Source organism: Ruegeria lacuscaerulensis, assembly GCF_013031245.1.
In the GTDB taxonomy this organism is placed as follows: Bacteria; Pseudomonadota; Alphaproteobacteria; order Rhodobacterales; family Rhodobacteraceae; genus Ruegeria; species Ruegeria lacuscaerulensis_C.
In genome coordinates, this window is record NZ_WPZL01000003.1 from 57,551 (window position 1) to 115,221 (window position 57,671).

The window sequence follows — 57,671 nt, forward strand, 5'->3', positions numbered from 1 at the left end:
CATCACCAGCAAAGGCGCGGGCGATGCCGACGCGCTGTTTCTGGCCACCTGACAATTGACGAGGCATTCGATCGGCAAAGGCGCGGGGCAGTTTCACCAGATCCAGCAATTCCAGCATGCGTTTCTTGCGCTCGGCTTCGGAGTTGCCAACGCCAAAGATTTCCAGTGCCCGGATGATCTGACGGCCAACGGTCATCGACGGGTTCAGCGTGTCGAACGGGTTCTGGAACACCATCTGAACTTCGCCCACCGTTTTGGCGTCGCGTTCTTCGATCGGTACGGCCTCGATATTGCGGTTGTCCAGCAGGATCTGACCGTCCGTGGCGGTTTCCAACCCCATCAGCACCTTGGCAAAAGTGGACTTGCCGCACCCGGATTCACCTACAATGGCAAGCGTTTCGGATTCGTGGGCCTCGAAACTCAGGGTTTCGTTGGCCTTCACAACCTTCTTCGAGCCTCCGCCGAACAAGGCATTCGCGGCAACCTCATAGTATTTCTTAAGGTTGTCCATCTTCAGAACGACGCGGCCAATCTCGCCCTTGTCCTTCTGATCCGCTAGCGTGATCGGGGCGTTCCAGTCGATTTCCTTGAATTTCAGACACCGCGTGTGGTGACGGTCATTGCCCGGCACGGCCTCCATCAAAATGTCTTGCGCATCGCAGCGGCCTTCTTCGAAATAGTCGCAACGCGGGCCGAAGTTGCATCCGGGAGGGCGCTCATGCGGGAGAGGGAAGTTGCCCGGAATGGCCACCAGAGGGCGGGAATTCTTATCTGCACCCGGCAACGGAATCGATCGGAACAGCGCCTGTGTATAAGGATGCTGCATTTCGTCGAAGACATCGTGAATCGAGCCGCGTTCCACCGCCTCACCGGAATACATGACACACAACCGGTCGCAAGTTTCCAGGACCAGACCAAGGTTGTGAGAAATGAACAGCATGGATGTGCCGTATTTCTTGCCAAGGTCCTTGACCAGTTCAACCACTGCGGCCTCAACGGTCACGTCCAGAGCGGTGGTGGGTTCGTCCAGAATTAGCAACGACGGTTTCGACATCAGCGCCATGGCGATAACGATCCGCTGTTGCTGGCCACCGGATAGCTGGTGCGGGAACGAATTCAGCATCCGCTCGGGGTCCGGCAGGCGAACGTCGGTCACCACTTCCAACGCCCGGGAATATGCCTCGTCAGAGCTTACACCCTCGTGGATCATCGGGACTTCCATCAGCTGTTTGCCGATCTTCATTGCCGGGTTCAGTGAGGCCATCGGCTCCTGATAGATCATCGCGACTTCGTTGCCTCGAATGTCGCGCAACTCTTCCTTCGACATTTCAGACAGGTCACGGCCTTTGAACTTGATCGTACCGCCCACAATCCGACCGTTCTTGCCAAGATCCTGCATGACTCCAAGGGCAACGGTGGACTTGCCGCAACCGGATTCGCCGACCAGACCAACGGCCTCACCAGGCTGAACGCTGACCGAAAAGTCCATCACGGCCGGAATTTCCCGCAAGCGGGTGAAGAATGAAATCGACAGCTTGTCGATCTCCAGGATAGGGCCGTCATATTCCGCCAGTTTGCTCATCTGTGTCTCTCCTCGCCAGACTGTGGGGATCCCCTTCATCTGGCCAAAAATACCTCGGGGGTCCGGGGGCAGTGCCCCCGGCCTCGATCACATCAGTCCTTCAGACTTTCTTCGCGCAGTCCGTCAGCCAGCAAGTTCAGACCAAGAACCAGAGACAACAGCGCCAACGCAGGAGGCAGGGCAGGGTGCAGGTAGATCGAGAGAAGTCTCCGCCCCTCGTTGATCGTCGAGCCCCAGTCCGGGCTTTCCGGCGGAAGTCCCAGCCCGAAGAAACCCAAGGTTCCCAGAAGGATGGTGGTATAGCCAATGCGCAGGCAGAAATCGACGATCAGCGGACCGCGCGCATTGGGAAGAATCTCCCACAGCATGATGTACCAGGGCCCTTCGCCCCGGGTCTGTGCCGCAGCCACATAGTCGCGCGTCTTGATGTCCAGCGCGAGGCCGCGAACGATGCGAAACACGGTGGGTGAGTTCACGAAGACCACCGAAACGAACACGACCAGGATGCCACCGGGGATATTGAACAGGTCAAGATAGGTGGGCAGCCCCCAGATGCTGTAGGTTTCCGTGTTGACGATGTACCCACCGGTTGAGATTAGCGACAGGTAGAGCCAGATAGCGATGCCCAACACTCCGATCAGCAGAGGTGTGCGGAAATTGGGTCGCGTGTAGTAACGCGAGTTCAGCAGAACCCCAATAAAGAGGATCGGGAAAATGAACAGAACAGCTGCCATATAATTCGGCACCCCGGTTGCAACGATCTCTGGCGTCACCAGCAGGTAGAACAGCAGGATCACGGGGAAGGCGAGGATCAGGTTGGCAAGGAATGACAGGAACGTATCCAGACGACCGCCATAGTATCCGGCGGGCAGGCCCAGAGTGATCCCGACCATAAAGGCAAACATGGTCGCCAATGGCGCGATCTGCACCACGATCCAGGCCCCTTTGACCATTCGGCTGAAGACGTCGCGGGCCAGGTTGTCGCCACCCAGAAGGTACCAGGCGTATTCACCCTCTTCCGGGCTGGGCAGAGGGGTACCAGGCACCTTGTTTTTCATGCCAGACACCTGCGTCAGCGGGTCGTGTGTCACGATCAGGTCCAGAGCGCCAAAGACGCCGGTGAACACCCAGAACATCACAAGGCCAAAACCGATCATGCCGATGGGGCTGTCGAACAGTTTGCCATACAGGCCAAGGCGTCGCTTGAATGCAACAGACATGGCGAACAGGATGACGAGCGACAACCAGACGGGCAGGAACTGTTGAGAGATCGCGCCAATTATCCCTGCGCCTGTACCCATGAGGATACCAAGTACGATATAGGCCACTGAAAGGGCCACACAGGCAAAAAAGCTGTATCGCAAGATCGTTTGAACCAGCCCGAACAAGCCCGATCCGGAACTGACGGTGCCGTCCACATTTACGTTTATCGGCGCTTCGGGCAGCAGGATGCTACCAAGTATCCAGACGACGATCGATATCGCCAATGCGGCCAACGCGAGCATTAACAAAGGGTTCAGAAAGGCGATAGAGCCGGTCCAGCTAAGAGGTTCCATGATCTATCTCCCTTACGAAATGCGTATACGCGGGTTGAGGTAGACATAGCCGATATCCGAGATCAGCTGGGTCACCAGCACCACAAAGACCGACACGACCGAAATCGCCAGCAACAGCTGAATGTCGTTGTTGCCTGCCGCCTGAACCAGCGCCCAGCCGAACCCCTTGTAGTTGAACAGGGTCTCGACGATCACCACGCCGTTCAGCAGCCACGGGAACTGCAGCATGATGACGGTGAACGGTGCGATCAGCGCGTTGCGCAATGCGTGTTTCATTACGATATTTCCGAACGATACCCCTTTCAGCCGTGCCGTACGGATGTATTGCGCGGTCATCACTTCGGTCATCGACGCGCGGGTCATGCGGGCGATATATCCCATACCGTAAAGCGCGATGGTGAGAACCGGCAGAAAGAAGTTCTCAAAAGTCGGGTTCTCCATCGCCTGCGTCGCCGTGCCCTTGAACCATTTCAGTCCGACGGCCGAAGAGGTGAATACAGCGATGAAGATCACACCCGATACATATTCCGGTGTTGCCGTTGTCACGATGGAAAAGGTGGACAAGGTCCGGTCCAGAACCGACGCCTCGCGCATGCCTGCAAGAATTCCGACTATCAGGGCCAGCGGAACCATCAGCAGCATCACCCACAACATCAGACGCCCGGTCAATGCCAGTTTCTCTGAGACGACTTTGCCGGCACTTACCTTGAAGACACTTGATTGTCCCCAGTCTCCCTGAAGAAGTCCGCACCGCTGGGGGGCTTCTTCGGCGGGGATGTTGTCACGAATACAGCGACCCGTGACCCGACCTTCGTCGCTGGTATAGGTCCAGCCCTTTGAAACACCGAGCCATTCGCCATAGCGCTTCAGCAGGGGTTGAGTATAACCGCGTTTTTCCAGCCAACTGGCGACCTCTGCATCGGTCATCCGGGCGTTGCCCTCGAACTTGGCAACTTTTTCCAGGTTCGGTTGTAGATTGGTCAGGAAAAAGACAATGAAGGTCAGGACGAGCGCTGTAAGCAGCATCGTTCCTAATCGCCTCAGGAAAAACACACCCATCTCAGATTCCCCTTTTCATGTTGCTCCGCAGCGGGGTGCCGCGATTTGCTGCATTGTGAAAATCAATGACCGGGCCGCCCGGATCGGGGCGGCCCGGTCTCTGAGGTGGGTTATTCGGCAAATCCGATATACTGGTATTTGATCTCGAACTGAGCGTGCATTTCAGCATTCACGAGACCAGGACGTGAATGATTGTAGATCGAACGCCAGTAAGGCTGAATGATCACACCCTCTTCCTGCATGATCTCTTCGAGCCGTTTCATCAGAACACGACGCTTGTCTGCATCGGCGATGGCGCTGGCGTCGGTGAGGGTCTTGTCGAACTCTTCGTTGTTAAAGCCAGTCTCGTTCCAGGGCACACCGGATTTATAGGCGAGGGTCAGCACCTGAACGCCAAGAGGACGCTGGTTCCAGGTCGTCGATGAGAACGGGTATTTGTCCCAGTCGTTCCAGAACGTCGAACCGGGCAGAACCTTGCGGTTCACCTTGAACCCGGCATCCCGCAACTGCGCCGCAACCGCGTCGGTGGTGTCTTTCTCGAAACCGTCATCCAGCGAGATGAGCTCATGTTCGTAGTTCTCCATCCCGGCCTCTTTCATCAGCGCCATGGCGCCTGCCGGGTCCACCACCAGCGGTGGCAGTTCGGCATATTCGGGATGAATCGGGCTGACGTGATGGTTTTCGGCAGGCTTGCCGCGACCGGCATAGCCCAGTTCCAGCACGATGGCGTTGTCCACCGCCATTGCAAGCGCGCGACGCACGCGGGGATCTTCATAAGGCTTCTTGCCGTCGACCTCGGCAGACTGGTTGGGTCGGGTGACGATGGTTGCAGCTGTGGCTGCCTCGGAACGTACCATGCCCAGCCCGTCGAGAATGTCGATGAACTCGCCGATAGATTCGTAGGTCATATCGACCTCTTCGGCCTCGACGGCGGCCATCACCGTGGCAGGATCAGTGCCGTAGTCGATGAACTCGACCCGGTCGACATAAGCGCCGTTGCCTTCGTTCCACCATGTGTGGTCGGGGTTGCGAACGATCACGGCTTTTTCGCCAACCGAGTAGCTTTCCGGCATATAGGGCCCGGTTCCGATCGGGTTGTCCACGGGGTTGCCACCGTTCAGCGACGGGTGTGTGACTGCCGCCGGGTAGTCGGCAATGCCAGCCAGAATGGTGATATCCGGTGCCGGCAAGTTCAGGACAACCGTATGTTCGTCTGCGGCGACAATTCCGCCCTCAATGGCTTTCTTTGTGTCGGGGTCGACGAGCGGGCCCATCCGGGTGGCCATCGAGTTTCCTTCGACTGTGCCGTCACACCAAAGGTTAAAGTTGTGTACGACGTCGTCGGCGGTAAACGGATCGCCGTTGTTCCACTTTACGCCTTGGCGCAGGTGGATTGTGATTGTTTTGGCGTCATCGCTGGTTTCCCAGCTTTCGGCCAGAACCGGAGTAAAGCTGCCGTCGTTGTTGTAATGGATCAGGTATTCAAGCCAGCCGCGGGTGATATTGCCATGTTCGGACCATTCATACAGTCGCGGTTCACGCAGGCCGTGAACTTCCATCTGAATGCGCAATGTCCCGCCCTGGCTAACCGGGGTCGCAGCGCGCGCAGGCGCGGCCAGACCGATCATGGAATAGGCTGCTGGTACAGCGACACCCAGCGCGGTCGCGCGGGCCAAAAACTCGCGACGGCTGAGTTTTCCGTCCCGATATTCCTGAGCATGCATTTCCGCTGCCCAGTGAATCGATGCTCCTGTCGTGGTTCGATTTTCCATTAACGTCTCTCCCTGTGACATTGTTTTTTTTGAAGAAGTTCTGAACCACTCAGACCTTTTGGCGCTGGTTGGTGGTTTCACGGTTTTTCTCTTCTTGGATCATAAACATCCCCATGCCGCCATTCGGCACCAGAATTAGGATGAGGTCAATGTTCGAAATCGTCATTCATGGCACAAAAACGACATCGGCGTACGGAGTTTTCCGATCAATACCCAATCGAACATTATCGATTTTAACGACGACAGGGATTAAGGGCAGGGGATTCGTTTGACGACACAAGCCCGGTTTGGCCATTTTTCTTGCAGATCAAAACACCGAGCGTTCGCGGAGTAGCCGCGTTAGGTATCATTTTGAGAAATCTACTCGAATCCAGTTTTTCATCCGCGCACGAAACCAGGTGCGCTGGCGCTTGGCGAACTGACGGGTAGCGATGGTTGCGCGTTCCCGGGCGGTATCCAATGTCAACCTGCCGTCCAGGTAATCCGTCAGTTCCGGTACGCCGATGGCTTTGAACGCAGGCAGCGACGGATCGTAGAGGGCGCGCATCGCCTCAACTTCTTGCAAGGCGCCGGCGTCCAGCATCTGATCGAAGCGCCGGGTAATGCGGTCCAGAAGCCATTGTTTATCCACGTCAAATACAATCGGCAGAGTATCCTTCAGGTCCAGAGCCGGAGGAGGTGTCTTGGATTGCCAGTCGCTCAGGCTACGCCCCGTTGCCCGCTGAACCTCCCATGCGCGTTGAACGCGGGCGCGGTTGTTGATGTCGATCCGGCCAAGCGTCAGGTTATCCACGCCGTCGATCAGGGTTTGTAACGACAATTGATCAGCCTCAGCCCGTATTTCGGGCGGCGTGGCAGGAATTTCGGCCATCCCCTCGGTCAGGGCCGAAAAGTACAGCCCGGTGCCACCGACAATGATCGGGCGCGCACCGCCGGTTAGCAGAGGCTTTACTTCGCGCAGCCAGTGGCCAGTGGAATAATCCTGATCATAGGCGATATGGCCATACAACAAATGCGGCGCGCGGGCTTCCTCCTCGACCGACGGACGGGCCGAGATCACGCGCCAGCAGTCATAGACCTGGCTGGCATCCGCATTGACGATGACGCCGCCGAATTCTTCCGCGATCTGCAAAGCAAGCGCTGATTTTCCCGACGCAGTTGGACCTGCGATCAACACAGGTTTGTCCGTGGGGATGGGGGGCAGACGGTCCCAAATCCGCTGTGTTTCACTATCGGTCATCCAAGCGTGCCCCATTCCTCACCATCCGCATTGAACCTGCGGAGGTTTTGCTTCATTTTGCGCCGGAAAATAAACCCGTGCCAGTCCGGAGCGCAACATGAGCCTTTCCCCTACAACCGATGCCGTAGAAACCCCCAAGACAACGTACAACCGCGTAATGCTGAAGATTTCCGGCGAAGCGCTCATGGGGGATCAGGGGTTCGGCCTGCACCCGCCAACCGTTCAGCGCATCGCGCAAGAGGTCAAGTCAGTGCACGATCTGGGCGTTGAGATCTGCATGGTGATCGGCGGCGGCAATATCTTCCGGGGCCTTAGCGGCTCAGCGCAGGGGATGGAGCGGACAACCGCGGACTATATGGGCATGCTGGCGACGGTCATGAATGCGTTGGGGATGCAATCCGCGCTGGAAGAGGTTGGCGTGTTCACCCGTGTCATCTCGGCTATCCGCATGGATGAAGTTTGCGAGCCCTACATCCGCCGCCGCGCCGTACGCCACCTTGAAAAAAAGCGGGTCTGCATCTTTGCTGCAGGAACCGGCAACCCGTACTTCACCACGGATACCGCTGCGACCCTGCGCGCCAACGAGATGGCCTGCGAAGCGATCTTCATGGGCAAGAACGGCGTAGATGGCGTGTATGATAAAGACCCCAAGGAATATGCAGACGCAGTGCGCTATGACACGGTCACTTATGATGATGTGCTGGCCAAACGACTGCGCGTCATGGATGCTTCGGCCATCGCATTGGCCCGCGACAACAACCTGCCGCTGATCGTCTTCGGGCTGGACGAACCGGGCGGCTTCCGGGGCATTCTGGCTGGTGAGGGGACCTACACCAAAGTTCAGGGCTAATACTCAAAGTGGCAATACACGAACAGGTCGGGCCGATTCCCCGACCTGTTTTGCATTTTGGGTGCGCTAAATTGATGCATTCAAACTGCATTTTATTAACATGTCGTATTTCGAAAATAGTGTCGTTTTCGACAAATAAGTGGTCTTCTCGGTCAGGGCCTTGCGCAGCTCAATGTTGGATGTCCTGAGCACCGATAAAGGGAAGGAAGAGACAATGTCCGACAATACGGAAACCGACTATGAAGTCGGTCAGGACAACGTCCAGATCATGGGTCTGGATGTCCATAATCCGGTCTTTGCCGTTTCGGGGCTTACCATCATCGCATTTGTGTTTTTCTCGCTCGTGTTCCGCGAGCAGGCGAGCGAATTCTTTGGGTGGCTTCGTCCGGCTCTGACAAGCAATTTTGACTGGGTCTTCATGATCGCAGCCAACATCTTTGTGGTGTTCTCGTTGCTGCTGATCGTAACGCCGTATGGCTCGATCCGTCTGGGTGGCGACGACGCCAAACCGGATTACAGCTATGCCGGTTGGTTCTCGATGCTGTTTGCCGCAGGCATGGGCATCGGTCTTGTGTTCTGGGGTGTGGCCGAGCCGATTTCGCACTATGGGGCGTCGCTTGGTGGCGTTGCCGCAGGTGAAGACGGTATTCGCACCGACTGGGCCCCCTTGGGCGCTGGTCTGGAAGACACTGAAGCATCGAAGAAATTGGCAATGGCGGCCACCATTTTCCACTGGGGCATGCACCCTTGGGCTGTTTATGCAGTCGTGGCCCTGGCACTCGCGTTTTTCAGCTTTAACCGCGGCCTGCCTCTGACCATGCGGTCCGTGTTCTATCCGTTGTTTGGCGAGGCGACATGGGGTCCGCTGGGCCACATCATCGACGTATTGGCCGTTTTTGCCACAATCTTTGGTCTTGCGACGTCGCTGGGTCTGGGCGCAACCCAGGCGCTGGCGGGCCTGAACTACCTGTTCGATGTTCCGATCACCGACGGCATGAAAGTGCTGCTGATCGGACTGATCACGGCATTCGCTCTGATCTCGGTCGTTGCTGGTCTGGACAAAGGGGTGAAGCGTCTGTCTGAGGCGAACATGATTCTGGCCGCAGCACTGCTGTTGCTGGTGCTGATCGTCGGCCCGACGGTGGCGATTCTGACCGGCTTCTTCGACAGCCTGATCCAATACGTTATCGCGTTGCCCAAACTGTCGAATTGGGTTGGTCGAGAGGACACCAACTTTTTGCAGGGCTGGACCACCTTCTACTGGGCCTGGTGGATCTCCTGGTCGCCTTTCGTCGGCATGTTTATCGCCCGCATCTCGCGCGGCAGGACGGTCCGTGAATTCGTAACCTGCGTAATCCTGATCCCTACGGTCGTCGGTGCGCTGTGGATGAGCGTCTTCGGCGGCGCAGCGCTGGATCAGGTCTTGTCCGGATCGGGGCAGGCCCTGTCGGACGCGGCGCTGGAACTGAAGATGTTCAAGATGTTCGAAGCCTTCCCGATGACTGGTCTGTTGTCCTTTGTCGGAATCATCCTGGTCGTGGTGTTCTTCGTAACCAGCTCGGACTCTGGCTCGCTGGTAATTGATACGATCACGGCTGGCGGCAAAACCGATGCCCCAACTGCGCAGCGTGTGTTCTGGTGCATTCTGGAAGGCGCAATTGCCATCGTTCTGCTGCTGGGCGGCGGCCTCGGTGCACTGCAGGCGGCGGCCATTGCAACAGGCTTCCCGTTTGCGATCGTTCTGGTGCTTATGTGCGTGTCGATCTTTATTGGTCTGGCGAACGAAAAGCGTCGTCGCTGATACAAAGAGAACCCTTAAAAGCCCCGGTCGCATGCCGGGGCTTTTTTGATTCAAGGCCTGTTGACCAGTGTCGCTCCGGCTGCCTAATTTCCGTCGTCCTTTGGTTGCGCATATCTGCCCCGAAGGGCTGCCGCTGCTTCCCGTACATGACGGAGGCTGCGGTTGGGCTGGTAGACCTGCCGTGATTTCCGATATGTCCGAAATCATGCGCGGGCATCTTTTCGGAACAGGTAGCTTGAATAAGGAGCGACGTGCCATGAGCACTCTTGATATTGATTTTGTCCGGGCGCAGTTCCCGGCCTTTTCCGAGCCCAGCCTGCAGGGTCAGGCATTTTTCGAAAACGCAGGCGGATCATATACTTGCAAGCCGGTGCTTGATCGGCTGACGCGCTACTACACTCAGCGCAAGGTTCAGCCATATGGCCCTTATGACGCAAGCCGGTTGGCTGGCGAAGAAATGGACGAAGCCCGCACCCGCATGGCCGCGATTTTGGGGGTGGACACCGATGAGTTGAGCTTTGGGCCATCGACGACGCAAAACACCTACGTTTTGGCACAGGCATTTCGCCAGTGGATGCAGCCGGGTGAAGCCATTGTTGTTACCAATCAGGATCATGAGGCTAACTCTGGTCCATGGCGACGTCTGGCCGAGGACGGGATCGAATTACGTGAATGGCAGATCGACCCGGAGACCGGATCCCTGAACCCACAGGATCTGGAGAATTTGCTGGACGAAAAAGTACGTCTGGTGTGCTTTCCGCATTGCTCCAACGTGATCGGAGAGATCAACCCGGTCATGGAAATCACCGCAATTGCGCACGCTGCCGGGGCATTCGTTTGTGTTGATGGCGTATCCTATGCGCCGCATGGATTTCCGAATGTTGGCGATCTGGGGGCGGATATCTACCTGTTTTCCGCCTATAAAACATACGGTCCGCATCAAGGGTGCGTGGTGATCCGGCGCGCGTTGGGTTCGATGCTGCCGAACCAGGCGCACTATTTCAACGGCGACGTCCTGTATAAACGGTTTACACCCGCTGGTCCGGATCATGCGCAGATCGCGGCCAGCGCGGGAATGGCTGACTATGTCGATCTGCTGTGCGACCACCACAACGGACCTGAAACCCGTGCAACCGAACGTGGGGCGTTTGTGCATGATCTGATGCGTGGTCGAGAGGTGACGCTGCTGCAACCAGTTCTGGATGCGGTCAAAGATCGCAACGCTGTGCGCCTGATTGGCACGTCGGATGCCGCTCGCCGCGCGCCGACCGTCGCGCTTGGACTGAACCGGAACGCCGAAGCCGTGGCAGCCGAGCTTACAGCCCACGGGATAATGGCAGGCGGTGGCGATTTTTATGCCGTTCGCCCTCTTCAGGCGATGGGGGTGGATCCGGAGCTAGGGGTGCTGCGGATCAGCTTCACGCACTACACCACTCAACAGGAAATTGATCAGCTCTTGAATGCATTAGACACCGTTTTGTGATCCGGTTTCCGCCTTGCTTCGTAGTGCGAAGAAATGGACAGGGTGGAAATGGATACCGAGCGATCACCGATCATCTTGTGGTTCCGGCGGGATCTACGCCTGTCGGACCATCCGGCCTTGTGTGCGGCCGTTAGAACGGGTCGACCGGTCATTCCGCTATACATTCTGGACGACCTCACACACGCACTCGGGGCCGCGCCTAGGTGGCGGCTTGGGCTGGGTCTGGAAGCGTTGGCTAAAACGCTCGGGCGAGCCGGTAGCCGGTTGGTCCTCCGACGCGGAAATGCGCAGGCAGTCCTTCGGGACCTGATCGCGGTAACCGGGGCAACCGCCGTCTATTGGTCCCGAGCCTACGATCCCGACACAATTGCACGTGATGCCGATGTTAAGACAGCGCTGAAAAACCAGGGCGTCCAAGCCAGGTCCTTTGCCGGTCATCTGTTGTTTGAGCCTTGGGCAGTAGCAACGAAAGCAGGTCAGCCTTTCCGTGTATTTACTCCGATGTGGCGGGCCGTGCAGGGCCGTGAAGTCGCCGCGCCCGAGGTCGCGCCATCTGAAATTTCTGCACCCCTGCATTGGCCGATAACAGAAGACCTTGGGTCGTGGAAACTGGGCGCAGCAATGAACCGTGGCGCTGCGGTTATTGCCCATTTTGTGAGACCCGGGGAACAGGCTGCGTTTGACGCTCTGCACGAATTTCTGGATCGTATTTCAGACTATTCCGGTTTTCGGGACCGCCTCGACCTGAACGGCACATCGAACCTTTCAGAATACCTGTCTCTGGGCGAGATCAGTCCGCGCAACGTCTGGCATGCGATCCAGCGCGCAGCGATGAACGGTGTGTCCGGGACCGAGGCCTTCCTGCGCCAACTGGTCTGGCGCGAGTTCGCCCATCACCTGATGTATCACACGCCACGGCTTTTGAGTGGGAACTGGAGGTCGGATTGGGATGCGTTTCCATGGAAAAAAGATGCGGACCGGCCCGAAGTTGTCGCCTGGAAGCAGGCGAGAACAGGTATACCGGCGGTCGATGCCGGGTTGCGCCAGATGTATGTAACCGGGCGCATGCACAATCGTGCCCGCATGATCGTGGCCAGCTATCTGACCAAACATTTGATGACACATTGGAAAATCGGTATGGATTGGTTCGCCGACTGTCTGATCGACTGGGATCCGGCTGCAAATGCGATGGGGTGGCAATGGGTGGCTGGGTCAGGCCCTGACGCCGCACCGTTCTTTCGCATTTTCAATCCGCAGACGCAGCAGAAAAAGTTTGACCCGAATGCCGCCTATTTGAACCAGTGGATTGCTGAGGGGCAGCAGGATCCTCCGGCCACGGCCATGGCCTATTTTGATGCGGTTCCACAATCCTGGGCGCTCAGTCCCGATGATCCGTACCCGACACCCGTGGTTGATCTGACGGCTGGCCGGGCGCGAGCATTGGCGGCATATGACAGCCAAAAAAGGCGGTAAGGAACTGAAAACTTGCCAGAAACACAATCTCGTCCTAGCTTTTATTAACAACCGCACAGGGGAGAGCGGATGATCCTTACGTCAACCGAAGGGCAAAACGACCTGCCCAGATATTTTGCACAGGTCTTCAAAATGCTGAACCGGATGGAATCCGGACGGATGGACATTGCACTGCCGGATGGCCGGGTTTTCCGCTCGGAGGGCGCCAAGCCTGGTCCTGTGGCTCGGGTCGACATTCACAATCCAGAAGTTTTCTCGCGGTTGATCCGAGAGGGCGAACTGGGCTTTTCGGACGCCTACCTTGAAGGGGATTGGAGCACTCCTGACCTGCGGTCGTTCATGGATCTGGTTCATCTGGGGACTGAGACCGTATACGACGATTTTACCGGCAAATTTCTTGTTCAGGCGTATGAGCGTCTGCGATTCTGGCTGCATCGCAATCACCGTAAACAGGCCAGGAAGAATATCTCACATCATTACGATTTAGGTAATGATTTCTATAGCTTGTGGTTGGATGATACGATGACGTATTCCAGTGCTCTGTTTGAAACGGGGCAAGAGAGCCTGGAAAAGGCGCAAACCGCGAAATACGCCAGCCTTGTTAACGAAATGGGGGCAAAACCGGGCGACCATATCCTTGAGATCGGATGTGGCTGGGGTGGATTCGCCGAATATGCTGCGAAAGAGCGTGGCCTTCGGGTCACAGGTCTGACCATCAGTGAGGAACAGTTGAGGTATGCCAGTCAGAGGATTGAAAATGCAGGGCTTTCTGACATGGTAAACTTCAAATTGCAGGATTATCGAGATGAGCGGGGCCATTACGACGGAATTGCTTCGATCGAGATGTTCGAGGCCGTTGGTGAGAAATACTGGCCTGTTTATTTCGGAACCGTACGCGAACGATTGAAACCCGGTGCACAAGCCACATTGCAAATTATCACCGTTGCAGATCACAGGTGGGAGATTTACAAGAACGGCGTTGATTTTATACAAAAATACATCTTTCCGGGCGGGATACTTCCGACCCCATCGCTCCTGAAACAGCAGATTGCGCAGGCGGGATTGAACGTCGTGAGATCGAGAGAATTTGGTAAAAGTTACGACCTGACCCTTCGTCGTTGGTACGAGACGTTTAACGATAAATGGGACGAAATTGCCGAAATGGGCTTTGATGAGCGTTTCCGCCGCATGTGGAATTATTATTTGACCGCTTGCGGCGCAGCCTTTGACACCGGCAACTGCGATGTGACACAGATCACTATAGCAAAACCCAGTTAACAAACGGAAATTCCGAATGCCCAGTGCTCCGCGTCTCGTTGCTGCTCTTTGTTTGGCGGTGGTGGCCTTTCTTGTCTCGAGCATGATCATTAACAACGGGGAAGAGGGCAAAGACTATGGTTGGTTCACCTATGTCAATATTTTGATAGCGGTAGTCTGCGGCTGGAAGGTGATGGGTAAGCGGGTTGGCCGGGGTTGGACCGCGGCGGTTAACAACGGCCTGACCGGAATGGCGTCGTTGGTTTTTTGGGCGTTGTTCGTCCAAGGCTGTTACGAGATGTTCCGTCTGGCAATGCGCCATCGCTATGACGGCCCATTCGAGGCCGTGCTTGCCATTTTCAAGATAGGCGTTGATTATGGTCGATTGCTATTGGCGCCGGAAATCCTGTGGACATTGGCAATCGGAGCTCTTATCGCGGGACTTGCTACCGAAGAAGCCAGCCGTCGCTGGCGGTAAATCCCGGAATACAACGCGAGATTTCCTCAGTGTCCGATCTTTTCTTTTACGGCACGCTCAGACACAAGCCGCTGCTGGAACTTGTACTTGGCCGCCCGTTATCGCAGCTGACAATTTCTGAGGCATCATTGCCTGACCACGCGGTTTATGGTGTGGAAGGGCAGGCCTTTCCGATGATTGTTCAGGAGCACGGCGGCAAAGCCGAGGGGCTTCTGGTGCAAGGGCTTGGCCCACAAGACCTTGATCGACTAACCTTCTACGAAGGCGGGTTCGAATATGGGCTGAGCCCGCAAGCCATTGATTTGGCTGACGGATCAAAGGCTGAAGCACGCGTGTTTTTTCCCGAGCCGGGACTTTGGACGCCCGACACCCTGTGGTCTTTGCAGGATTGGGTGGATCAATGGGCCGAAGTGACCGTGCTTGCCGCTCAGGAAGAACTTGCATATTTCGGCAAGGTGGACGCGGGCACAATTGTCCGCAGTTTCGCACCGATCCGCACCCGCGCCTGGGCCAAGTTGGCCGCGCGCCGGCGTCGGACCGGTGATCCGCGTGATATCCAAAATGACGTGATCGTACATCGCCACACACGTGCTTATGTCGACTATTTGGGCATTGAAGAGGTTGAGCTTCAGTACCGCCAGCATGACGGAACGATGGGCCCGGTCCTGAGCCGCAATGGATTGATGCAGGGGAGTGCAGTGGTTGTCCTGCCGTATGACCCGGTGCGCGATACGGTTCTGCTGGTCGAACAGTTCCGGACGCCAGTTTTTTTAATCGACGACCCGGAACCATGGATGTGGGAACCGGTGGCCGGGATGGTCGACCCTGGTGAAACTCCGGAGCAGACCGCTCACAGGGAAGTGCTTGAGGAAGCCCACGTAACGCTTGACGTGTTGGAATATGTAGGTGGGGCGTACTCTTCAAGCGGGTCCTCGACGGAATTTGTGTACCTCTATGTGGGGCTGGCCGATCTGACCAAAACCACAGATATTGGAGGGTTAGCCACTGAGGGTGAGGATATTCGCACTCAAATTCTACCCTTTTCCGCGTTCATGGAGGGGGTGGATAATCATAAATTCAAAGATTTGCCCTTGCTGTCCGTGGCCAACTGGCTGGCCCGGCACCGTGACCGACTGCGCGGATAGTTATCGCCGCTTGTGGTTGTCGCACGGCATCTGTAAATCTTCGATGATACGTAATGAAATGAGGGCGCCATGCGCATTGCACGAGACCTTGCCGACGCAGTCGGGAAAACACCGCTGATCCGACTGAAGCGCATCAGTGAAGAGACCGGGTGCGAAATTCTCGGCAAGGCTGAGTTCATGAATCCGGGCCAGTCGGTCAAGGATCGTGCGGCCCTCTATATCATCCGCGACGCAATCGCACGTGGCGACCTGAAGCCGGGCGGAACCATTGTCGAAGGCACGGCAGGCAACACCGGTATCGGTTTAGCGCTGGTGGGCGCGTCGATGGGGTTCAAGACGGTGATCGTGATCCCGGAAACCCAGTCCGAAGAGAAGAAAGACATGCTGCGTCTGGCGGGCGCGCAACTAGTGCAGGTTCCGGCTGCGCCGTACCGCAACCCAAACAATTTTGTGCATTATTCCCGCCGTCTGGCCGAGGAACTGGCGCAGACTGAACCCAACGGTGCGATCTGGGCCAACCAATTCGACAATGTCGCCAACCGGCAGTCGCATGTGGAAACAACCGGCCCCGAGATTTGGGAGCAGACCGGTGGCAAGGTCGATGGCTTTGTCAGCGCCGTGGGCTCGGGCGGCACGCTGGCCGGTGTCGCCGACGCGTTGCAGCCCAAGGGCGTTAAGATCGCCTTGGTCGACCCGATGGGGGCAGGGCTCTATTCCTATTACACCACCGGTGAAATCGCGATGGAGGGAAGCTCGATCGCCGAAGGCATCGGTCAGGTGCGCATCACCAAGAACCTTGAAGGGTTCACTCCGGATTTCTCGTACCAGATGACCGACAACGAGGCGCTGCCTTATATCTTTGACCTGTTGCGCGAGGAAGGTCTGGTCATGGGCGGTTCTACCGCGATCAACATGGCAGGTGCCGTACGTCTGGCCACGGATCTGGGGCCGGGCCACACCATCGTGACAATCCTGTGTGACTATGGCACGCGCTACCAGTCCAAGCTGTTCAATCCCGAATTCCTGCGCGAAAAGGAACTGCCTGTTCCCGACTGGATGACCGAGGCGCCACGCAGCATTCCCGGCGTTTTCGAGGACGTGTGATGCTGCGACAGGTCCGCCTGTTTCTTGCCCTTGTTTCTTTGTGTCTTGTTAGCATTGTTGGCATTGCACATGCGCAGCTCACGGATCGACAGAGCGCTTATTACCAGGGATGGATAAAGACGGCGGACCGCGCCGAAGCGGTGATCGAGGCGAACCGGGCCTCGAACGCCGCATTGGAGAATCTGCGCGCGGAAATAGATGGTTACCGCGATGACTTTAACCGTGCGCGCGGCGCCAATACGGATCGAATTCAGACGCTAGATAGCCAGATCAAAGCTCTTGGTCCCAAGCCTGAGGGGGACGCTACCGAACCCGAAGACATCGCCAGATTGCGCGCGCATCTCGAAGAGCAATTGAACAGCCTGCGGGTCCCGCGAATTATCTCTGAAGAAGCCTATAGCCGGGCCAACGGATTGATAAGTGAGATCGACCAGATCATCCGGGGCCGTCAGAAGAAAGAACTGCTTGAAAAAGGACCGTCGCCGATAAACCCCGTCTATTGGGGGCCGGCGTGGGTGGATGTGAAAGAAGCGGCCACCAGCCTGTTCAATGAAACACTGAAAAACCTGCGTACCGATGTCGTGCGAGAGCAAATCAGGGAACGCGGCCTGGGAATATTCCTGCTGTTGGTCATATCGGCTGTTTTGCTGATCTTTGGCCGATACTGGTCGGAGAAAGGCGGTGACTACCTGCGCACGCTAGGCGGCACAGGGTCCGGCGTCTGGACCTTTGTGATTTCCCTGTTGCGCATTCTTCTTCCCTGGCTTGGTGTGTGGGCTGCGGTGCAGGCGATAAGCCTCACTGGCGTTTTGGGGCTGCGTGGCACCCTGTTGCTGGAGAATGTTCCCTATTGGGCGGCAATCATCTTCTTTTATGACTGGATTGGTCGCCAAATCTACCTGATGGGGGCCACGCAGGGTTTCAAACGGTTGTCGGCAGCCAAAATCATGGAATTACGCGTCTATATCGACGTTCTGGCGATAATGCTGATCCTGCACGAACTCGCAATTCTGTTTGAACAGATCGAGAATGTTTCGGACGCGACACGGGCCGTCGTGAGCTTTCCTGTCATCGTGGCCACCGCTTTGCTATTGCTGCGGGTACGCCAAATTCGGACCACGGACATTTCACAAGACCAGCCTGATCCAAACGCCACCACGCGGGCGGCTGGTTTCAGCCAGCTGGTCGAACTACTGCGTCGCGGGCTGTTTTTGCTTGGGATGGCTACACCCGTTCTGGCGGTTGTTGGCTACACAAACGCGGCCGAGGCGATTGTTTTTCCGGCCGTCAAAACGCTGATCCTAATTGCAGCGCTCGTCATTTTTCAGCGCTTTATCAGTCAGGTTTACGGCTGGATCACTGGGCAGGGCGATGCGGCCCGGGATTCCCTGTTCGCGGTTCTTGTCGGGTTTGCGCTTGCCATTCTGGCGCTGCCCATATTGGCGATCTATTGGGGTGCTCGGGAAACCGATCTGCTCGAGGCCTGGACCCGCATGCTGCGGGGGTTTGACATTGGTGGTGTCACCATTTCGCCCAGTAATTTCCTGACCTTTGTCGCCGTTTTTGTCATTGGTTATACGTTGACGCGTCTGCTGCAAAGCGGGTTGCGAAATTCGTTGCTGCCCAAAACCAGCATTGATCCCGGTGGCCAGAACGCAATCGTCGCGGGTTCGGGATACGTCGGGATATTCCTGGCCGCGCTGGTGGCCATAATGGTGGCTGGTTTCGATCTGTCGTCTCTGGCGATTGTTGCTGGTGCACTCTCGGTGGGCATTGGCTTTGGTTTGCAGACTATCGTGTCGAATTTCGTGTCCGGTATCATCCTGCTGGTCGAACGCCCGATCTCGAAAGGGGACTGGATCGATGTCAACGGGATGATGGGTTACGTCCGCGACATTTCGGTCCGGTCCACCCGGATCGAGACATTCGACAGGACCGATGTGATCGTCCCCAATTCTGACCTGATCAGCGGAGTGGTTACCAACTATACCCGCGGCAACACGATAGGTCGGGTAATTGTGCCGGTGGGCGTGGCCTATGGCACGGATACCAAGGTTGTCGAGAAAATTCTGGGTGAGATCGCAAATGCGCACCCGATGGTTCTGGCCAATCCGGCGCCCAGCGTGGTGTTTCAGGGCTTCGGCGCGGATTCGCTAGATTTCGAGATCCGCGCCATTCTGCGTGATGTGAACTGGGTGCTGTCCGTGAAATCGGACATGAACCACGAGATCAACCGTCGTTTTGTCGAAGAGGGGATCGAGATTCCGTTTGCTCAGCGCGATCTGTGGCTGCGCAACCCCGAGGTTTTGCACGCGGCGCCGCAAGCTACGCCTGAGCAAAATTCTGGGTCAGACAAGGAAAACTCTGAGGCGAACCCGTCTCAGGCGATGCCGGTCGAGATGACCGAGGCTGACCTGCCCAATGGGGATGGCGACGAGATTTGAGCGTTTCTGAAGCGCGTAAACATCCACTGGAAAATTGCTCTAATCGCCTCTTGCAAATCCCCCGGCGATGGTCCAAATATCGCGCCCACGGAGAGGTGGCCGAGTGGTCGAAGGCGCACGCCTGGAAAGTGTGTAGGCGGGAAACCGTCTCCAGGGTTCGAATCCCTGTCTCTCCGCCATTTACCCTTTGCAATCGCAGTTCACCGCCAATTTGAGCGGCATTTAGGTGCATTTGATGAGCAGCGTTTAGCTTTTCTTATCATAAGACCAGATCAATGCCGCAGGATTGGCCCATTGCTGCCATATCGCGCGCGTAAAGTTGGCGCAGAGTAAAAAATGGTCGGAATGAAAGCGGGCTTTCAGGTCAGTTGATGTGTCGCGAAGGTAACTACGCCCCAAAAACTCCTGCCCGCCAATTAGCGAGCGCTGATTGTTGGGATATCAAGAGCCATAATCAAATGATTAACGATAAACAAGAGCAGCGTGTTCCAGAAAAAGCGACCTGATTGCTGGAATTCGAGCAGAAAATCGCATTCGGAGGTCCAATGTTATTGTCTGTTGTAGTGCCCTGCATGAACGAAGAGGATTCCATTCCCCTTCTTGTTGAGCGTCTGGTTGCAGCAACCGAAGCTTGGCGGGGACTTTCAGAGATCGTGCTCGTCGATGATGGTTCAACCGACGGCACGTGGGACGCGATCTGTGCCCAGTGTAAAGACCATCCCGGAATCCGCGGTCTTAAATTGTCGATGAACCGAGGCCATCAGGTGGCGCTGACGGCGGGATTGATGGAGGCCACCGGCGAACGGGTCTTTATGCTCGACGCAGATTTGCAGGACCCGCCCGAGCTGTTGCCGGATATGATGGCGATGATGGATCGCGGCTATGACGTTGTTTATGGCCGACGGAAAGAACGAAAGGGAGAAGGCTGGTTCAAGAAGGTCACTGCTCACGGGTTTTATCGCCTGTTGAACCGGCTGTCAGATGTTCCGATCCCCAACGATACCGGCGATTTCCGTCTTGTCAGCAGGCGGGCCCTGGACGCGGTGTTGGAAATGCCCGAACGTGCGCGCTTTATCCGGGGTATGTTCGCCTGGGCGGGATTTCGGCAGATTGGTATAGAATATGTCCGCGATCCGCGCTTAGCAGGCGAGACTAAATATCCGCTGTCCAAGATGATCCGGTTCGCTTTTGATGCTCTGGCCAGCTTCTCGATAAAGCCGCTGCAAATTGCGACACGGCTGGCCTTTCTGACGCTGATCATCGCTGCGTTGATGGCAGTTTACGTTTTCTGGTCGCTGATCATGTACAACGCGGTTGCCGGTTGGGCGTCAACCGTTCTGGTCATCAGCTTCTTTTCGGGAATTCAACTGCTGACGCTTGGCATCATGGGTGAATATCTTGGTCGACTTTATGTGGAAGCAAAGGGTCGGCCTTTGTTCTTTGTGGATGAGCAGACCGGGCAGACGATCGAGCCCGTAGTTGAAAGCCTGGCCAAGCATCGATGACAGAACATCGCCGCCTATTCCGTTTTGCAATCGTCGGTACCGGAGTGGCCGCCTATTATATGGTGACCTATCTCGGCTTATTATATTTGCTTAAATCTCCCTGGACCGCGAACCTTCTGGCTTTTGGCACGTCAATCCTAATCCAATATGTCTGCCAGACTGCGTGGACCTTCGGCAAACCTCTTGCCGCGCCAGCCCAGTTCGGTCGTTTCCTCTGCATGATCGGGTTGGGGCTGATCGTTTCTTCCGCCATAACGGGATTTGCAGGGCCTCGACTTGGCCTGTCGGAACCTGTGTCCGCGGCATTGGTCGTTGTAGTTCTGCCGATCCTCAATTTCGTGATCCTTCGGCTTTGGGTCTATCCCGAGAGCCATTCAATCTAGAGTTCGGTCATGTCGCATATCTATTCCAACGAGTTCTTTGACTACATTGATCATGGCGCAAGGCAATCCGCGAACAGCCTGATCCGCTGCGTTCAGTCATGGATCGCCCCCCAAAGCGTTGTGGACTTCGGCTGCGGTCGGGGCGTCTGGTTGTCGGAATGGGCGGCCGCCGGGTGCAAAGACATCGCCGGTGTAGACGGTAATTACGTAGACCGTGAAAGACTGGCCATTTCTCGCGACGCGTTCTTTGGCCATGATCTCATCCAACCAGTTGATCTGGGGCAGCGCTTTGATCTGGCTCAGTCGCTGGAAGTCGGTGAGCATCTGCCAAATGAAGCTTCTGCAAGCCTTGTGCAAAGCCTGACGACCCATGCAGATATGATCTTATTTTCAGCGGCGGTTCCCGGGCAGGGGGGCGAGTTTCACATCAACGAGCAACCGCTCTCATTCTGGCAGGGCCTGTTCGCTGATCGAGGATATTCAGCCTATGACTGCCTGCGCCCCGTATTGTTCAGCGACACTAGCATCGAGCCATGGTACCGTTACAATACGGTTCTCTACGCCAATGAATCCGGCGCTAAAATACTCCCACCTGATGTGCTGAAAACCAAGGTCGCCGATGGCGCTCTGAAAGAAGTCGGAACCTTTGGTTGGAACCTGCGTAAAACGATCGTCCGCCGGTTGCCCAGAGCAACGGTTACTGCGATTGCGCAGGCGCGTGCGTCCATCATTGCCCGCTCTTACGGGGGTAAGGAATGAATTCAACGTCTTTGGGACGGGACTTCGCCTGGCTTTCACTGCTGTGCTTTGTTGCTATGCTGTTGTTGTATTTGCCGCTGATCCTTGATCCTTTTGTTCGGCATGATGATTTTCCTGCGCTGCTTGGAACGCTTGAAATGGCGTATGCAAAGACACTGGATGAGGGGCGCTGGCTAAATTACTGGTGGCAATTCCGGCCGGTTCTGTGGTCTTCGCCTGTAAATTTCATTCTGTACCTGGCGGCGTGGTCATTGTTTTCGGCGTCCACAGCTGTAATTCTGTTGGATCGGGAGGTCGGGGGCTGGTACAAGGGCTACTTTGCCCTGTTCATTTCGTTTTCGCTTCCAGCCTATCTGATTTCCTTTTGGTTTAATACGCTTTTGCCAGGTGTTTGGGTTGTCGCCCTTTATGCTATTGCGGCCGCCTTTCTTTCGCATCGCACCGCGCTTGCCCTGTTGATCGTGGCCGTGCCTTTGTCGTTTATGGCGTATCCCTCTTACCCATTTCTGCTGCTGACACTGATCTTGCTGTCCCGGAAGGCGCCCAAATCTTATAAAAGCATGGCGATAACTCTGGGAGTGTTCATTGCCAGCCTCGCCCTGGGTGTTCTGACAGTTTACTCGTTGAACTATATTTACCACGGTGTGTTTGGTATTCCCGTGGCCGAGTGGCGTTCCCCAACTGAAGTGAATTCGGTTGCCGATCTGCTTGAGAACATACAAAAACAAAAGGATTTCCTAATATTTACACTCAAGCAAGTCGGCGGAGGCGTCGCTGATCATGGAATGGCGATGCAGTTCCTGTTTGCGGCGGCCTGGGTCCTGATGTTCATTTGGAACAGGTACCTCGGCGTAGCTATCCTGGTCGCCGTGATTGCGGGATTGGTACCACTAGTTGGCAAAGCTCTGATGTCCGGCGTTCAGGTACCTCTTCGAGCACTTGGTTGGGTGTGGATATTATTCGGGTTCTCTCTTGTATCCGTTGCAGTTCACCTGTCGAAAACGCCAGGTAGATGGCTAAATGTGACCCGCATAACAATACTTTATGTAGTTTTTTTCAAACTGCTAATCATCGGGAAAGGCTCCTTTCTATTAATTCCACACTGGCAAAATGCAACGCGGGATCTGGCCAACGAGGTGCCGGAAGTGGCTCAAAACGTATATATCTATGGGGACTACTGGGGGCTTGAAGGCGCACGGCATGCGAATATCCAAACATCTGAGGGATTGCGTCTCAGGTTGAGGTATCTGACTGGAGCCGAGGTCTATATTTGCGATGAAAAACCTCAGGACTGCGAGGACGTTTCACCTCCCTTTCACCCCAGGGATTGGACTCATGTACCGGTCGTGGAAGTGGAAGATCAAAACGCGTTCGTCCTGATACCTGGTCCTGCTGTTGGGCCTTGATACGGGCTCGTCTCGACATAAAAGTCTGAGAGGTCAACGTACAGGAGATCTCTAACATTAAGGGCCTTGGTCGAAGACCGGGCAAGGGGCCAGCGTCTGTACAAAGAATTCATGGAGTTTCCGGACGATCTGGAACGTGGGCAGATCCTCGTCGGCAATATGGGATTCGAGAATGTGGTACGAGTACAGGAGCCAATGGTGAACCCGTTCGTAATGCGCTAAGTCTGTGCGTAAGCAGGGATGGGAGCGCGTTTATGAAACTGGAAAACCCGATTTTCACGTCGCCAGCGGATGCGGAGGAACGCAAGAACATCGCGCCGGTCATTTGCTACCCACCTGACACTCTGGATCAACCGAATCTGGCGGCGCTGGCCGGGTTGCGGCACGGCGCAACAAAAACTTCCGAGGCGACCGCAGCCCCGCGTGACGCGGCCTGCATCGATGTGCCAGCTGGGGCATTCGTCCGGGTTGTCTCGGTCGATGGACCTCAGGTCGGGGATCTGAACATGTGGAACAAGCATGACCTGACCGAGCGGTTCTATTCCGGCAAAACCCGCGCGCTGCACGGAACGCACCTGTCAACCGGGGACCGCATGTGGTCGAGCTTTCCGAATATGCGCCCCATGGCCACCATCGTGAGCGACACGCTGGATTGGTACGGGTTCGATTCCTATGGCGGCTCGGTTCATGACGTAATCGGGACGCGCTGCGATCCTTATACCGGGCGGTTGCTGTCTGGTGACGATTATCACTATTGCTGCCATTCCAACCTGACGCGTGCGCTGGCCAGCCATTGCGACCTGCCGCTGCGTGAGGCCGAGATGCTTGTACATGACGTTCTGAACGTCTTCATGTGTACCGGCTTCACCCGCGACACCGGACAATACTTCATGAAAGCCAGCCCGGTGCGCCCTGGGGATTATCTGGAATTCTACGCCGAGATTGACCTGATCGTCGGGTTGTCCGCTTGTCCCGGAGGAGATTGCTCATCCGAACATTCGTCAGACGTCGCAGCCTGTTACCCGCTGTTGTTGGAGGTCTATGATCCCGGCGAAGACGCACGCGCCGCGCATGTCCAGCCCGCGCGGTCTGCTTATGACCGAACGCACGGAACCGGCTAAGCGATCAGGCGACGCCCCAACCGGTCGAGCATCCGGCAACACATGTCCAGTTGCTCGATTTCGACGAATTCATCCGCCTTGTGTGCCTGTGTGATCGAACCCGGCCCGCAGACAATCGCATGAACACCCAACCGCTGAAACAGCCCGGCCTCGGTGGCAAATGCGACGACTCCGGTTCCGTTTGCACCGGTCAATTCGGCAACCAGATCACGGGCGGCATTATCGTCCATTGGCTCCAGCCCTTCGACTTCGGCCACTGCATCCTGAGAAATGCTTGCATCACCGTAAACGGCCTGCATATCGGGAAGAAGAATATGCTCGACATAGTCAGATAAGGTTGTTCGAACCAGTTCGGCATCACTGGATTGGACGGGGCGCATTTCCCATGCGACTTCGGCCTTGCTGGCGATGACGTTGTGCGCGACCCCACCATAGATGCGCCCGACGTTGACTGTGGTCCAAGGGGGCTCGAACCTGCTATCCGCAGGGGCGTGGGATTTCAGGATGTGGCGCAATTCCAGCAACTTGCCGATGTAACGCGCTGCATATTCAGCCGCATTGACGCCATCATCGGGGGCAGAGCTGTGCCCTTCGAGCCCGACAAATCGGGTGGTGTATTCAAAGCAGCCCTTGTGTCCCTCAATCACACGCATTTCGGTCGGTTCGCCAATGATGGCAATATCCGGGACAATCCCGCGTTCGGATAGGTCGTTGACCAGGTTTTGCGCACCGAGACAGCCGACTTCCTCGTCATAGGTAAATGCAAAGTGCAGCGGTTGGGTCAGTTTGCTGGTATCAAGTGTTTCGCCAAAGGCGAGGGCGGCAGCGATAAAGCCCTTCATGTCGCAGGTGCCACGCCCATAGAGCTTACTGTCGCGCCGGACCATCTGAAACGGGTCTGACGTCCAATCCTGATCGGCAACGGGAACCACATCCGTATGGCCGGACAGCAGGATGCCGCCGGGAATATCCGGTCCCAGCGTCGCGAACACATTTGCCTTCGCTCCAGCTTCATCGCGGGTTTCGATGCAACGCGCTCCCAGCGCCTGAAGCCTTTCGGTCAGATAGACGATCATGTCCAGATTTGAATCCGATGACACTGTTTCAAAGGCAATCAGGTCGGAGAGGATTTCAATAGATCGCTGTAAGGTCATGGCAATTCGAACAGTTTCCTGGAGGGTTACATATTGCGCGGCTAAAAAGCGGGATCAGCGCAGGTTTTGGGCTTCGCCAGTGCTGACCAAGTTTTGTTGACAGAACTAGACGAATCCGATCACGTCAATGGGCAACTCAGGAAAGACACCCAATTGAAAATCACATCCAACCCCCATCGCGGCGGCCAGAAGCTTATCCAAGCGGCCCCATACCCGTCGACCGACTCGGAACGTGTGGCCGATCTGCTTAAGCATTGCCCAGCGGCTGAGGAAACTCCACTGGTCACTGCCAACGGGCTTACCGGCGTCGCAAACCTTTGGATCAAGGATGAGCGTGAGCGGATGAACCTCGGGTCTTTCAAGGCGCTGGGTGCGGCATACGTCATTGCACGTCATGCGGCGGATATTTCCGCCACTCCGGATGATACGACGCTGTCCGGTCGCACCTATGTCACGGCCAGCGCGGGCAATCACGGGATGAGCGTCGCGGCAGGTGCGCGTGTCTTCGGTGCTGATGCCGTGGTTTATATCGCCGAAACGGTGCCGGAGAGTTTCGCCGACCGTCTGCGCGAACAAAAGGCCCAGGTTGTCCGGCATGGCGCCGATTACGCGGGTAGTATGGACGGAGCCAGCCGGGCCGCAGAAGAAAACGGATGGATATTACTGTCGGACAGTTCCTGGGACGGGTATTATGAACTGCCGCATACGCTGATGGAGGGATATCTCCAGATGGCCGCCGAAGCCGTCCGTCAATGTCCGCAGAGGCCAACCCATATGATGCTTCAGGCTGGTGTCGGCGGATTGGCCGGTGCGGTAGCGGCTTATGCACGGACTGTCTGGGGCGATGCTCCAAAGATTGTCGTAGTTGAACCCGATGCAGCTCCGGCGTTGCAGGCCAGCATCGAAGCAGGGGCATGCGTGTTCGCCGACGGGCCCGACAGCGTCATGGGGCGGCTGGATTGCAAAGAACCATCGCAGATCGCCCTGAACGGTCTTGCCCGCGACGCAGACAGTTTCCTGACGCTCACGGATGACGAAGTGACCGAGCACCTTCCGGCGATGGCAGCGGCGGGTGTTGCAACAACTGCGTCGGGCGGGGCAGGGGTTGCTGCTGTCATGAATGCCGACGTGCGCAAGGCGCTGGGTATCGACAAGTACTCTTGTGTGCTGTGCTTCCTGTCCGAGGTCGCCGAATGAGGGGCTTTGACTCCACCGAGTTCCAGTTGCGGACCGAACGTGCACAGCGCCGCATGGATGAGGCGGGGATATCGGCGCTGTTGCTGACAACCGAACCTGAAATCCGCTACTTCACCGGCTATCTGACCCGGTTTTGGGAAAGCCCGACGCGCCCTTGGTTTCTGATCATCCCTGCGACAGGCAAACCTGTTGCAGTCATTCCATCCATCGGGGCGGCTCTGATGGCGCAGACCTGGGTCGGGGATATCCGCACCTGGAGCGCGCCGGACCTGACCGATGACGGTGTTGGCCTTCTGACCGAAACGCTTTGTGAAATCAGCCCGATGGATGCCGTTATTGGCATCCCGGACGGGCATGAAACTCATATTCGCATGCCGCTGGCAGACTTTCGCCGGTTGCAGGATGGATTGGGCAGCCGAAGCCTGAGCGGCGACAGCGGAATTCTCCGCGACCTTCGAATGGTGAAATCACCCGCCGAGATTTCCAAGATTGAAACGGCCTGCAGTATCGCCGGGCGCGCTTTTGACCGCGTGCCGGAAATCGCGGGTGAAGGTAAGGCGCTGGATGAAGTATTCCGCCGTTTTCAGATGTTGTGTCTTGAGGAAGGCGCGGATTGGGTGCCTTACCTCGCCGGAGGAGCAGAGCAGGGCGGTTATTCGGACGTAATTTCTCCGGCTCGTTCCACAGCGCTGAAGCCGGACGATGTACTCATGCTGGATACCGGCTTGGTGTGGGACGGCTATTTCTGTGACTTTGACCGCAACTGGTCCATCGGTCCTGCCAGTCTTGAGGTGCGGGACGCATACGCTGCGCTTATCGAAGCCTCGGATACAGCCTTTGAAGCCGCGCGACCGGGCGCGACAGCGGCCGATTTGTTCCAAATCATGAATAATGTCCTGTCCAGAAACAGGGGCGACACTGGCGCAGGGCGACTGGGGCACGGGTTGGGCATGTCACTTACGGAATGGCCGTCGCTGATCCCTACAGATCACACGGTGTTAGAACCAGGTATGGTCCTGACGCTGGAACCCGGCATTGCGGTGGGCGAAAAAATTCTGGTCCACGAAGAAAACATAGTCATAACCGAAGGGGCACCGCGTTTCATCAGCCCCCGCGTCGGCCCGGAGTTGCCAGCGATATGAGTTATTTGCCATACACGCTGGACAAAGATGATCCTGCGGTTTCGCCGTTGGGGCTGATCGTGCTGCAGACCGACGAAACAATCGAGCCGGAGTTCAGCGCCTATTTCGCGGATCGTTCCTATCCTCTTTTTGTTTCAAGAATTCCCAGCGGCACACAAGTGTCTACTGAATCCCTCGCAGAGATGGAGAAGGCTCTGCCTGCGGCTGCCGACCTGCTTCCCAAGATCCGCCCCTATCGTGTGGTCGGGTATGGCTGTACATCCGCTAGCTCGGTGATCGGGTCTGAGCGGGTCGAGAGGATGGTTCAGAAAAATTGTAACACAGCAGTCGTGACAAACCCGTTGCGTGCGGCTTCGGCCTGCGCGGCGCATTTGGGTGTCTCGAAATTCGCTCTGCTGTCCCCGTATGTCGAAGAAGTGAACGAGCCCCTGCGGCGGGCCTTCGCCCGAAATGGAATTTCAATGGACGTTTTCGGGTCATTTGGAGAGGCTGAAGAATCAAAGGTTGTGCGCATTTCGCGGCAATCCGTCGTTGAGGCAGCGGTGAAACTTGGGGCTGATCCAATGGTTGAAGCTGTTTTTTTAAGTTGCACGAATCTAAGAACTTTTGACGCTATCCCTGAAATCCAGGAGCGCCTGGAAAAGCCCGTTTTGTCCAGCAATCAAAGCCTTGCATGGCATATGCGGGAATTGAACACCGCCTGAGAAGGACATCTGTTCAACGATAATTGTCATTCTCCTGACATATTTTGGTTGCGCGGTGCGTCCTGCATGTCCTTAAATGGTGCCGATAGGTCTTTGAGATCCGGATAAACCGGGCAGCCAACAGACCACACAGGGAGCCAAGTCGGTATATGTCCAATGACGCAGCGTTCGTCGAGTTTCAGCGAGTCCAGAAGTCGTATGATGGTGAAATACTCGTTGTAAAAGATCTAAACCTCTCAATGCCAAAAGGTGAGTTTCTGACAATGCTGGGCCCGTCGGGGTCCGGGAAAACAACTTGCCTGATGATGCTGGCCGGGTTTGAAACCGCGACCCACGGCGAAATCATGTTGGATGGGAAACCGATCAATAACATTCCGCCCCATAAACGGGGCATCGGCATGGTGTTTCAGAACTATGCCCTGTTTCCGCATATGACTGTGGCCGAGAACCTGTCCTTTCCGCTGGAAGTACGGAAACTGGGCAAGGATCAACGCGAGGAAAAGGTCAAACGCGCGCTGGACATGGTCCAGATGGGCGCCTTTGGCAGCCGTCGCCCGGCGCAATTGTCCGGTGGTCAGCAACAGCGGATCGCACTGGCACGAGCGCTAGTGTTTGAGCCCGAGCTGGTTTTGATGGATGAACCGTTGGGCGCGCTGGATAAGCAACTGCGCGAGCATATGCAGTTCGAAATTACCCGCCTTGCGCATGAACTCGGGATTACCACCGTTTACGTAACACACGACCAGACCGAAGCGCTGACGATGTCGGATCGGGTAGCCGTGTTTGACGATGGGCGTATTCAGCAATTGGCTCCACCGGATTTGCTGTACGAAGAACCCGAGAATAGCTTCGTTGCGCAATTCATCGGTGAAAACAACACGTTGGAAGGTGTTGTTAAATCTATAGATGGCGATTCCTGCGTGGTGACGCTGGACGACGGGTCAGAGATTGATGCCAAGCCTGTCAACGTACATGCCGCAGGTGAGCGCACCAAGGTTTCGATCCGCCCCGAACGGGTAGAATTCAACAAAGACCGTCTGCACGCCGATGCGCATACGCTGAAAGCGACGGTGAAAGAATTCATCTATATGGGTGACGTGTTCCGTTTCCGTCTGTCAGTGGCGGGGAATGAAGATTTTATCATCAAGACACGAAATGCACCGGACGCAGTCAAGCTGTCCCCCGGTCAGGAAGTCGAAATCGGCTGGCTGGCCCATGACTGCCGGGCGCTGGACGCCTGATACAGCAATTTCCCACGTGGTCCGCCCGAGCACGCGGGACATCAGATGGTCGGGTTGCCCCGTGATCCGGTCTTCAAGGTTAAAATTAACGGGTATAACAGGGAGTTAACTATGAAAGTAACCAAAACCACGCTTATGGCGAGCGCGATTGCGATGGTTGCCGGCGGCGCGATGGCTCAAGAGATGACCATCGTCTCGTGGGGCGGCGCATACTCCAAGTCGCAGCTGAAGGCGTATCACGAACCCTATTCGGAACAGACTGGCATCACCATTCTGAACGATGACAGCTCGGCTGAGGCGGTTGCAAAACTGCGCGCCATGAACGAAGCGGGCAATATCACCTGGGATGTGGTGGACGTCACTGCCGAGTCTGCAATCCGTCTGTGCGACGAAGGTTTGGCGATGGAAATCAATCATGACGAGATGCTTGCGCCGGCGCCTGATGGCACGCTCGCGTCCGAGGATTTCGGTGAACTGATTGTCAGCGACTGCTATATCCCGCAGATCGTCTATTCGACCACTTTCGGCTATCGCACCGATCTGGTCGGCGACACACCTCCGACAGATGTTTGCGCGGTATTCGATCTGGAAACTTATCCTGGCAAACGATCGCTCGAAAAGCGCCCGATCAACAACATGGAATGGGCGCTGCTCTGTGACGGTGTCGCCAAGGATGATATCTATGACGTCCTGGCCACCGGAGAAGGTCAGGATCAAGCGCTGGCCAAGCTCGATACAATCAAGGATCAGGTCGTCTGGTGGAATGCCGGTGCCGACACGCCGCAGCTCTTGGCCGATGGCGAGGTCGTGATGGGCTCGACCTACAACGGCCGTTTGTTCAGCGTGATCGAAGAGCAGAATCAGCCGGTTGCCATGCTTTGGGACGCTCAGGTGTTCGACATTGATGGTTGGATCATTCCCGCCGGTCTGGATGACGAGCGCAAGCAGCGCGCGCTGGATTATATCCGGTTCGCCACTGACACGCAGCGTTTGGCGGATCAGGCCAAGTACATCTCGTACGGACCGGCCCGTGCCTCCTCGGCCCCGCTGGTAGGTCAGCACGCCGATCTGGGCATCGACATGGCACCGCACATGCCGACCGATCCGGAAAACTCCAAGAACACGTTCCTGTATAACTACGAGTTCTGGGCGGACTATCGCGACGATATCGACGCGAAGTTCCAGGCCTGGCTGGCACAATAAGCCGGATCAGAAAACCTCGGTCGGGGCTGCTTTTGGCCCCGACTTACCAAAGACCAAGGGACGCAGATGACTGACGCTACTCAATCCGGTCCGATGCTGGCTGCGGATGGCACGCCACTCAAGAAATCTCTGGCGCGTTCCCTGCGTCGACGCAAGCTTCGGGCTTTGGCGCTTGTTGCACCATTACTGTTGTTCGTGCTGCTGTCCTTTGTGATCCCGATCGTGTCGATGCTGTTCCGGTCGGTTGAGAACAGCATCGTGGCTGAAACGCTCCCCTTGACGGTGGTCGAGCTGAAGAACTGGGATGCCGAAAGCGGCGAATTGCCGGACGAAGCTCTATATGAGGCTTTCATCCGTGATATGATCGTCGCAGTTGACGCGAAAGAACATACGAAACTGGGGACGCGGCTGAACTATGAACAGACAGGCATGTCGTCCATGTTCCGCAGATCCGGGCGAAATATCAAAAAGTTGGATCCGGAAGCTGATGCGCCATTCAAAGAAAAGCTGATTGAAATCCATGATGGTTGGGGAGACGTGGACACCTGGCGCGTGATCAAGACGCATGCAGTCCCGATCACCAACGGATACTTCCTGAATGCTGTCGACATGCGCCGGACCCCCGAAGGCCCGCAGGCACAGCCCGAGGATAAGCAGATCCTCGTCAAATTGTTCGGTCGCACACTGTTCATGTCGCTGGTGATCACCGGAGCCTGCATCTTGCTGGCCTACCCGATCTCTTACCTTCTGGCGAATCTGCCAATGCGCGTTTCGAACATGTTGATGATTCTTGTTCTGTTGCCTTTCTGGACATCACTACTGGTGCGGACATCCGCATGGAAAGTGATGCTGCAACAGCAGGGGGTGATCAACGAAACTCTGGTCTGGCTGGGGCTTGTCGCAGATGACGCGCGGCTCGTGATCATCAACAACCAGATCGGCACGATCATTGCAATGACGCATATCCTGCTGCCTTTCATGGTCTTGCCGATGTATTCGGTGATGCAGACGATACCGCCATCCTATACCCGAGCGGCCAAGTCGATGGGCGCGACCAACTGGACGACGTTCTGGCGGATCTACTTTCCGCAGTCCGTTCCGGGCATTGGGGCGGGGTCGATCCTCGTGTTCATTCTGGCTATTGGCTATTACATCACGCCCGAGATCGTGGGTGGCACCAAAGGCGTCTTCATCTCGAACCGGATCGCGTATCACATCTCGTCCTCGCTGAACTGGGGGCTCGCGGCAGCGCTGGGGACGATCCTGCTCGCGGTCGTTCTGCTACTTTACTGGGTCTACGACAAGATCGTGGGCATCGATAACGTCAAGCTGGGATAAAGATCATGGCAGCACTTACACCAATATCCCGCAAACCGTTGTCAATGGTTCTTCCATCGGTCGCAATCGCCGGAGGTTTTGTCGGCATGTTCGTCGGGGCCGGGCAGGGCAGTGTCCTGCTGGGCATCCTTGTTGGCGCGGCGCTTATGGCGCTGCTGGCCTGGGTTTATATTACGGTGCTCGACAATGAGCGTGTGGCACGCTGGATCACAATATTGGGTCTGGGCGCAATTGGCTTGATCTTCGCGGGGTTCACCGGATTGATTGTCGGTTTGCTGGCCGGGTGGTTCTTTGCCTTCTTTATCTTCTGGCTGTACGAGGGGCGTTATCGGCAAAGACTGCTGCCTTACATGACGAGCGGTCAGGTGTTCTGGCACTACGCGTTCCGGGTGATCTGTGGTGCGATCTTCGTCTTCCTGATCACACCTATCCTTGTGGTTCTGCCGCTGTCCTTTAACGCGCAGGATTTCTTTACTTTCACACCCGAGATGCTGCGTTTGGACCCCGAGGGGTATTCGCTGAAGCACTATCGCGACTTCTTCACCAACAATGAATGGCAGCGCAGCTTTAAGAACTCGCTGATCATTGCGCCGATTGCGACGATCATCTCGGTTTCGCTTGGGACATTGGCAGCTATTGGTCTGAGCCAATCCCACGTACCGGGGCGCCGGGCAATTATGGGCGTCCTGATCTCGCCGATGATCGTTCCCCTGATCATTTCCGCCACGGGTATGTTCTTTTTCTACAGCGACATTGGCCGATTCCTTGAGGGAACGCTGGGCATGGACAAGAACTTTGTCGGCTATATCAAAGTCATCCTCGCCCACGCGGTCCTGGGGATTCCCTTCGTGATCATCACGGTGACGGCGACGCTGGTCGGATTTGACCAATCGCTAACGCGGGCGGCGGCGAACATGGGGGCGGGTCCGGTGCGGACGTTCTTCAAAATCCAGATGCCGCTGATCTTGCCGGGTGTGATCTCGGGCGGATTGTTCGCCTTTATCACTTCGTTTGACGAAGTTGTGGTGGTTTTGTTTGTCGGCTCTGCAAGTCAGAAAACGCTTCCGTGGCAGATGTTTACCGGCCTTCGTGAGCAGATCAGTCCGACCATTCTGGCGGTTGCAACCATCCTTGTGGTGATCTCGATTGCGCTGCTGACCACGGTTGAACTGCTGCGGCGGCGGTCTGAACGCCTGCGCGGGCTCAGCCCATCTTGACGCGACTCAAAAGCTGATTTAGCGATTTCACCATGCACCCCGGTCGCGATGGCGTCGTGACGATACGCGGGGTGCATGGCTCTCGGTTCCCGAGGCCGCTTGTCCTGAACGCCGGGACTTGTGGCCGGGCGTTGCCTGTCCGGCATTCAGGAGAGACCAAGATGACTGACCTAACCAACCGCCCCGAGTTCTTTACCTGCCATAACGGTGACAAGGCGCCTTTGCCGTTCAGCAAAGCGGAATATGATCGCCGCCTTGCCAGTCTGCGCGCGACCATGGCGGCGCGGGATATTCCGGCAGTTCTGCTGACGTCGATGCACAACATCGCCTACTATTCGGGCTTTCTGTATTGCTCGTTTGGCCGTCCTTACGGCTGCGTGGTGACGCAAGATGCATGCACGACAGTTTCGGCAAATATCGATGCCGGGCAGCCGTGGCGGCGTTCGGTGGAAGAGAACGTGATCTACACCGACTGGAAGCGCAACAACTACTGGCGCGCTGTTGCCGAGCTTGTCGGGCCTGCCCGTAGGATTGGCATCGAAGGCGACCACATGACCCTGGCCATGCGTGATACGGCTCTGGACATGCTGGGAGGCCCTGAGTTGGTGGACGTTGCGCCAGACACGATGGCCGCGCGCATGGTGAAGTCCGCAGAAGAGATCGAATTGATCAAGGGCGGTGCACGTACCGCGGATGTGGGCGGCGCCGCCATTCACGCCGCGATCCGCGAAGGCGCGACCGAGATCGAGATTGCCATGGCCGGACGTGACGCGATGGAGGCCGAAATCGCGCGTGCCTACCCGGATGCCGAATACCGTGACACATGGGTCTGGTTCCAGTCGGGACTGAACACCGACGGCGCGCATAACCCGGTCACCAAGCGTGCGCTGGAAAAGGGCGATATCCTGTCGCTGAACACCTTCCCGATGATCTCGGGCTATTACACCGCGCTGGAACGCACCCTGTTCCTGGGCGAGCCCGACGCAGAAAGCCTGCGCATCTGGAAAGCCAACGTCGCGGCGCACGAGCTGGGCCTGAGCCTGATCAAACCCGGCGCGACTTGCTCGGGAATCTGCGAAGAGATCAACCGTTTCTTCGCCGATGAGGGCCTGCTGCAATACCGCTCGTTTGGCTACGGCCACTCTTTCGGTATTCTCAGCCACTACTACGGTCGCGAAGCCGGTCTCGAACTGCGCGAGGATATCGACACGGTTTTGGAGCCTGGCATGGTCGTCTCGATCGAGCCCATGCTTTGGATCCCCGAGGGTCAAAAAGGCGCCGGCGGCTATCGCGAGCATGACATTCTCGTCGTCGAAGAAGACGGTGCCGAGAACATCACCGGCTTCCCCTATGGTCCGGAACACAACACGATCAGCGTGTAAATCATTGTTAGTATAGCAAGAAGGGCGCTGGCCCTTCTTGCTCGCAGGCTCTTTTTAAGCGCATGGAAGATGAAGCTGAAGAAATTCAACTGATCCAGGGCAACCAAAATCTGTGCGCGTTCCGAAGATCGCAAATCGGGGCTACTTCGGCAAGGTTGTTCCCGGCGGTCTGCAAGGGCTTGATTGTCCGGTTCAGCGATGCGTATCTGGCCTGAGCGTTGGAAAGGACAAACTGTGGGACATCACGAATTGCCATCGGGAACGGGTGTCTTCTACATAAATCTGGACCGCGTGCCCGAGCGAAAGGCGTTTATGGACAGTCAGTTCATCCATGCCCGACTGCGTGGTGCGAAACGCTTCAGCGCAATTGACGCTCAGCAACCGAGGGCACTGGACGGCAATGGGTACGTTCCCGGAACCGGTAGCCGGTGGGGGCTGAGACAAAGCGAGATCGCCTGTTTTGAAAGCCATCGCGCCGTATGGCAGGCCGCGGTTGATCAGGATTTGAAAGCAGTCGCGGTATTCGAAGATGACGTGGAAATGTCTGCTCAGGCGGGTGCTGTCATCGCGGCCCTACTAGAGCACGGAACCGGGTTTGATTTCGTCAAGCTTGATTACTCTCCACGATCCCTGAGGTTCGGGCCTGAAACTGTATTTGCAGGTGTAAACGTCAGGCCGATGTTGGAGATGGCGCCCAGCGCGGCCGCATACATCCTTTCTCGAGACGCCTGTCGCAAACTGTTGTCCTGGTCGGAACAGTATTCAGATCACCTGGACGATTTCGTTTCAATTCCACGTCCGGACTGGCATATGTATCAGTGTTTTCCGGCGGTCGGGGTTCAGATGGTTTGGTCGAAACAGCAAGATCAGATCAGCGAGCCTGTGAAGGTCAGTGAACGTTCGCAGGACAAGAAGACCAACAGCGGTCTGGACAAAGGTCCGCTGTGGTTCCGCGCCAGACGAGAACTACAGGCCGCCTGTCGCAAGTTGTATTGGCGCGCGGGCGGGCAGGCGCGTTTGTTAGAGCAGGGTGGTTACGCAGGATTCATACCCTGTACTGATGACCTGAGTGTTTGAAGCTGTCGGATTGACCAAAATACGTACTCTACCAGCCCCGGTTCGCCCGAAATCCTCATAACCGTTAACAAAACTGTCATATTGATATAATCTTGCAGTGTTGTTTGTGGTTAATGCTTGGGTGTGCGGTGTGGGTCAGACAATTTACGAAAAATACGGCGGATTCAAAACGATCAGCCGCATTGTTATTACGTTCTACGAAATGGCGTTGGACTCTGATCAGATCGGGGGCCATTTCGAAGACATAGACATGCCGCGCTTGATTGACCATCAAACAAAATTTGTTTCGTCACTGGTGGGTGGTCCCGCGTCTTTCAGCGACGAGAGAATAGAGGCGGTACACCGGAATCTGAATATCACCCATGCTGACTTTGATGAGATGGCCGAGTTGTTTGGCGAAGCTCTGGCCATGCACGGAATGGAGGACGGGCATATCAAGATTGCCCTGGAAGCCATTGAATCAAAACGTGCAATCATTGTCGCACGTGACGCCGCATGAGCATTCTGGCCATAAACGAACAACTGTTGCGCGCGATTGGCGTCGGGGTCGCTGTCGTGCGCGCCTCAGATTTGACCTTTGTGTTTCACAACGGACCGTTCGCCGAATGGTTCGGCGTACCGAACGACGGCCAGACATTGCTGGACTTGCTCCCGGCGCTTGACCCACTTGAACTGGAGGACGTGAAGCAATCGGGCCTGCGATACTCCGTCGAGCTGCAGATCAAGCCGAAACGCAGAACCCTGATCTTCGCGACTGCAGTGTCGTTGGCCAATGGGCTGTCCGAACAAGTTCTGGTCGTCGAGTGCCAGAACATCACGCGTATCCGCGAGCTTGAAAGCATGATCGACAGCTATTCGACCATGGTTGAGCGCAACACGCGTGAATTGGAGCGTGAAAAAGAGCGGGTTGAAAGGCTGTTGCTGAACCTGATGCCGCGGGCCGTATACGAGGAATTCAAGACCTTTGGGGTCGTCACTCCGCAACTTTATGAGCAGGTTTCGGTCGTGATGCTGGACTTTGTGGGATTCACGGACTTTGCGGCCAAGGCGGACCCAACCGTCACGCTGAGCGAGTTAAATGACATCTTCACGGCCTTTGACAGGATCGTCGAACAATTCGGATGTGAGAGGATCAAGACGATTGGTGATGCTTACTTGGCAGTTTCAGGTATGCCGGATCCAACTCCGGATCATGCGACGGCAGTGGCGCATTGTGCGGTTCGTTTCTTGCGGTATCTGGAGCGGCGCAACGAAAGTCATCCGCATAAATGGGAGGCTCGGATCGGGTTGGGCATGGGCCCCGCTGTGGGGTCTGTCGTAGGCATTCAGAAATACGTCTATGATGTATTCGGTCCCGCCGTGAACATCGCTTCACGGCTGCAAGTCTTTGCAAATCCAATGAATATTGTTGCCCCGGAAGAGATGAAATTTGCCCTGATCGATGAATTTCAGGTCTCGGATCTGGGGAAGGTAGACATCAAGGGTATGGGTGAAATGGAACTTATCAACGTCACCTCAGGGCTAAGCATGCCGCGGCCCAGAACTGTGTTCTGACACCCGTCAGTCGTCCTGGGGCACCAGTCCCAGCCCTCTCAGATAGATGCCGATACCTGTTTCCAGCAATTCCTCGGGCGGGAAGGGTGAACTTGCACCAGTATTTCGCGCAAAGAGTTCCACCACGCCATGGCTCATGGCCCAGATATGGGCGCTGAACATGGACGCGGGCGGCCGCTTTTCCGGGGGAATGTGTTGAGACAGATCGGCTGCGGCTTTTTCGAGCACGCTTTTGGCACGGTTCGCGGCCAACGACAGTTCCGGCGTCCGATTGACGGAAATCCCGCTTTCGAACATGGCGATATAGTGGCCGGGGTGCTTGCGCGCGAAGGCCAGATAGGCGCGACCGGTCGCCTCGAAAGCCGCCAGCGCCGAAGGCTGACCCTTGTCATATGCGTATTGCATCAGGTCCGCGAACATCTCGAACCCCTGGCGGGCCGCTTCGGCAATCAGATCCTCACGTCCATGAAAATGTCTATAGACCGCGGCGGGGGTGACCCCAGCGGTTTTTGCGGCCTCGGACAATGTAAAACCCGTTGGACCTTTTTCTTCGATCAAAGACAGCGCGGCCTCAATAAGAGCCTGCTTCAGGTTGCCGTGATGATACCCGCGTTTCGTCATCCCTGTGTCAGGTGCCTTTGCTGTTTAAGCTCTGGGAATTCATGACATAATCTGCGTACAAGCGTTCGTCCAACACCCATCACGACTTTAGCCCTGCAATTTCCATCATGCGTCCCAGATTTCCGGCCCACCGCAGATTTTTGGATCGTTCTCGCCGATCGCCTTTTCGTCCTTCTCGTCATAGTCCAGAGCATGCAGAACAGTTCGAATGGCTGCCAGACGGGCGCGTTTCTTGTCGTCCGATCTCACAATGGTCCAGGGGCAATGTTCCGATTGGCTGCGGGTCAGGGTTTCCGAGATCGACTGGCTGTATTCATCCCATTTGTTCAGACCCGCAACGTCAATCGGGCTGAGTTTCCATTGCTTCAGCGGGTCGGTTTCGCGAGACAGGAACCGGTTTAACTGCTCGGCACGACCGACGTTCAGCCAAAACTTGAAAAGTACGATCCCATCGTTGACCAGACCGGTTTCCAGCGGCAATACCTGCCGGAAAAAGCGTTCACGCTCTTCTGAAGTGCAGAAACCGAACACGTTTTCCACCACACCCCGATTATACCAACTGCGGTCAAAGAACACGATTTCACCGGCTGCTGGCAGGTGAGTGATGTAGCGCTGGAAATACCATTGGCTGCGCTCTGTGTCCGAAGGCTTGCTTAGCGCCACGTTCCGCGCGCCGCGCGGGTTAAGATTTTCGCGAAATCTCTTGATCGTACCACCTTTTCCAGCGGCATCTCGGCCTTCGAAGATAAGCGCAACGCGATGGCCGGTTTCCTTGATCCAGGACTGCATCTTGACCAGTTCAATCTGCAGCAATTCCATTTGCTTGTCATATTCCTTACGCTTCATCCGTTCATCGTAAGGGTAGCTGGGATTCAGAATATCGCCTTTGTTTGCCTTTTCGATGGCAGTGCGCACCTCTTTGGGGGCGTCATTGCGAAAGTACTTTTCGATGGAACCTTTTTCCGAACGGGCCATAAGCTACCTCGTCATAAAATCCATTTCCTACTATGGATTAGCCGCGGAGTTAACGCAAACCTGCACGTTGCGCGGCGCGGTCAATCGCTGCCGCGACCTCGGGCGCCGCGACGACCTGTGGCATATGGCCAATGCCGGGCAGCTCAATCAATTCCGCGCCGGGGATTTGTTCGATCAGGCGCTCTGAATGCCAGCCCAGACCAACTGTGGTGTCGGCCGTGCCGTGGACGATTTCGGTCGGTACATCAATTTCGCTGTACCGGGGTTGCAACGCACGAACCTCCTCCAAAAGGTTGGCACGTTGCTTTGCGTTGGCATGCATGGAGGAGCGGCGCATTGTCAGTCCCGGGCCGAAGTGATCGGCATAACCTTCAGGGGTTGTCTGCGGGGCAAACACATCGTCCAGCACCTGTTCGGCAAACCAATCCGGTACAAATGCCGTGATCAGGGGCAGCCCCAGGGTGTTGCCGACCGGAGTTGCCGCCAGTTGATTGAACCCGTCTAGCGGTGTCTCCCACGGTATTGCCGCAGGCGCGATCAAAACCAGTGCTGAGATGTTGTCGGGTCGAGTGACTGCCCATGCAAGCGATACAGAACCGCCGTAACTTTGCCCGGCGACGATGGGCTTGTCTGCCCCCAACTGGGCGGCAGCTTTTTGCAGTATTTCCGCTTGTTGTTCAATTGTTTCCCCGTCGGGGTTAAAGCTGTCGCTGTATCCCAAGCCGGGGCGGTCAAACACGATGACGCGGAAGTTCTCAGCCAGAATTGGGGCCAGAGCGAAGGTCATGTCGCGCGTGTTGCCGCTGGAACCATGGATAAGTACGACGTCAGGGCCTGCGCCCATGACAACGGCGTGAACAGAGATGCCATCGACATCAACGATCTGACCTTCGGGTGGAAAAGCGGATTCGGCGCGCGCTTCCAGCCGCGCGGCCCGCCAGAGCGCGATACACCAGATCACCGCCATCAGAGCCAGGATTATGACACCGACGCGCACCATGGTATCTCAGGCCCTCAGGTCCGTTATGTCCACGCCAATCCGGTTCATGTCGTACGGAGTGGTTCCGTAAATTTCACTGATCCAGTTGCCGTATAGCAAATGCGCATGGCTGCGCCATCTGTTCTGCGGCGTGCGCGTCGGATCGTCATCCGGATAATAGTTGCTGGGCACGTTGATGGGCGTGCCATTGGCGACGTCGCGATCATATTCCTGCTTCAGCGTATCGCTGTCATACTCGAAATGGTTGAAGATATAGAGCGCTCGGTGCGCCCGGTCTTCCACCAGACAAGGACCGACATCATCGCTGCCCAGCAGCGTGACAAGGCCTTCCGCGCTGTCGATCTCGTGCTGTTTCATTTCGGTCCAACGGCTGACGGGGATGACGCAATCGTCTGAAAACCCGCGCAGAAATGGCGAAGCGGGGTCTCGGTTCATATGACGGAAGCAGCCGAATGCCTTGGCTTTCAGCATATGTTTCCGAACGCCGTGGAAATGGTTGATCATCGCCATCCCGCCCCAGCAAACGCCAAAGGTCGAATGGACGTTGGTCTGGGTCCAGTCGAATACCTCGCTGATTTCGTCCCAATAGGTGACGTCATCGAACTCCAGATGTTCGATCGGGGCACCGGTTATGATCAGACCGTCGAATTTCTCGTCCTTCACCTCCTGAAAGGGGCGATAGAACTCGGCCATGTGCTCGGCAGCGGTGTTCCTTGTCCTGTGTTCGGTCATGCGGATCAGCGACAGATCGATTTGCAGCGGCGTAGCACCGATCAGACGAGCGAACTGGTTCTCGGTCTGAATCTTCTTGGGCATCAGATTCAACAAGCCGATCCGCAGGGGGCGGATGTCCTGACGCATCGCCTGATCCTCGGCCATGACCATGACGCCCTCTTTGGTGAGAACGTCAAATGCAGGCAGGTCGGAAGGGATCTTGATGGGCATCAGGTGCAAGCCTTTGGAAGAACAGTTTAAGAGCGGTAATTAAGCGCGGTTCGGGCGGGTCTCAAGGGTGCGTTCGATCAACTCATCGAAATCACCCGCATCGCGGACCTTGTGCATGTCATCTGCGGTGACGGTCACACCCCAGTTCTCGGCCATCGCCTGATAGCGCGGTTGGCGGTGGGCCAGCGCCTGCGCATAGGTCCAGCGGATGAAGGCGTCAGGGTCGACATCCTCGGCCCGGCAGTCATGCTGAGACAGGTAGTCATCCCAAACACGCGTCAGGAACTCGGGTTGATACGACATAGGCTTTGGCGCTTTGTCGAAGCGACGGATCAGTTCCGCTGTATGATCTTCGTCGCCCTGAATCCAGATCATCAGGGTTTGGCGCGACAACTCAGACAGAACATGATCCGTGCCATCATTGGGGTCCACCCATTCACAGATCGACCCGCCCGTGTCGCAGATGAAATGAGGGTACTGATACAAGCGTTGCGCGCGGTCTATGAAGTACTCGGTGTCCAGCAGGGCGTGTATTTCGGCCAGACGGAACTGTTCCTGCCGGCGGCGGTACTCCGGAATCTCTAGACCGCCCAGAGCGGGGTTTCCGGGCTTGCCGAGATACGCGGCAACAGGCGTAAGGTTCTCAAATGAGATGTTCGATCCGATATAGATCGAGTCCGACAAAAGCAGGTCACGCAGAAACGGAACCTTCATCGCCTCGGCCTTGGCGTTGTCGGTGATGTATTCGCCCATGTATCGGGTGCCTATCCGGTAGTCGATCGAATAGTGGAACCAGTCGCCTGAATCGCGCAGGACGTTGGACACATAAGTCTTGCCCAGACCCGACATACCGAAGAACAGCACTTTCTTTCGCGCCGCATTGCGCCAGTCTTTTGCCGAACTGTAGATCATCGTCCGCTATCCCTTTTTCCGACCTAGCTAAAACGGGCAGGGGGCGGCGTCAATCGTGCGCACCGGAGCGATGGAGGATCAAGAGCCCCATCGCAAGCAGAGCAAAGCCCAAAAAGGCCTGTGGCGGCAATGCTTCATCTCTCAGAACGGCACCCAGAACGATGGCGACAGGAGGGATCACCAGGGTCACAAGCATCAGGTTTCCTGCGCCGGCAACCGCCAGAACGCGATAGTACAGCAAGTACGCACCAGCGGTTGCGATTAGAGAGTAGTAGGCGATTGCCGCCCAGGTTGTCAGAGGCAGGTTCAGTGCGGGCATGCCATCGGCCATCAACGTGATGGGGAGGATCAGCAATGTAGATGCGGTCAGCATACCGGCCGCAGCAACAATGGGGGGCAGGTCCGACAACGCTGTACGTGCCCATGCACCGGCAAGAGCATATGAAACTGTTCCTGCAATAATAGCCAGTTGGGCAACGCTTTGAAGGTTGAAGTTGGCGAAGTTTCGAAGACCGATTGCAATGGTGACGCCTAAAAACCCAAGCCCGACGCCCAAAACACGACCTGGCGTAAGACGTTCGTCTTTGAACAACAGAGCGGCGATCAGAACGCCGAACACAGCCGTCGCCGCGTTCAGGATCGAGGTCAGACCTGTCTCGATATATAGCTGACCCCAGGCCATCAACGTAAACGGAATTGCATTGTTCAGCAAACCCATGACAAGGAATGCAAGCCACACACGAGGGCTGCGTGGAACGGCCAGTCTTCGAATCCGTACAACCAGCCAAAGCGCCAGCATCGCCCAGAAAACGCGATGAAGTACAGAAGTCATAACCGGGATCGTGTCCAGCGCGATCCTGATTGAAATGAACGACGCGCCCCATATCAGACCAAGCAATAATAGCTCGGCCCATGCCTTGGGGGAGAGGTGTTTTTGAGTAGACATGCCATCTTTTCGCATTCCTGAATTGCCCATTCGACCCGGAACTTGCGCAAAGAAAAAACCCCGCCGAAGACGGGGTTTCATGTTCATTTGATGCCCGAAATTAATTCAGCGCATAAGTGACCTGGAAACCGACGCTCCAGGCACTATTGCCGGTGAAATCAGCTGTCACGCCGCCCGCGCCATCGGCGGTCGCATCACCAATGTCGGTGTATTGCACGCCGGCAGAAATCTTGGCTTTTTCCAACGAATACGTGCCGCCGACACCGATGCTCCAGAAGCCGTCCGTCGGACCCAGGTTCGATACCGGTTCGCCCTCATCGGTCTCATAACCCAGCGTCACGGCTCCGGAAAACTCTTCCGTAAACTGATACCCCAGACCAAGCGAATAGGTGAATGTCGCGTTGTCGTAGTCAACCAACGGGGCGCCAACAGTGCCGACGTAGACAGGCGGAGACAGGTCCAGTTGTGGCCAGTCGACCCAACGGATCGATCCAAATAGCAGGGTCTTTGGCGCGACACCAGTCTGGAAGTCCAGGTTGACGGACTGCGGGGTTTCGACTTCTGTCGTCGTGTTGAACGTCCGGCCGGCAATGGTTTCGGTTTGCGACAGGTCGTGCGTGATTTTCGAGTTGTATGTCAGTGCGACCCGGGCAGCGATTTCAGGCCTTTCCCACGCGACACCGATTACATAGCCAAAGTCGATTTCCGCATCGGAATCATAGGAATAGTCACCGACAATCGGAACGCCAACCGTAGCTTTCACACGCTGCGCACGAACCCCACCCAATGCGCTGAAGCCACCATCGAATTTATACCGCAACAGGGCCGTGATAGCGTCAGTATCGGCTGTGGCTCTGAGCGAGTTTGGCTGAGTTGGGTTCAGAGGGTTGATAGACAGCGGGTAATTCGTTGCATATGCGATATCAGCGCCAAACGGCTGATCGTACAAAAGGGCAAAGTCAAGCTGATCGGTGAGTGATGTCTTGTAGCCCAGGTGAGGCGTGAAGAAGTCATTTGCAACGTTGCCAGAGTCTACGGGCTGACCAATATTGGGGGGACTCAGGCTTGGCATCGTGCCGCTTACGGTTGGATCCGTGTAACTAAGCCGAAACTGAACGGCCGACCCCTCTTCAAAAATGAGGTTGATGCCCTGACCACTCCGGTCGATGCCTCCTGCGTATGCTCCTGTTGCCCCAACGCATACCGCGCACGCCTGCAAAAGCGCTTTTTTCATTCTGTCCTCCCTAAGGTCTCCTGTAAGTCAGTTCCGTCTGATGGTGGTACGGTCTGACCTGTCTTTGTGGTGCTCGTAACTTTCTATTGGTTTATTCTACCGTCAACTGGTGACGGCGCGTTATTTCTGACGAGTCTGACGTGGAACTGTTGCTAAACTGTTACGATTTTCTGCGTGAACATTCAGAAAAATGCCCGAAAAGATCACGGCTGCCCCAAGCAACGTCCAGTGATCCAGCGGCTCGTGATACAGAATCATCCCAATGACCGCGATGGCAGGCAGGCGCGCAAAGTCGAAGGGGACAACCACTGTCGCTGGCGCAATGGCCAAAGCGTTGGTGATACAGTAATGCGCCAGCAAACCAGCCAGGCCGACCAGCAGCAGGAACGGCGCAGATTTCGCCGTTGGCAAAGCGATTTGCCCGTCGATGCCCGCAGCAATAAATCCCAGTATCGCCTGCATAACGGTCAGCCAAAACATGATACAGCCAATGCTGGCAAATCGGGTCAGGGTCTTTGTGGAAATGGTTGTCAGAGCAAAGAAAATTGCTGACAAACCTGCTGCCAGCAAGCCTGTGCTCAGTGGCGCAGCGCCTGGCCGGGTCACTATGAGAATTCCGGCGAAACCGATCAGGGCCGACATCACTCGCACGGTCGTCAAACGTTCGCCCAGCAAGAGCGGCGAAAGCAGGATCACCCAAATCGGCTGAGTGAATTCAAGAGCAAAAACTTGTGCCAGAGGGATGACCGAGACCGCGTAAAACCACAGGTTCTGGCCTGTAAAGTGCAAAAGGTTGCGGATGCCGTGCAGCCCAAGCCGGTCGGCCGATACCTGATGCCATTTTTGCGTCAGGGTCAAAACAAGTGAGACGACGCATATACCAACGAGGCTGCGGTAGAACATGATCTCAAACGTATCATGGGTCACGCTCAGTTCGCGCCCGGCAACGGCCATCGACGAGAAGGAGGCAATCGCCCCCGTCATCCAAAGTGCGGCCTTGCCGATCTGCGGTTTGCTGGTGTCCATGTGCCTGTCTTAGAGAATCGTCTTTATCCAGCAGAAAACTATGCCTTTTTGGTCAGGCCTAAAAAGCAAAAGCCGGGACGTGCCCGGCTTTCTCATCATTCCCACTCGATTGTTCCCGGTGGCTTTGAGGTGATGTCATAGGTGCATCTGTTGATGCCTTTGACCTCGTTGATGATCCGCGTGGCGGTCTCACCAAGAAATTCATGGCTGAAGGGGTAATAATCGGCAGTCATGCCGTCCACAGATGTTACCGCTCGAAGTGCGCAGGCGTAATCGTATGTGCGTCCGTCACCCATCACGCCCACAGTGCGGACGGGCAGGATAGCAACAAAGGCCTGCCAGATGTCATTATAGAGCCCGTGTTTGCGAATTTGGTCGATGTACACAGCATCGGCCTCACGCAGAATCCCCAGTTTCTCTTGGGTGATTTCGCCGGGGCAACGGATCGCCAGTCCGGGGCCGGGGAAGGGGTGACGGCCGATAAAGCTCTGCGGCAGGCCCAACTCGCGACCAAGGGCGCGAACTTCGTCTTTGAACAGTTCCCGCAGCGGTTCGACCAGTTTCAGGCCCATCTTTTCAGGTAACCCGCCGACATTGTGGTGCGACTTGATCGTGACCGACGGGCCGCCCGAGAACGACACCGACTCAATGACGTCCGGATACAAGGTGCCCTGCGCCAGAAATTCGGCCCCGTCGATGGTGTCTGCGTGCTTTTGGAATACGTCGATGAATAGCTTGCCAATGATCTTGCGCTTGGTTTCCGGATCGCTCTGGCCTTCCAGCTCGCCAAGGAACAGGTCGCTTTCATCTGCGTGGATCAGCTGAATATTGTAGTTGTCGCGGAACATGCCAACGACTTCTTCGGCCTCGTTCTTGCGCAGCAGTCCGTGATCGACGAACACGCAGGTCAACTGATCGCCGATCGCCTCGTGGATCAGAATTGCTGCCACTGAACTGTCTACGCCGCCGGACAGGCCGCAAATGACCTTTTTGTCGCCAACTTGTTCGCGGATTTTTTCGATCATCTGTTCACGGTAGGCGCCCATGGTCCAGTCGCCCGTGAACCCCGCCAGCTTAACGAAATTCTCATACAGCTTCGCGCCCTTGGGCGTGTGGTGCACCTCGGGGTGGAACTGAACGGCATAGAAATGACGGTTCGGATCTGCAGTAATCGCATAGGGCGCGTTGGGCGAGGTGCCGAATACCTCAAACCCGGGGGCAATTTCGCTGACGTGGTCGCCGTGACTCATCCAGACCTGTTCGTCGCCGTCCGAGAACCAACCTTCCAATATGTCCAGTTGGCCTTTTGGCGTCACAAAAGCACGCCCGAACTCCGCTGTTCCGTGACCGCTTTCGACCTTGCCGCCAAGCTGGTGCATCATCACCTGCTGACCGTAGCAGATGCCAAGGATCGGCACGCCGTAGTCAAAGATTTCCTGCGGGGCCCGCGGCGACCCCTCACGCGTCACGCTGTCCGGACCGCCCGAGAAAATAACGGCTTTCGGAGCCATTTCCCGCACGAAGTCCATCGTGACATTCTGATAGGGGTGGATTTCGCAATAGACATTCAACTCGCGCAGGCGGCGGGCAATAAGCTGCGTTACCTGGCTGCCGAAGTCGATGATCAGAAGGCGGTCGTGGGATGTATCACTCATGTGCGCGCCATAGGCCAAGCACAGGAAATTCGCAAGAGAAAGGTCGTTTTCAACACACACGAATGTCGATGTTTTGGTGAACTGAAAACTCTATTGTAAAAGTTTTGTAACAGAAATATGACGCACTTCACCCGATCGCCGGGATGGCGGGACTTGCATGGGAGGTGCGCGTGCCAATAGCCGTTGAATTAGCTGCTTTGAATCTGGCATTGGCGCTGTTTTGCGGTGCATTGATCGGATCCGAGCGGCAGGTCCGCCAAAGGATGGCGGGTTTACGGACAAATGCGCTGGTCGCGTTGAGTGCGGCTGCTTTTGTCGTGTTTTCCGCGCTTTACCCGGATGAGGTCAGCCCGACTCGCGTCGCGGCGCAGGTCGTGTCCGGGATCGGTTTTCTGGGCGCCGGCATCATTTTCCGAAATGGCTTTACCATTCATGGACTGAACACGGCCGCGACCCTGTGGTGTTCGGCTGCCGTTGGTATGATGGCAGGCAGTGGCGCGTGGGTCTTCGCGCTGATGATGACGGGCTTCGTCATTTTCGTGAACCTTGGATTGCGGCCGCTGGTGAAATGGCTGAAAAAAACAACCCGCGCCGGTGTGCCGTTAACACAGGAGTTTCGTATATTGGTCCGGTGCGCGGCGGATGCGCAGGTCGGTGCACGTGCGGCGGCCCTGCAGGCACTGGCGCAAAATGGGGTGCGCATCGTCGGATTTCAGAAAGACGACGAAGATGAACAAGGCATTCAAACCCTGGAAATTCTTGTGTCCACCGAGGATCAGCCCGAAAATGTGCAGCATAAAATCGCGAGTCCGCTTATACTTGAGCCCGGTATTATGAGTGTGGAATGGGAAGAAACGCCGGAAACTTAAGTCGGTTGGCGTAATTCTTCATGCAGCGGACGATATGTCGCTTTTATGTGCCAATCGCCGTTATCTTCCAAGAGTCGCCATAGTTGGCGCGATAGACAGTAGCCTAATCAAGACTTCCTGATCATGGGGAAAGAAAATGGCTGAAGCAGCACGTCGTCGAGGTCGCGGTGGAGGTGGAGCCGCCCGCCGGGCCGAGCGTACCGCAGTTCGGATTGAAACCGCGAAGTACATTGAACGGAAAATTCCAAACTTCGAGATTCTCAATGAGGAAGCTCTTGAGATCATCGAGACCAACGCGGAAACCATTCTGGCTGAGGTCGGCGTCAACTTTGTCGATAACCCGGGCGCATTGAAGCGCTGGAAAGATGCTGGTGCCGATGTCGATGGTGAACGCGTACGCATTCCGCGCGGTCTGGCACGTGAACTGATCAAGACTGCGCCCAGCCAGTTCACTCAGCACGCCCGCGACCCAGAGAAATCGGTTGTCATCGGCGGTCGCAATCTGGTTCTGGCGCCGGTTTATGGCCCGCCATTCGTGCGTGATTCGCAGGGCGGTCGTCGCTATGCGACCATGGACGATTTCAACAAGTTCGTGAAACTGGCCTACATGTCCAAGTGGCTGCATCATTCGGGCGGCACCGTCTGCGAGCCGACGGATGTGCCGGTGAACAAGCGTCACCTGGATATGCTGATGGCGCACATGACCTTGTCGGACAAACCGTTCATGGGTTCGGTCACTGATCCCAGCCGCGCGCAGGATTCGGTTGAGATGTGCGAGATTCTGTTCGGCAAAGAGTTCGTTCAGGAAAATACTGTGATGACCTCGCTGACCAACATCAACTCGCCGATGACTTTCGACGACGTGATGATGGGATCGCTTGAGGTTTATGCCAAGAACAACCAGGCCTGCATCATCTCGCCCTTTATCGTGGGCGGTGCGATGGCACCGGTTTCCGTCGCGGGTACGCTGACGCAGGTTCTGGCCGAGGTTCTGGCGGGCGTTGCCTATAGCCAGATCATCCGTCCCGGAGCGCCCGCCATTTTTGGCGCGATGGTAACGTCCATCGACATGAATTCCGGTGCGCCGACGTTCGGAACGCCCGAGGCTTCGCATATCACCTATGGCGCGGGTCAGCTGGCACGGCGTCTGAACCTGCCGTTCCGGTCCTCGGGGTCGTTCTGTGGATCGAAACTGCCCGATGCTCAGGCGGCTTATGAGACCGCGAATTCGCTGAATATGGGTCTGATGTCTGGGGTGAACTTCATGCTGCACTCCTGCGGCTGGCTCGAGGGCGGTCTGGTTGCAGACTTCGAGAAGTTCGTCATGGATGCCGATCAGCTAGGCGTTCTGCACGGTTTGGCCAAGGGTGTTGCGATTGACGAAAACGCCCAGGCCATGGACGCGATCCGTGAGGTCGGCCCCGGTGGCCATTATCTGGGCTGTGACCACACGCAGGCGAACTTCAAAGACGCCTTCTGGAAATCAGAACTGCTGGACTACAAGCCGTATGAGACTTGGGAAGATGAAGGCGGTCGCGATACGCGGCAGTTGGCATCGGCGCGGGTCGAGCATCTGCTGGCCAACTATCAACAGCCTCAACTCGACCCCGCAATCAACGCCGCGCTGAGTGAATACGTGGCGGAAAAGAAAGCATCCATGCCGGATGCCTTCACCTGATCAGTGATATTGCGAGGCGCGGCTGGCCTGAAACAGTTGCGCCTCGCCCAGCAACGCGATCAGCAGGTCCAGATGTCGGACCAGTGAATAGGCGGCGTCTTCGTCGAGCCTTTGCGCGTTAACTTCTCGCTCCATGTCCATCAACCGAACCAGCGCTGCACCTGTACCGGGCAGTTCGCCATATCCCAATATCCGCTGCAGATGCCGATCCCGATCGTAATCCTGCGCCCCCAGTTTTGCGGCCCGTGCCAAAAGGCGTGGGCGGCGGAGCGTTGTAATCATGGTCATCAGGTCCTGCATTTCGGGGTTCCCTTGTCTGAATGGAAGTTGCCCCATTTAACGCACAACCTGGACGGGTGTTGCGATGATTGGGTTCGCCCCGAACTCTGACTTCATGACTGTTTATGTTTTTGAATCAAATCTGGTTCTTGTCTCTGCGGGTTAACGAACGAGTAACGAAAGCGACTCTAGTTAGATTTGGTTAACAATTCATCGGGGGCGATTGGGAACAGATTGTTTTGTCGACGAGGGCAAGTGACTATGGAAAATAACATGGCTTTCACCATTCCGGCTTGGGTACCTGAGGGGGCGCAGCGATATCTGGCCCACACAGAAACCGGCCAATCGATCCGCGATATTGCGCGATCCGCGGGGTGCCATGCTTCGACCATACTCAGACAAATCAGGCGAATAGAAATGCGCCGGGACGATCCGCTGGTGGATGCTGCGCTGCAATCGCTGGCAGAGATGCATTTCTCTGATCAAAGCACAGCATCGGGTCGTGATCCGATTGTGACGCAGGACGACGCAGCGGCGGCGAAGGATGAAGAGTTCGACCGAGAGGCCCTTCGAATTCTGCGCCGGTTGTGCGAAACGGGCTCGGTGCTGGCCGTTGCCGAGGAAATGGACAAGGCCGTGGTAGTGCGCGACTCGGGTGATGGCGGGGCGACCAGAACGGCGGTGGTCGACTGCAAAATTGCGCAGGCTCTGGCCCTTAAGGACTGGATTTCCTGCGATAATCCGGGGCGCATTTCGCGATATCGTATTTCCGCATCCGGGCGTACAGTGCTCAGTCAATTGGTTGCAGAAGCGGAGAACAAAGCCCGGGCGAGGAATGAGTTCGGCATGGCCGAAGCGCAAACGCCGTTTCAGACGCAAATGGCGCGTGGCCCGGTCGGCGGGTCAAACCCGGATCGGCCTAGGCGCATTAGGTACAGCGCAGCAGAGAGCCCACTGATCGCACTGGCACGCAGGCGGGATCGGGATGGAAAACCCTTCTTGGACGAAGAACTGGTGGGCGCGGGCGAGCGGCTGCGCGAGGATTTTGAACTGGCCCAGATTGGACCTCAGGTTGCGCAAAACTGGGATCATTTCCTGACTGCAGGCGGACGCGGCAGCTTTGACAGCAAGGCGCACGGCGGATGCGGATCGTCGGATGCGCGTGATCGTGTCGCGAGGGCCTTGTCGGATCTTGGACCCGGTCTGAGCGATGTCGCTCTGCGCTGCTGTTGCTACCTTGAGGGGCTGGAGCTTGCAGAAAAACGAATGGGATGGTCCGCGCGCTCGGGCAAGATCGTATTGCGGATCGCACTTCAACGGCTCAAGCGGCATTATGAGACACAGGCAGAGCGGAATCGTCTGATCGGTTAGCAATAAAGCGATATGTTTTGCTTGCAGCTTTGGGGGTAAGTGATAGTCATGGGCTATGAATTTTACCCTCAGACAACTGCAATATTTCAGTGCTGTCGCCGAACAAAGAAATTTTGGGCGGGCCGCGCAGGCGTGCAATGTCTCTCAGCCCGCGTTGTCGGTTCAGATTAAGGCGCTGGAGGAGACATTGGGCGGCCCTTTGTTCGAACGACAGGCGCGCGACATTCTTATTACCCCGCTGGGCCGCGATGTTTTGGATTACGCGCGTCAGGTTCTTGGAGCCGCAGATCGGCTGGACCGGTTCGCCAAGGATCACTCAGGAGGGCACAGGTCGCTGTCGATTGGAATTATTCCAACAATCGCCCCTTATTTGCTGCCCGGAGTTCTGGCAGGTTTACGCAGTTCGGACGTGTCGTTGCGGGTCCAGATACGCGAGGCCAGAACGGAACGCCTGCTTGCGATGCTACGCGCAGGAGAAATTGACGCAGGAGTTGTGGCCTTACCCGCGGGTGGAAGCGAGTTGTTTGAACTGCCGCTGTTCGAAGACAGGTTCCTGTTGGCCGGCAGTCATGCGCGTCTTCAGAGGATGGCCAGCGATCCGGAATCTCTGCGTCCGCTGGATTTGAAGACCGCGCAGCTTATGCTGCTGGACGATGGGCACTGCCTGACCGATCAGGCCCTTGAAGTCTGTGGTCAGGACCGGAGCAGTGAGTTGATCAACATGGGGGCATCTTCTCTGGCCACTTTGTCCCGATTGGTCGCTGAAGGTTTCGGCCTGACGCTGATGCCTGAACTCGCCGCCCGTGCGGAAGCTGAGGCAGTTCCCGGACTGAAGCTCCGCCGTTTTTGCACCCCGCAGCCGGCCCGGACAGTGGGCTTGGTTCGTCGTTCTTCCACAGGGGATGAGGGCTGGTTCAACGGATTGGCAGAGGTCATCCGTCAGGTCGGGCAAGGAATTGTGTCGGCGACAAGAGCCTGAGAAAAAAGGCCCGCCAGCGGCGAGCCCCTTGCGTTTGTATTTCTGAAACTTAGGCCAGCGCAGGCTCTTTGGCTTCGTCCAGGTGTTTCTTCAGGTTTTCCGGCGAAGAGACACCGTATGGGTCTTCCGGGCAGTTATCCATCAGGCCAGGCTCTTCGAACCACGCCTCGACAACACCGTCGTTAACGATGGCGGCATAGCGCCAGGACCGCATACCAAAGCCAAGATTGTCTTTATCCACCAGCATTCCCATTTTGCGGGTGAATTCGCCCGAACCATCAGGAATGACTTTGACGTTTTCCAAGCCCTGGTCCAGAGCCCATTTGTTCATGACAAAGCTGTCGTTCACGGACATGCAGTAAATGTCATCAATGCCTTTTGCTTTGAAATCGGCGTACCCGTTTTCGAAGCCCGGCAGTTGGTAGGTCGAGCAGGTCGGTGTGAACGCGCCAGGCAGCGAGAACAGGATAACGCGCTTGCCGGCAAAGTAATCTGCCGTAGTCTTGTCTTCCCAGCGGAACGGGTTGGAACCTTCGACAGCCTCATCACGGACGCGGGTGTGAAAGGTTACGTCAGGCAGTTTGGTACCGGATTTCATATTCAAATTCCTGTGATTCATGGGTGAACTTCCAGTGATTTAAAACAGTTCTAAATCCGCTTCAATCGAATATTTGCCGCGTTCGCGAATTCTGCCCAAGGTGATGAAGGCCGCTGTTATTTAGTGGATTTTCAGCCATTTGCGCAGGTGCTTTCTGCACCTGCATGGTGCGCTGTCATGGCAGCTATGCATGGGTGGTGTAGTTCGCCTTGACAGATTATGTTAGGCGAAAGCAAATTGACCCAAAGTCAGGAATTTCGACCGTGCGTGATCTGAAGATCCCCGAACAACGTCACCCCGAAAAGGCGCATCGCAAAGACAATACGCAGCCGAAGAAACCGAACTGGATACGCGTGAAAGCACCCGGTGGCAAAGGCTATGCCGATACGCACAGGATCATGCGGGACAATAATCTGGTCACCGTATGTGAAGAAGCTGGATGCCCGAATGTCGGCGAATGCTGGAGCCAGGGACACGCTACCATGATGATCATGGGCGAGATCTGTACCCGCGGTTGCACGTTCTGCAATATTGCTACGGGCCGCCCTGATGAACTGGATACTTTTGAGCCGGGGCGCGTTGCTCATGCAGTTCAGAAGCTGGGGCTGAACCACGTCGTTATCACCTCGGTTGACCGAGATGACCTTGAAGATGGCGGTGCCGAGCATTTTGCTCAGACCATTCGCGCGGTGCGGCACCGCTCGCCCAAGACAACAATCGAAATCCTGACGCCGGACTTTCTGAAATGCGATCCTTCGGTTCTTGAAACTGTGGTCGAGGCCAAGCCGGACGTGTTCAACCACAATCTGGAAACCATTCCCGGCCTGTACCCAGAGGTTCGCCCTGGTGCACGATATTTCCATTCGTTGCGGCTGTTGCAGCGCGTGAAGGAGCAGGACCCGTCTATTTTTACCAAGTCGGGCATCATGGTTGGTCTGGGCGAGGACGAACAGCAGGTTCGGCAAGTCATGGACGACATGCGTGCGGCCGATATCGATTTCCTGACCATCGGCCAGTACCTGCAGCCCACGCCCAAACACCACGGAGTGGACCGGTTCGTCACGCCCGAGGAATTCGCTTCGTATGAAAAAGCAGCCTATGGCAAAGGCTTCCTGATGGTGTCTGCGACACCGCTGACCCGGTCTTCCTACCACGCGGGCGACGACTTTGCGCGCCTGCGTGATGCACGCCAGAAAAAGTTGGAGCACGGGTGAGCCCAGAGGTGATTGCGCGGCTGACCAGCCTGCGTCACGTCCTGCATCAATTCCCTGAATTGTCCGGGCAGGAACTGGAAACAGCCGCCCGTGTGGCGGGGCTGTTGCGTGACTTCGGAGCCGATCAGGTGCTGACCGGACTTGGCGGTCATGGAGTGGCGGCCGTTTTCGACAGCGGGCAGCCCGGTCCATCAGTTGCCATTCGGTGCGAATTGGATGGGCTGCCGATTCAGGAAATTTCCGATGTTTCTTATGCCTCGCGGGTTCCGGGCAAGGGTCACCTGTGTGGCCATGATGGGCATATGACGATGGTGCTGGGGGTCGCGGAACACCTGAGCCTGGCGCGCCCGCAATCTGGCCGCGTTATCCTGATTTTCCAACCCGCCGAGGAAACCGGGCGGGGGGCTATTGCCTATCGGGCGGACCCGAGATTTTCTGAGATCGCTCCAGACTACGTTTTTTCGCTGCACAATCTGCCGGGATTGGAACTCGGTGAGGTCGAATTGTGTGAAGGCCCGGCCAATTGCGCTTCGCGTGGAATGAAGATTGTTCTGACGGGCAAAACTTCGCACGCGGCGGCCCCTCAGGACGGGGTGTCTCCGGCGGCTGCGTTATCGGTGCTGATGCCACAATTGGCGCAACTGGGGAAAGGTGGTTCGCTAAATTCGGAATTCGCACTGACGACGGTTACCCATGCCTCTCTGGGTGAGCGGACTTTTGGCGTAGCCCCCGGCCATGCTGAGCTTTGGGTGACTTTGCGCACCGTTTCGGACGCGCGTATGCAGCAGTTGGTGGCAGAGGCAGAAGCTTTGGTCTCCGGCGCTGCAGCCGAACATGGTCTTGGAACTGAGATAACTTATGACGATGTGTTCGAGGCTTGTGTGAATGATCGGGAAGCCGTGGAAATACTGGTCAATTCTTGCGCTTCAACAAATGCGCCATGCCAACTGACGCAAAATCCGCAGAAATTTTCTGAAGATTTCGGACAGTTCGGAAAACAGGCGAAATCAGCGATGTTCTGGCTGGGGGCAGGGCGCGAACATCCGCAATTACATAACCCGGATTATGATTTTCCGGATGCCCTTATCCCGGTTGGCACAGGAATTTTCCTTGCAGCCATTCGGCAGGTGCTGGGAGAACTGGGGGCTTGAACAGTTGCCGTCCGCAACGTTTAGTCAATCCTCGACAAAACGCACCTTTCCGATGAACGGCAGGTTGCGATTGCGCTGCGCGTAGTCGATTCCGTAGCCCACAACAAACTCATCCGGGATTTCAAAGCCGATCCAGTCGGAACGGAAATCAACCTCTCGCCGGCTGGGCTTGTCCAGCAGGGCGATGGATTTCAGGCGGCTGGGCTTACGGCTTTGCAGCAGTTTCGTCACATGGTTCAGCGTATGACCGGTGTCGACGATATCCTCGACGACAAGAACGTCCCGCCCTTCAATTGCGCCGCGCAAGTCCTTGAGTATGCGCACTTCGCGGCTGCTTTCCATTGAATCACCGTATGAGGACGCCTCAAGGAAATCCACTTCAATCGGCAGGTCAAGTTCGCGCACGAGATCAGCGATGAAGACAAAGCTGCCGCGCAGCAGGCCAACAACGACCAGCTTGTCGGTGCCTTCGAATTCGGTAGTGATTTCGCGGCAAAGCTCCTCGATCCGGGCCGCGATTGCCTTGGCCGAGATCATCTCATCTATCACATATGCACGGTCGCTCATCGCTGCCCCCTTGATCTTTGGCGCGCAACATACGACATGACGCGCCATTGTCACCTGCAAATACCGGACGCCATGCCTACTCATTCGGAAACTCGCCACCTGCCTTATTCGGCTCAGCAGATGTATGACCTGATTGCGGACGTGGCCAAATACCCCGAGTTTCTGCCCTGGTGTGCTGCTGCCCGCATTCGCAGAACCTATGCGGCAGGCGAGGCGCAGGTAATGGAGGCCGACCTTGTCATCTCGTTCAAGGTTTTCCGTGAACGGTTCGGCAGCCGCGTGACTTTGCATGCCGACCCGAAGAAGATCGACACGGAATACCTAGACGGACCGTTCAAATACATGAAATCCGACTGGCAGTTCGAAGACGCAGCGGATGGGGGGTGCGACGTGTCCTTCCACGTGGATTTCGAATTCAAGAACGCCATTCTGCAGAGCATTATCGGCGTTGTGTTCAACGAAGCCATGCACCGGATCGTTCAGGCCTTCGAAACCCGCGCTCAGGATTTGTACAGCTAAGGCTTTACCCCCGATTGTCGGACGCTAGACTGCGCTCATGACCGAATTCACCACATCTCTAGCCGCCTTTGCAGCGGGACCTGTAACCACGTCTCAGCAGGCGCGCATCGTCACCTCATTGTCAGTTTTGGACTGGATTGCCGTAGGGCGGGCCGGAGCTGATGAGCCGGTTTCTCAAGCCGTTCGTGACCTTATTTTGGGAGAAGGGGGAGCAGAGCAAGCACATCTCTTCGGTGGCGGCGCGGCCCCGTTGCGGGGCACTGCCTTGGTAAATGGGACTGTGTCGCACGCTTTGGATTATGACGACACCCATTTTGCCCATATCGGTCACCCCTCGGTGGCGATCCTGCCTGCCGCACTGGCGCTGAGCGAGTGGGACGACCGCATTCTGGTCGATTTCCTCGAGGCCGCTCTGGTCGGGATGGAGGTCTCCATCCGGGTAGGTTTGTGGTTAGGTCGAGACCACTACCAGGCGGGGTTTCACCAGACGGCCACGTCTGGCGCTTTTGGCGCAGCTGTTGCCGCGGGTCGTGTTCTCAAATTCGATGTGGACCAGATGCGGAAAGTTCTGGGGCTGACAGCAACCCGTGCGGCTGGGCTGAAGGCACAGTTTGGAACGATGGGTAAGCCCTACAATGCAGGGCTAGCGGCATCTGCCGGGGTTGAGGCGGCGCTGCTGGTGGCCGGAGGCTTCGAGCCGAATGCCGATGCGTTGGAAGGGCAGTATGGATTTGCCGCAACGCACAAGGGCATAGCGGACAGCGCCGCCGCATTGGAGGGATTGGGCGAGGAATGGTTGTTTGAAAGCGTCAGCCACAAGTTCCATGCATGTTGCCATGGTCTGCACGCCGCGTTAGAAGCCGCCCGCGACCTTGACATTGCCGAACCGGAAGTGGCTGAGATCACTGTTAATACTCACCCGCGCTGGATGAGCGTGTGCAACCAGATGTCTCCGACCACCGGACTGGGAGCCAAGTTTTCGTATCGGACCGTCATCGCGATGCAGGCGCTGGGGTATGACACTGCCTTACCCGGCAGCTATTCGGAAAAGACATGTGCGGATCCACGTCTGAAGTCCTTGCGAGATCGCATCTCGGTTGAGGCCGACGAAACGCTGTCCGAAACGCAGGCGCATCTGACTTTGCTGCGCCGTGATGGGGCAAGACCCGAGGCCACACACGATCTTCTGGCACCTATGACGTTATCGGACCGTGAAGATCGGGTGCGGGGAAAAGCGGCCAAACTGATTGGAGCGGAAGATGCGGACGCGATCTGGTCGATGCTGCGCACCGGCGGCCGCGCCCGCGATCTGTCAAAGATGCTGGCTGGTTAGACCACGCGCCAGTGCAGCGGAAAACCCGGCTCGAAGACCGTCACCGGGCCGTCTCCGGTTTCGATCTTGCTGGGGTATTCCACGGGTTCACCCTTTGTCAGGGTGATCGTATCTTCATTCACCGGCAGGCGATAGAACGCTGGCCCGTTAAGCGACACAAACCCTTCCAGCT

General features: G+C 56.4%; 52 protein-coding genes and 1 tRNA gene (2 of these 53 running past the window's edge). 34 read left to right on the forward strand and 19 right to left on the reverse strand.

What is annotated here, in order from left to right; all coding sequences use genetic code 11:
* From GOX66_RS04975 to miaA, 5 genes are all read right to left on the reverse strand, one after another.
* Positions 1 to 1,582, reverse strand: partial view of a dipeptide ABC transporter ATP-binding protein gene (locus tag GOX66_RS04975; protein WP_170760208.1) — the 5' portion only. It extends 506 nt beyond the left edge of the window; the window shows 1,582 of its 2,088 coding nt (coding positions 1-1,582); its start codon is at positions 1,580 to 1,582; its stop codon lies beyond the left edge, outside the window.
* 92 nt (positions 1,583 to 1,674) lie between these two features.
* Complete coding sequence (locus GOX66_RS04980; protein ID WP_170760210.1) at positions 1,675 to 3,138, reverse strand: ABC transporter permease; 1,464 nt, start codon at positions 3,136 to 3,138, stop codon at positions 1,675 to 1,677.
* A gap of 12 nt (positions 3,139 to 3,150) precedes the next feature.
* Entirely contained in the window at positions 3,151 to 4,197 is a 1,047-nt protein-coding gene (locus tag GOX66_RS04985) for an ABC transporter permease (RefSeq protein ID WP_170760212.1), read from the reverse strand.
* Positions 4,198 to 4,307: 110 nt separating this feature from the next.
* Positions 4,308 to 5,969 (reverse strand): ABC transporter substrate-binding protein, encoded by a 1,662-nt coding sequence (locus GOX66_RS04990; RefSeq protein WP_170760214.1) that lies wholly within the window; start codon positions 5,967 to 5,969, stop codon positions 4,308 to 4,310.
* A 346-nt stretch (positions 5,970 to 6,315) separates the two neighbouring features.
* Positions 6,316 to 7,209, reverse strand: a complete 894-nt coding sequence (miaA, locus tag GOX66_RS04995; protein ID WP_170760216.1) for a tRNA (adenosine(37)-N6)-dimethylallyltransferase MiaA — start codon at positions 7,207 to 7,209, stop codon at positions 6,316 to 6,318.
* Between the two features lie 97 nt (positions 7,210 to 7,306).
* On the opposite strand from miaA, the gene pyrH reads away from it, so the two are divergent.
* The 15 genes from pyrH to GOX66_RS05070 all read left to right on the forward strand — a co-directional run bounded on the left by pyrH (position 7,307) and on the right by GOX66_RS05070 (position 24,418).
* Positions 7,307 to 8,059 (forward strand): UMP kinase, encoded by a 753-nt coding sequence (gene pyrH / locus GOX66_RS05000; RefSeq protein WP_170760217.1) that lies wholly within the window; start codon positions 7,307 to 7,309, stop codon positions 8,057 to 8,059.
* 214 nt (positions 8,060 to 8,273) lie between these two features.
* On the forward strand, positions 8,274 to 9,860 hold the full coding sequence (locus tag GOX66_RS05005; RefSeq protein WP_237212511.1) for a BCCT family transporter: 1,587 nt from the start codon (positions 8,274 to 8,276) through the stop codon (positions 9,858 to 9,860).
* Positions 9,861 to 10,116: 256 nt separating this feature from the next.
* Complete coding sequence (locus GOX66_RS05010) at positions 10,117 to 11,343, forward strand: aminotransferase class V-fold PLP-dependent enzyme (RefSeq protein ID WP_170760221.1); 1,227 nt, start codon at positions 10,117 to 10,119, stop codon at positions 11,341 to 11,343.
* 48 nt (positions 11,344 to 11,391) lie between these two features.
* Positions 11,392 to 12,816: a cryptochrome/photolyase family protein gene (locus tag GOX66_RS05015; protein ID WP_170760223.1), complete on the forward strand. Its 1,425-nt coding sequence runs from the start codon at positions 11,392 to 11,394 to the stop codon at positions 12,814 to 12,816.
* A 69-nt stretch (positions 12,817 to 12,885) separates the two neighbouring features.
* Positions 12,886 to 14,094, forward strand: a complete 1,209-nt coding sequence (locus GOX66_RS05020; RefSeq protein WP_170760225.1) for an SAM-dependent methyltransferase — start codon at positions 12,886 to 12,888, stop codon at positions 14,092 to 14,094.
* A 16-nt stretch (positions 14,095 to 14,110) separates the two neighbouring features.
* The gene (locus GOX66_RS05025; RefSeq protein WP_170760227.1) at positions 14,111 to 14,551 is read left to right on the forward strand and encodes a TrgA family protein; all 441 of its coding nucleotides are present in this window, start codon (positions 14,111 to 14,113) and stop codon (positions 14,549 to 14,551) included.
* A gap of 29 nt (positions 14,552 to 14,580) precedes the next feature.
* A complete protein-coding gene (locus tag GOX66_RS05030) occupies positions 14,581 to 15,696 on the forward strand; it encodes an NUDIX domain-containing protein (RefSeq protein WP_170760229.1) in 1,116 nt (371 codons plus the stop codon).
* Between the two features lie 69 nt (positions 15,697 to 15,765).
* Positions 15,766 to 16,800, forward strand: coding sequence for a cysteine synthase A (locus GOX66_RS05035; RefSeq protein WP_170760231.1), 1,035 nt, complete (start codon positions 15,766 to 15,768; stop codon positions 16,798 to 16,800).
* Positions 16,800 to 19,244 carry a DUF3772 domain-containing protein gene (locus GOX66_RS05040; RefSeq protein WP_170760233.1) on the forward strand — a complete coding sequence of 815 codons (2,445 nt, stop codon included), beginning with the start codon at positions 16,800 to 16,802 and terminating at the stop codon, positions 19,242 to 19,244. Before GOX66_RS05035 ends, GOX66_RS05040 begins: the two co-directional genes overlap by 1 nt.
* Before the next feature lie 89 nt (positions 19,245 to 19,333).
* Positions 19,334 to 19,423, forward strand: a tRNA-Ser gene (locus GOX66_RS05045).
* A 366-nt stretch (positions 19,424 to 19,789) separates the two neighbouring features.
* Positions 19,790 to 20,749 (forward strand): glycosyltransferase family 2 protein, encoded by a 960-nt coding sequence (locus tag GOX66_RS05050; protein ID WP_170760235.1) that lies wholly within the window; start codon positions 19,790 to 19,792, stop codon positions 20,747 to 20,749.
* On the forward strand, positions 20,746 to 21,132 hold the full coding sequence (locus GOX66_RS05055) for a GtrA family protein (RefSeq protein ID WP_170760236.1): 387 nt from the start codon (positions 20,746 to 20,748) through the stop codon (positions 21,130 to 21,132). Before GOX66_RS05050 ends, GOX66_RS05055 begins: the two co-directional genes overlap by 4 nt.
* Before the next feature lie 9 nt (positions 21,133 to 21,141).
* Positions 21,142 to 21,891 (forward strand): methyltransferase domain-containing protein, encoded by a 750-nt coding sequence (locus tag GOX66_RS05060; protein ID WP_170760238.1) that lies wholly within the window; start codon positions 21,142 to 21,144, stop codon positions 21,889 to 21,891.
* Complete coding sequence (locus GOX66_RS05065; protein ID WP_170760240.1) at positions 21,888 to 23,297, forward strand: hypothetical protein; 1,410 nt, start codon at positions 21,888 to 21,890, stop codon at positions 23,295 to 23,297. Before GOX66_RS05060 ends, GOX66_RS05065 begins: the two co-directional genes overlap by 4 nt.
* 254 nt (positions 23,298 to 23,551) lie before the next feature.
* The gene (locus tag GOX66_RS05070) at positions 23,552 to 24,418 is read left to right on the forward strand and encodes an urea carboxylase-associated family protein (RefSeq protein WP_170760242.1); all 867 of its coding nucleotides are present in this window, start codon (positions 23,552 to 23,554) and stop codon (positions 24,416 to 24,418) included.
* Here the strand turns inward: GOX66_RS05070 and argE are convergent.
* The gene (argE, locus tag GOX66_RS05075; RefSeq protein WP_170760244.1) at positions 24,415 to 25,572 is read right to left on the reverse strand and encodes an acetylornithine deacetylase; all 1,158 of its coding nucleotides are present in this window, start codon (positions 25,570 to 25,572) and stop codon (positions 24,415 to 24,417) included. The genes GOX66_RS05070 and argE overlap by 4 nt on opposite strands.
* A gap of 153 nt (positions 25,573 to 25,725) precedes the next feature.
* Between argE and GOX66_RS05080 the strand changes: the two genes are divergently transcribed.
* The 11 genes from GOX66_RS05080 to GOX66_RS05130 all read left to right on the forward strand — a co-directional run bounded on the left by GOX66_RS05080 (position 25,726) and on the right by GOX66_RS05130 (position 37,627).
* Positions 25,726 to 26,769: a pyridoxal-phosphate dependent enzyme gene (locus GOX66_RS05080; protein WP_170760246.1), complete on the forward strand. Its 1,044-nt coding sequence runs from the start codon at positions 25,726 to 25,728 to the stop codon at positions 26,767 to 26,769.
* Entirely contained in the window at positions 26,766 to 27,911 is a 1,146-nt protein-coding gene (locus GOX66_RS05085) for a M24 family metallopeptidase (protein WP_170760248.1), read from the forward strand. Before GOX66_RS05080 ends, GOX66_RS05085 begins: the two co-directional genes overlap by 4 nt.
* Positions 27,908 to 28,615, forward strand: a complete 708-nt coding sequence (locus GOX66_RS05090) for a maleate cis-trans isomerase family protein (protein ID WP_170760250.1) — start codon at positions 27,908 to 27,910, stop codon at positions 28,613 to 28,615. Before GOX66_RS05085 ends, GOX66_RS05090 begins: the two co-directional genes overlap by 4 nt.
* A 149-nt stretch (positions 28,616 to 28,764) precedes the next feature.
* Positions 28,765 to 29,856 (forward strand): ABC transporter ATP-binding protein, encoded by a 1,092-nt coding sequence (locus tag GOX66_RS05095; protein WP_170760252.1) that lies wholly within the window; start codon positions 28,765 to 28,767, stop codon positions 29,854 to 29,856.
* Positions 29,857 to 29,967: 111 nt separating this feature from the next.
* Entirely contained in the window at positions 29,968 to 31,059 is a 1,092-nt protein-coding gene (locus GOX66_RS05100) for an extracellular solute-binding protein (RefSeq protein ID WP_170760254.1), read from the forward strand.
* Between the two features lie 66 nt (positions 31,060 to 31,125).
* Entirely contained in the window at positions 31,126 to 32,397 is a 1,272-nt protein-coding gene (locus GOX66_RS05105; RefSeq protein WP_170760256.1) for an ABC transporter permease, read from the forward strand.
* Positions 32,398 to 32,402: 5 nt separating this feature from the next.
* Positions 32,403 to 33,614, forward strand: coding sequence for an ABC transporter permease (locus GOX66_RS05110; protein WP_170760258.1), 1,212 nt, complete (start codon positions 32,403 to 32,405; stop codon positions 33,612 to 33,614).
* A gap of 161 nt (positions 33,615 to 33,775) precedes the next feature.
* Positions 33,776 to 34,996: an aminopeptidase P family protein gene (locus GOX66_RS05115; RefSeq protein WP_170760260.1), complete on the forward strand. Its 1,221-nt coding sequence runs from the start codon at positions 33,776 to 33,778 to the stop codon at positions 34,994 to 34,996.
* 234 nt (positions 34,997 to 35,230) lie between these two features.
* On the forward strand, positions 35,231 to 36,073 hold the full coding sequence (locus GOX66_RS05120; RefSeq protein ID WP_170760262.1) for a glycosyltransferase family 25 protein: 843 nt from the start codon (positions 35,231 to 35,233) through the stop codon (positions 36,071 to 36,073).
* Positions 36,074 to 36,203: 130 nt separating this feature from the next.
* A complete protein-coding gene (locus GOX66_RS05125) occupies positions 36,204 to 36,572 on the forward strand; it encodes a globin domain-containing protein (protein WP_170760264.1) in 369 nt (122 codons plus the stop codon).
* On the forward strand, positions 36,569 to 37,627 hold the full coding sequence (locus tag GOX66_RS05130; RefSeq protein ID WP_170760266.1) for an adenylate/guanylate cyclase domain-containing protein: 1,059 nt from the start codon (positions 36,569 to 36,571) through the stop codon (positions 37,625 to 37,627). The genes GOX66_RS05125 and GOX66_RS05130 overlap by 4 nt, the downstream gene beginning before the upstream one ends.
* A 6-nt stretch (positions 37,628 to 37,633) precedes the next feature.
* Here GOX66_RS05130 and GOX66_RS05135 read toward each other — a convergent pair whose 3' ends face one another.
* The 9 genes from GOX66_RS05135 to guaA all read right to left on the reverse strand — a co-directional run bounded on the left by GOX66_RS05135 (position 37,634) and on the right by guaA (position 46,941).
* On the reverse strand, positions 37,634 to 38,248 hold the full coding sequence (locus GOX66_RS05135) for a TetR/AcrR family transcriptional regulator (protein WP_170760268.1): 615 nt from the start codon (positions 38,246 to 38,248) through the stop codon (positions 37,634 to 37,636).
* A 105-nt stretch (positions 38,249 to 38,353) separates the two neighbouring features.
* Positions 38,354 to 39,223: a polyphosphate kinase 2 gene (gene ppk2, locus GOX66_RS05140; RefSeq protein WP_170760270.1), complete on the reverse strand. Its 870-nt coding sequence runs from the start codon at positions 39,221 to 39,223 to the stop codon at positions 38,354 to 38,356.
* Positions 39,224 to 39,272: 49 nt separating this feature from the next.
* Entirely contained in the window at positions 39,273 to 40,223 is a 951-nt protein-coding gene (locus GOX66_RS05145) for an alpha/beta fold hydrolase (RefSeq protein WP_170760272.1), read from the reverse strand.
* A 6-nt stretch (positions 40,224 to 40,229) separates the two neighbouring features.
* Positions 40,230 to 41,168 carry a homoserine O-acetyltransferase MetA gene (metA, locus tag GOX66_RS05150; RefSeq protein ID WP_170760274.1) on the reverse strand — a complete coding sequence of 313 codons (939 nt, stop codon included), beginning with the start codon at positions 41,166 to 41,168 and terminating at the stop codon, positions 40,230 to 40,232.
* A 39-nt stretch (positions 41,169 to 41,207) separates the two neighbouring features.
* A complete protein-coding gene (locus tag GOX66_RS05155) occupies positions 41,208 to 42,080 on the reverse strand; it encodes an ATPase (RefSeq protein WP_170760276.1) in 873 nt (290 codons plus the stop codon).
* Positions 42,081 to 42,129: 49 nt separating this feature from the next.
* The gene (locus GOX66_RS05160) at positions 42,130 to 43,026 is read right to left on the reverse strand and encodes a DMT family transporter (protein WP_170760278.1); all 897 of its coding nucleotides are present in this window, start codon (positions 43,024 to 43,026) and stop codon (positions 42,130 to 42,132) included.
* A 100-nt stretch (positions 43,027 to 43,126) separates the two neighbouring features.
* The gene (locus GOX66_RS05165; protein WP_170760280.1) at positions 43,127 to 44,260 is read right to left on the reverse strand and encodes an OmpP1/FadL family transporter; all 1,134 of its coding nucleotides are present in this window, start codon (positions 44,258 to 44,260) and stop codon (positions 43,127 to 43,129) included.
* A gap of 120 nt (positions 44,261 to 44,380) precedes the next feature.
* Complete coding sequence (locus tag GOX66_RS05170; protein ID WP_170760282.1) at positions 44,381 to 45,286, reverse strand: DMT family transporter; 906 nt, start codon at positions 45,284 to 45,286, stop codon at positions 44,381 to 44,383.
* Positions 45,287 to 45,381: 95 nt separating this feature from the next.
* Positions 45,382 to 46,941: a glutamine-hydrolyzing GMP synthase gene (gene guaA / locus GOX66_RS05175; protein WP_170760285.1), complete on the reverse strand. Its 1,560-nt coding sequence runs from the start codon at positions 46,939 to 46,941 to the stop codon at positions 45,382 to 45,384.
* 170 nt (positions 46,942 to 47,111) lie between these two features.
* Here guaA and GOX66_RS05180 point away from each other — a divergent pair, with 170 nt between their 5' ends.
* Both GOX66_RS05180 and GOX66_RS05185 read left to right on the forward strand, forming a co-directional pair.
* Positions 47,112 to 47,810, forward strand: a complete 699-nt coding sequence (locus GOX66_RS05180) for an MgtC/SapB family protein (protein WP_170760287.1) — start codon at positions 47,112 to 47,114, stop codon at positions 47,808 to 47,810.
* A gap of 136 nt (positions 47,811 to 47,946) precedes the next feature.
* Positions 47,947 to 49,488: a trimethylamine methyltransferase family protein gene (locus GOX66_RS05185; RefSeq protein ID WP_170760289.1), complete on the forward strand. Its 1,542-nt coding sequence runs from the start codon at positions 47,947 to 47,949 to the stop codon at positions 49,486 to 49,488.
* On the opposite strand, the gene GOX66_RS05190 is transcribed toward GOX66_RS05185, so the two are convergent.
* Positions 49,489 to 49,788, reverse strand: coding sequence for a DUF6477 family protein (locus GOX66_RS05190; RefSeq protein ID WP_170760291.1), 300 nt, complete (start codon positions 49,786 to 49,788; stop codon positions 49,489 to 49,491).
* Between the two features lie 240 nt (positions 49,789 to 50,028).
* Here GOX66_RS05190 and GOX66_RS05195 point away from each other — a divergent pair, with 240 nt between their 5' ends.
* Entirely contained in the window at positions 50,029 to 51,138 is a 1,110-nt protein-coding gene (locus GOX66_RS05195) for a DUF6456 domain-containing protein (RefSeq protein WP_170760293.1), read from the forward strand.
* 55 nt (positions 51,139 to 51,193) lie between these two features.
* Positions 51,194 to 52,117 carry a LysR substrate-binding domain-containing protein gene (locus tag GOX66_RS05200; RefSeq protein ID WP_170760295.1) on the forward strand — a complete coding sequence of 308 codons (924 nt, stop codon included), beginning with the start codon at positions 51,194 to 51,196 and terminating at the stop codon, positions 52,115 to 52,117.
* 49 nt (positions 52,118 to 52,166) lie between these two features.
* Here GOX66_RS05200 and GOX66_RS05205 read toward each other — a convergent pair whose 3' ends face one another.
* On the reverse strand, positions 52,167 to 52,715 hold the full coding sequence (locus GOX66_RS05205) for a peroxiredoxin (RefSeq protein ID WP_170760297.1): 549 nt from the start codon (positions 52,713 to 52,715) through the stop codon (positions 52,167 to 52,169).
* Positions 52,716 to 52,978: 263 nt separating this feature from the next.
* Here GOX66_RS05205 and lipA point away from each other — a divergent pair, with 263 nt between their 5' ends.
* The gene (gene lipA / locus GOX66_RS05210) at positions 52,979 to 53,929 is read left to right on the forward strand and encodes a lipoyl synthase (protein ID WP_170760299.1); all 951 of its coding nucleotides are present in this window, start codon (positions 52,979 to 52,981) and stop codon (positions 53,927 to 53,929) included.
* The gene (locus GOX66_RS05215; RefSeq protein ID WP_170760301.1) at positions 53,926 to 55,080 is read left to right on the forward strand and encodes an amidohydrolase; all 1,155 of its coding nucleotides are present in this window, start codon (positions 53,926 to 53,928) and stop codon (positions 55,078 to 55,080) included. The genes lipA and GOX66_RS05215 overlap by 4 nt, the downstream gene beginning before the upstream one ends.
* A gap of 24 nt (positions 55,081 to 55,104) precedes the next feature.
* Here GOX66_RS05215 and hpt read toward each other — a convergent pair whose 3' ends face one another.
* The gene (gene hpt, locus GOX66_RS05220; RefSeq protein ID WP_170760303.1) at positions 55,105 to 55,647 is read right to left on the reverse strand and encodes a hypoxanthine phosphoribosyltransferase; all 543 of its coding nucleotides are present in this window, start codon (positions 55,645 to 55,647) and stop codon (positions 55,105 to 55,107) included.
* Positions 55,648 to 55,719: 72 nt separating this feature from the next.
* Between hpt and GOX66_RS05225 the strand changes: the two genes are divergently transcribed.
* Together GOX66_RS05225 and GOX66_RS05230 are read left to right on the forward strand one after the other, a co-directional pair.
* Positions 55,720 to 56,166: a type II toxin-antitoxin system RatA family toxin gene (locus GOX66_RS05225; protein ID WP_170760305.1), complete on the forward strand. Its 447-nt coding sequence runs from the start codon at positions 55,720 to 55,722 to the stop codon at positions 56,164 to 56,166.
* Between the two features lie 37 nt (positions 56,167 to 56,203).
* The gene (locus tag GOX66_RS05230; RefSeq protein ID WP_170760307.1) at positions 56,204 to 57,499 is read left to right on the forward strand and encodes an MmgE/PrpD family protein; all 1,296 of its coding nucleotides are present in this window, start codon (positions 56,204 to 56,206) and stop codon (positions 57,497 to 57,499) included.
* Here GOX66_RS05230 and pyrC read toward each other — a convergent pair.
* Positions 57,496 to 57,671 carry the end of a dihydroorotase gene (gene pyrC, locus GOX66_RS05235; protein ID WP_170760309.1) on the reverse strand. Its footprint extends 862 nt past the window's final position, so 176 of the gene's 1,038 nt are visible here — the last part of the coding sequence; the start codon falls outside the window, past its right edge — the gene reads right to left on this strand; the stop codon is at positions 57,496 to 57,498. The genes GOX66_RS05230 and pyrC overlap by 4 nt on opposite strands.

What these genes read in the sequence shown, in the direction of transcription:
- GOX66_RS05225 (WP_170760305.1), top strand. Translation starts at nt 55,720, where the DNA reads ATGCCTACTCATTCGGAAACTCGCCACCTGCCTTATTCGGCTCAGCAG.
- metA (WP_170760274.1), bottom strand. Translation starts at nt 41,168, where the DNA reads ATGCCCATCAAGATCCCTTCCGACCTGCCTGCATTTGACGTTCTCACC.
- GOX66_RS05205 (WP_170760297.1), bottom strand. Translation starts at nt 52,715, where the DNA reads ATGAAATCCGGTACCAAACTGCCTGACGTAACCTTTCACACCCGCGTC.
- GOX66_RS05095 (WP_170760252.1), top strand. Translation starts at nt 28,765, where the DNA reads ATGTCCAATGACGCAGCGTTCGTCGAGTTTCAGCGAGTCCAGAAGTCG.
- pyrH (WP_170760217.1), top strand. Translation starts at nt 7,307, where the DNA reads ATGAGCCTTTCCCCTACAACCGATGCCGTAGAAACCCCCAAGACAACG.
- GOX66_RS05100 (WP_170760254.1), top strand. Translation starts at nt 29,968, where the DNA reads ATGAAAGTAACCAAAACCACGCTTATGGCGAGCGCGATTGCGATGGTT.
- GOX66_RS05005 (WP_237212511.1), top strand. Translation starts at nt 8,274, where the DNA reads ATGTCCGACAATACGGAAACCGACTATGAAGTCGGTCAGGACAACGTC.
- GOX66_RS05115 (WP_170760260.1), top strand. Translation starts at nt 33,776, where the DNA reads ATGACTGACCTAACCAACCGCCCCGAGTTCTTTACCTGCCATAACGGT.
- GOX66_RS05105 (WP_170760256.1), top strand. Translation starts at nt 31,126, where the DNA reads ATGACTGACGCTACTCAATCCGGTCCGATGCTGGCTGCGGATGGCACG.
- ppk2 (WP_170760270.1), bottom strand. Translation starts at nt 39,223, where the DNA reads ATGGCCCGTTCGGAAAAAGGTTCCATCGAAAAGTACTTTCGCAATGAC.
- GOX66_RS04990 (WP_170760214.1), bottom strand. Translation starts at nt 5,969, where the DNA reads ATGGAAAATCGAACCACGACAGGAGCATCGATTCACTGGGCAGCGGAA.
- miaA (WP_170760216.1), bottom strand. Translation starts at nt 7,209, where the DNA reads ATGACCGATAGTGAAACACAGCGGATTTGGGACCGTCTGCCCCCCATC.
- GOX66_RS05055 (WP_170760236.1), top strand. Translation starts at nt 20,746, where the DNA reads ATGACAGAACATCGCCGCCTATTCCGTTTTGCAATCGTCGGTACCGGA.
- GOX66_RS05085 (WP_170760248.1), top strand. Translation starts at nt 26,766, where the DNA reads ATGAGGGGCTTTGACTCCACCGAGTTCCAGTTGCGGACCGAACGTGCA.
- GOX66_RS05190 (WP_170760291.1), bottom strand. Translation starts at nt 49,788, where the DNA reads ATGCAGGACCTGATGACCATGATTACAACGCTCCGCCGCCCACGCCTT.
- GOX66_RS05155 (WP_170760276.1), bottom strand. Translation starts at nt 42,080, where the DNA reads ATGATCTACAGTTCGGCAAAAGACTGGCGCAATGCGGCGCGAAAGAAA.
- GOX66_RS05090 (WP_170760250.1), top strand. Translation starts at nt 27,908, where the DNA reads ATGAGTTATTTGCCATACACGCTGGACAAAGATGATCCTGCGGTTTCG.
- GOX66_RS05070 (WP_170760242.1), top strand. Translation starts at nt 23,552, where the DNA reads ATGAAACTGGAAAACCCGATTTTCACGTCGCCAGCGGATGCGGAGGAA.
- GOX66_RS05040 (WP_170760233.1), top strand. Translation starts at nt 16,800, where the DNA reads ATGCTGCGACAGGTCCGCCTGTTTCTTGCCCTTGTTTCTTTGTGTCTT.
- GOX66_RS04980 (WP_170760210.1), bottom strand. Translation starts at nt 3,138, where the DNA reads ATGGAACCTCTTAGCTGGACCGGCTCTATCGCCTTTCTGAACCCTTTG.
- GOX66_RS05130 (WP_170760266.1), top strand. Translation starts at nt 36,569, where the DNA reads ATGAGCATTCTGGCCATAAACGAACAACTGTTGCGCGCGATTGGCGTC.
- GOX66_RS05050 (WP_170760235.1), top strand. Translation starts at nt 19,790, where the DNA reads ATGTTATTGTCTGTTGTAGTGCCCTGCATGAACGAAGAGGATTCCATT.
- GOX66_RS05230 (WP_170760307.1), top strand. Translation starts at nt 56,204, where the DNA reads ATGACCGAATTCACCACATCTCTAGCCGCCTTTGCAGCGGGACCTGTA.
- GOX66_RS05160 (WP_170760278.1), bottom strand. Translation starts at nt 43,026, where the DNA reads ATGTCTACTCAAAAACACCTCTCCCCCAAGGCATGGGCCGAGCTATTA.
- GOX66_RS05135 (WP_170760268.1), bottom strand. Translation starts at nt 38,248, where the DNA reads ATGACGAAACGCGGGTATCATCACGGCAACCTGAAGCAGGCTCTTATT.
- GOX66_RS05060 (WP_170760238.1), top strand. Translation starts at nt 21,142, where the DNA reads ATGTCGCATATCTATTCCAACGAGTTCTTTGACTACATTGATCATGGC.
- GOX66_RS05110 (WP_170760258.1), top strand. Translation starts at nt 32,403, where the DNA reads ATGGCAGCACTTACACCAATATCCCGCAAACCGTTGTCAATGGTTCTT.
- GOX66_RS05035 (WP_170760231.1), top strand. Translation starts at nt 15,766, where the DNA reads ATGCGCATTGCACGAGACCTTGCCGACGCAGTCGGGAAAACACCGCTG.
- GOX66_RS05195 (WP_170760293.1), top strand. Translation starts at nt 50,029, where the DNA reads ATGGAAAATAACATGGCTTTCACCATTCCGGCTTGGGTACCTGAGGGG.
- GOX66_RS05020 (WP_170760225.1), top strand. Translation starts at nt 12,886, where the DNA reads ATGATCCTTACGTCAACCGAAGGGCAAAACGACCTGCCCAGATATTTT.
- GOX66_RS05025 (WP_170760227.1), top strand. Translation starts at nt 14,111, where the DNA reads ATGCCCAGTGCTCCGCGTCTCGTTGCTGCTCTTTGTTTGGCGGTGGTG.
- GOX66_RS05165 (WP_170760280.1), bottom strand. Translation starts at nt 44,260, where the DNA reads ATGAAAAAAGCGCTTTTGCAGGCGTGCGCGGTATGCGTTGGGGCAACA.
- argE (WP_170760244.1), bottom strand. Translation starts at nt 25,572, where the DNA reads ATGACCTTACAGCGATCTATTGAAATCCTCTCCGACCTGATTGCCTTT.
- guaA (WP_170760285.1), bottom strand. Translation starts at nt 46,941, where the DNA reads ATGAGTGATACATCCCACGACCGCCTTCTGATCATCGACTTCGGCAGC.
- GOX66_RS05200 (WP_170760295.1), top strand. Translation starts at nt 51,194, where the DNA reads ATGAATTTTACCCTCAGACAACTGCAATATTTCAGTGCTGTCGCCGAA.
- hpt (WP_170760303.1), bottom strand. Translation starts at nt 55,647, where the DNA reads ATGAGCGACCGTGCATATGTGATAGATGAGATGATCTCGGCCAAGGCA.
- GOX66_RS05170 (WP_170760282.1), bottom strand. Translation starts at nt 45,286, where the DNA reads ATGGACACCAGCAAACCGCAGATCGGCAAGGCCGCACTTTGGATGACG.
- GOX66_RS05185 (WP_170760289.1), top strand. Translation starts at nt 47,947, where the DNA reads ATGGCTGAAGCAGCACGTCGTCGAGGTCGCGGTGGAGGTGGAGCCGCC.
- GOX66_RS05010 (WP_170760221.1), top strand. Translation starts at nt 10,117, where the DNA reads ATGAGCACTCTTGATATTGATTTTGTCCGGGCGCAGTTCCCGGCCTTT.
- GOX66_RS05145 (WP_170760272.1), bottom strand. Translation starts at nt 40,223, where the DNA reads ATGGTGCGCGTCGGTGTCATAATCCTGGCTCTGATGGCGGTGATCTGG.
- GOX66_RS05015 (WP_170760223.1), top strand. Translation starts at nt 11,392, where the DNA reads ATGGATACCGAGCGATCACCGATCATCTTGTGGTTCCGGCGGGATCTA.
- GOX66_RS05065 (WP_170760240.1), top strand. Translation starts at nt 21,888, where the DNA reads ATGAATTCAACGTCTTTGGGACGGGACTTCGCCTGGCTTTCACTGCTG.
- GOX66_RS04985 (WP_170760212.1), bottom strand. Translation starts at nt 4,197, where the DNA reads ATGGGTGTGTTTTTCCTGAGGCGATTAGGAACGATGCTGCTTACAGCG.